Origin of the sequence: Erwinia sp. S38, assembly GCF_016624545.1 — a bacterium.
Lineage (GTDB): Bacteria > Pseudomonadota > Gammaproteobacteria > Enterobacterales > Enterobacteriaceae > Erwinia > Erwinia coffeiphila.
In genome coordinates this window covers 230687-288357 of sequence record NZ_JACVTS010000003.1, presented here as the reverse complement: position 1 = coordinate 288357, position 57671 = coordinate 230687, and the positions used below count along the sequence as shown (strand labels likewise).

The window sequence follows — 57671 nt, the reverse complement described above, 5'->3', positions numbered from 1 at the left end:
CTTCAATCTTGCCGTACAGTTTAAAGATCCGGCGGCGGCTACGGCACCAGCCCAGACCGTGGGCCAGCAGGTGGATAACGTGCTGAAGTCGTTCGACGGCAAGCTGCAGATTTCAATGGATATGGCGACGGAGATGATGACTCACGTGGCGATGACCGAGGGGTATGATAAGGATCAGGCCGCCAAGCTTGCCGATCAGCAGGTTAAGGGTCTGGCTGCGATGGGCCAGATGTTTAAGCTGACTACCCAGAAGGATAATAATATTCTCACCACGCTGCAGTACGCTACCGGCCAGGTAACAATGAACGGTGAGAAGATGCCGCTCGAGCAGTTCCTGTCGCGTTATATGCTGGGCGGCGGAGATGAGATTGCACCGCAGGCGCAGCCGGAAGAGCAGCAACAGGTTGCACCTGAAGCTCAGCCGCAGGTTGTTCCGCAGAACTGATTTAGTCGGTGATTCGGTAGTGATCCAGAACCGCTATCCTTGTGATGGCGGTTTTTTTTGGCTGGTGCTGTGAGGATGGTGTTTGGGGGACAGCCTCTGCTGCTGCTCCAGGGCGGTCCTCGCGCCGCTGTGCGGTGCCTTCGGTTACGGCATTGTGCCGTTCGGACCGGCCAGGATTGAACGTCCCTGTTCAAACCCGGCCTGACGCCAGCTTCCCTGCTGTCGTCTCCTGGCTCAATGCCTTCACCTCAGCGCTGTGGATGCCCTTACGCAGCAGCAGAGGCTGTCCCTTTCCGACAATTTCATCGCTTTTTGCTTTTTGGCTTTCAGGCAACACCAAACTCTGAAAGCAGGCTGGCTGTGCTCCCGAACGGGCAATCCGCAGCGCTGAACGCAGAAAGGAAGCCAGGATTCGGCCGCATGGACGCGGACGAAAGTCACGGTCGGGCCAGGACGGCCCGTCTGTGGCGGTCCGACGGGCTGACGCACGAAGTGAGGGAACCGCGAAGCGGCGCGAGGACCGCCCGAACGGGGGCACAGCCAGCCAGCGGCAATACCCGGATTTGCAACCAACGCAGCACCAATACCCAACCATCATCAGAAACCACTTCTTTCGTTACACTGTCACAATAAAAATACATAAAATTCAAAAGCTAAAACATACCGACAAAGCTTTAAATTTCAGACCACACCAAACTCTGAGAGCAGGCTGGCCGTGCCCCCGAGCGGACAATCCGCAGCGCCGAACGCAGAAAGGAAGCCAGGATTCGGCCGCATGGACGCGGCCGAAAGTCACGGTCGGGCCAGGACGGCCCGTCTGTGGCGGTCCGACAGGCTGACGTACGAAGTGAGGGAACCGCGAAGCGGCGCGAGGACCGCCCGAGCGGGGGCACGGCCAGCCAGCGCTAACTCCCGGCTTTGCAAACAACGCAGCGCCAATGCTCAACTATCGGCATTCCGCCCAATTAACCACCAACCAATCACCCATTTGCGCAAATAACTGGTACTGTTGCGCAATTAGTTTTTATAATGCTCTGCACTTTTACATCACCTCAAGAGTGCCGACCATGATCGACCGCCAGCTCCCCCTTACCGATATTCATCGCCACCTTGATGGCAACATTCGCGCGCAAACTATCCTCGACTTAGGCCGTGAATTTAACCTCACCCTGCCCGCCAGCACGCTGGAAACCCTGCGCCCGCACGTGCAGGTCATCGAAACCGAACCGGATCTGGTCAGCTTCCTGAATAAACTCGACTGGGGCGTGAAGGTTCTCGGTTCGCTGGATGCCTGCCGCCGCGTGGCGCAGGAAAACGTTGAAGATGCCGCGCGCGCCGGAATTCACTACGCCGAACTGCGCTTCTCTCCGGGCTATATGGCGATGACCCATAATCTGCCGGTAGCAGGCGTAGTGGAAGCCGTAATCGACGGTGTGAAAGCAGGCTGTGCCGCACGCAACATTGACGTCCGCCTGATCGGAATTATGAGCCGCACCTTCGGCGAGCAGGCCTGCCTGCGCGAACTGGATGCCCTGCTGGCACACCGCGACGGCATTACCGCGCTGGATCTGGCCGGTGATGAACTTGGCTTCCCGGGTAATCAATTCCTCAGCCACTTCAACCGCGCGCGTGATGCCGGTTTGCGCATCACCGTCCACGCGGGCGAAGCCGCCGGTGCTGAAAGCATCTGGCAGGCGATTCGCGAGCTGGGAGCGGAGCGTATCGGCCACGGCGTGAAGGCCATTGAAGATCGGGCACTGATGGATTATCTGGCGGCGAACGGCATCGGTATTGAATCCTGCCTCACCTCCAATATCCAGACCAGCACCGTCGCCTCGCTGGCGAGCCATCCGCTGAAAGCCTTCCTTGAGCACGGCATTCTGGCCACCATCAATACCGACGACCCGGCCGTTCAGGGGATCGAAATTGGTCATGAATATGAGATTGCCGCACCGGCAGCCGGTCTGAGCCAGCAGCAGATGCGCACCGCGCAGGATAACGGCCTGAAAATCGCCTTCCTGAGCGAGGCGGAAAAAGCCGCGGTGCGGGCTCGCGTCGCGGGTTAATGTTCAAGACAGTAGATTAAGAAAAAACTGCCGCCGCATGACGGATAGCGATCCAACAGGCGGCGGCAGTGGTTCGACACTTCTAATCCGTTGAATCCCCGGCTGTGCGAATTATCTCAGCGACAAAGTCTGGCGCTTCTCTGCGGATTGCAGACCCAGCTCGATCAGTTCCATCACCTGAATCGCCTCCTCGGCTTTCACCGGGTTCTCACCCACGCCGTTCAGCGCATCACGGATCGCCGCATAGTACGCGGGGTAGTTGCCTGGAATGGTCAGCAGAGTCTTCTCGGCCAGCACATCCCCGTTAACCAGCGTCACCACACCGTCACGCATATCGTATCCCCAGTCTTCCTGCGGCGGGCGGGCCCCCGCTTTCAGCGCATCTTCCTGCGGATCGAGGCCATACTTCACGTAGCTGCCCTGTGTACCGTGGATCTGATAGCGCGGGGACTCCGCCGCCACCAGCATGCTGCCATGCAGCACGACGCGGCGCTGCGGATAGATCAGCGTAGCGTGGAAGTAGTCGGTGGTTTGCGCGCCCGGGCGCAGCTCGGTGGTGTCGACGTTAATCGCCACCGGGGAACCGAACAGCTGCAGGGCCTGATCGATAAGATGCGGCCCCAGATCGTACCAGATGCCGCTGCCCGGGCCTTTCTGCTCGCGCCAGCGCTGTTTCACTTCCAGGCGGAAGCGGTCAAAATGCGACTCAAAATAGCGCACTTCACCCAGGGTGCCGTCGGCCAGCAGCGACTTGACGGTCAGGAAATCACTGTCCCAGCGACGGTTGTGGAACACCGACAGCAGCAGACCTTTTGCCTTGGCCAGCGCGTCCAACTCGCGCGCCTGCGACAGTGTCACGGTAAACGGTTTATCCACCACCACGTTTTTACCCGCATCCAGCGCGGCTTTCGCCAGCGGGAAGTGGGTATCGTTCGGCGTGGGGATCACAATCAGCTGGATGGTCGGATCGTCAAACAGCGCCTGAGGATCGGCAACTACCTGCACCGAGGGCCAGTCGGCGTGGACTTTTGTGGCGTCGCTGCTGGAAACCGCGGCCAGCTCCATTTCTGCCGTACCGGCAATTAACGGCGCATGAAACGTCTTACTGGCGAAACCATAGCCCACCAGCCCTACACGTATTTTATCAGTCATCACTTTCCCTCTTCTGGTTACCCATTGATTTAAGACGATCGGCCCAGAGAGAACAAGGTGAAATCATTCTGATTCTTATTCATTAGCACGCCGTGGTACGTACCATGTTTCCTGAGCGACCAGCGCATCGTGCGCATCCAGGCTGCGGCGGCGGAAATCGCTGGGGCTGACGCCGACCCGTTTGCGGAACACCCGCGAGAAATAGAGCTGATCGTCATAGCCCACTTCCCGGCCAATGCTGGCAATCGGCTCCTGGGTGGTTTGCAGCAGCAGTCTGGCGCGGATCACCCGCTGATCTTCCCGCCATCGCAGCAGGTTAACCCCCATCTGCTCGCGGAACAGGTGTGCCAGCCGCGAAGGCGACAGGCAGACGTGTTTAGCCACTTCCTCAATTTTTACCTCAGCCGCCAGGTTGCTGGTGACATACTGGCAGGCTTCAATCACCCGCGAGTCGCGAACCTGCTGATGGCTGCGCGGATCTTCTTCTACCGCCCGCAGCAGCAGGCGCTCCAGCAGGTTCATCGCCAGCTCTTCGGCGAAGCGCCTCCCGGAGTTGTGGGTGTTTTCAATGCTGGCAAACAGGCGGTCGAACTCCCCGCGCAGCGCCTCGGGTAGGTGCAGCCGTCCCACGCCCTGCACCTCGTCCTGAAACGACAGCCAGTCGCTCCAGTAGGCGCGGGGGCGGAAATAGACCCAGCGGTGATGCCAGGCGTCGCTGTCGGGCGAGCGGCCGTAATAGTGCGGGGTTTTCGGCTGGAACAGCAGCAGATCGCCCTCTTCACAGTCAAAGGCCGCATCGCCGTCGAAAATGCGTCCGCGCCCTTTCACCGTCAGGTTGAGGATGTAACCTTTCATGCCGTGCGGCCGGTCGACGAAGAAATCGAGCGGCCCGTCGGCGTTAATCGGCGTCAGCCCGGCCACCAGCCAGGCACCGAACTGATAACCAGGTAACAGCGGGTTAGATTGTGTGACCGGTGCCAGGCGATGATACATAACGCGTCCCCTTATCAGGCTGCTTTATTTTTCTGTTTGTAGCGGTCAAAAATCACTGCTGCTAACAATATCAAACCGCGAACGACGTACTGTGAGAAAGGCGATATATTCAATAAGTTCATGGCGTTTTCCACCGTACCCAGAATCAGAACCCCCGCCACCACATAGGAAATTTTACCGATGCCGCCCTTCAGCGATACACCGCCCAGCACGCAGGCGGAGATCACAATCAGCTCATAGCCGATTGAGGTCATCGGCTGGCCGCTGGTCATGCGCGACGCCAGGATAATCCCCGCCGCCGCCGACACCAGGCCGGAGAGGATAAAGATGATAATCCGCGTGCGCACCACCGGCACACCGGCTAAACGCGCGGCTTCTTCGTTACCGCCGATAGCCAGCGTGTTGCGGCCAAAGGTGGTTTTATTCAGCAGGAAGGCAAACAGCGCAAGAGTGATAATGGTTAACCACACCGGTGCCGGTACGCCCAGCCAGCTGGCGTAGCCCAGCGCGAAGAAGCGCTCATCTTCGATGCCTACCGCTTTACCATCGGAGAAGATATAGGCCAGACCGCGCACGATCTGCATGGTTGCGAGGGTGGTAATCAGCGCGTTGATTTTCAGCTTAGCGATGACGAAACCGTTCACGAAGCCGCAGGCCACGCCGAGCAGCAGACCGGCACCGACGCCGATCCACAGGCTTTCGCTGAGGTTGATGACTACCGCACAGGTCACTCCGGCGCAGGCAATGACCGATGCCACGGAGAGGTCGAAATCGCCGGAGGCCAGGCAGAACAGCATGCCGCACGCGACCATTCCGGACATCGAAATCGCCAGTCCCAGCCCTTTCATATTGATAATACTGGCGAAATTAGGCACAAAGACCATACAGGCGAGGAACAGCGCGGCAAACACCACCAGCATGCCGAAGTTATCCCAGATACGCCCGAAGCTCAGGCGCGACGGTGCCGCCGGGGCGGTCGTTGAAGTTGTCGAAGACATAGGTTTCTCCTGCATATCAGGCCACCGCGGTGGCAGGTTTAGCGGTTTTAGGCATCGCCAGACCGAGGGTCAGCGCTTCGGTGGCATCGTCGTGGGCCAGCTCGCCAGCAATCTCTCCTTCGCGCATCACCAGAATGCGATCGGCCAGGCCCATCACCTCCGGCAGATCGCTGGAGGCAAACAGCACGGCAATGCCGCGCTCGGCCAGCGCATAGATCAGCTGATAAATTTCGTTTTTAGCACCGACGTCGATGCCGCGTGTCGGCTCGTCGAGCATGATCACTTTCATCTCTTCCGACAGCCAGCGGCCCAGGATCGCCTTCTGCTGGTTGCCGCCGGACAGATTCATAATCAGCTGGTCCGCCGTCGGGGTTTTGATATTCAGCGAGCGGATATGCAGCCCGGCATTTTTCGACTCCCAGGCTTTATCAATCAGAAAACCTGCCGTCAGGTTATTGCGACGGGCGCTGATGTTGATGTTGTCGCGAACCGAGTGCACCGGAATGATGCCGTCGGCCTTGCGATCTTCCGGGCAGAGCATGATGCCGGCGCGGATCGCCTCAACCGGTTCGCGCAGGTTGAGTTTTTCACCATCCAGCCACAGCTCGCCGCCGGTCAGCCGGGTGGCACCAAACAGCCCCTTCATCAGTTCGCTGCGCCCTGCACCCACCAGGCCAAACAGTCCGACGATCTCACCGGCACGGACGCTGAATGAGACCGGGCTGCGCACGCCTTTCGCCTGCACGTTATCCAGACGCAGGCGCACCTCGCCGCACGGACGCGGGCTGTAGCCGTAGATATCGCCGATATCGCGCCCGACCATCGCCTGCACCAGCTGTTCGTTGTCGCAGGTGCTCATATCGCTGAAGGTACGCACGTAGCGGCCGTCCTTGAAAACGGTAATCGCATCGCTGAGGGCGAAGATCTCTTCCATGCGGTGTGAAACGTACAGCACCACGCGGCCATCGGCGCGCAGCTGGCGAATGACGCGGAACAGCTGATCGATTTCACGAGCGGAAAGCGAGCTGGTCGGTTCATCAAACGCAATCACCTGCGCGTTGCGGGTCAGCGCCTTGGCAATTTCGACCATCTGCCATTGCCCCAGCGAGAGGTATTTCAGCGGCATATCGGGGTCGATATCCATCCCCAGCACCGCCAACTGTTTTGCCGCCTCCGCACGCAGGCGACGATGATTGACCAACCCGCCGCGCTGCGGCAGCTGGCCCAGAAAAATATTCTCTGCCACGGTCATTTCCGGGATCAGATGCAGTTCCTGATAAATAATCGCCACTCCGGCATTCAGCGCATCGGTGGTGTGCTGAAAGTTGACCGGCTGGCCCTTAAGGCGAATTTCTCCACTGCTGGCGCGATAGCTGCCGCTGAGAATTTTCAACAGCGTTGATTTCCCGGCACCATTTTCCCCCATCAACGCATGGACCTCTCCGGCATGGCAGTCGAAGCTGATGTCCTGCAGTGCCTTCACGCCGGGAAAGGTTTTACCAATGCCGTGAAAGCTGAGATAAGCGGGTTCTCTGGTCATATCACTCCCCTGAAACGGTGTGGGACGGCAACGGCGTTATACGTCCCGTAATACAAATAATCAGACCGTGGGCCGACCGTTGCAGCGATCGACCCACATCAAGTGACGTTGTCACTAACAACGCATTACATCAGCCCTTTCTTAGCCAGCTCGGCCTTGAAGTTGTCGCGGGTGATCAGCACCACGTCGGTCACTTCGGTAAACTTCGCCGGCTCCGCGCCGTTGGTCACCCAGTCATGCAGCATTTTGATACTGCGGTAGCCGTGAACGTCCGGGCTTGGCAGCAGCGAGCCGTAGAAGCCGGTGGCCTGGCCTTTCGACAGTTCGCTGACTGCATCCACGCCGTTGATACCGATGCCGATAACATTAGGTGCCTTGAAGCCCTGGCCTTCTGTTGCGCGCACGCCGCCGAGCACGGTGTTGTCATTCATGCCGACGATCAGCCAGTTTTTCACTTCAGGATGCTGTACCAGCAGCGAGTTACCGGCATCGAACGCACCGGGGATATCGTTAGATTTGGTGGGGACCTGATAAATCTGTTTTTCCGGGAATCCGGCCGCTTTCAGCGCGTCCATTGAACCACCGGTGCGACGGCGTGCCGTATCAAGCTCGTTAGCGGTAATCGCCATTACTGCGGTGTCTTTCACATCCCAGCCGCGCTTCTGCATCTCCTTATACAGCTCCTGCCCCTGACGCTCGCCGATTTTGGTCGCGGCCATCATCACCAGCGGCACGGTATCCATCGGTTTGCCTTTGGCGGTCACGAACTGGTCATCAACCGCGATCACTTTCAGGTTGTAGCTGCGTGCCTTCGCCATAATCGCGGAACCCAGTTTCGGGTCCGGGGTGCAGATAACGAAGCCTTTGGCACCGCTGGCTGCCAGGCTGTCGATGGCGTTAAGGGTTTTCTCGCCGTCCGGCACGGCAATTTTGATCACCTCAAAGCCCAGCTCCTGGCCTGCTTTGTCAGCGAACTTCCATTCGGTCTGGAACCAGGGTTCTTCCGGCTGCTTCACCAGAAAACCGAGTTTCATTGTCTCTGCGATAGCGGATTGTGACATAACGGCAGCAAGGCTGATTGCGGCCAGTGCTTTAGTAAATTTGTGCATGAGGCTCTCCGGCTCAGTGCCCGCTTTTGACGGGGTTGTGTAAACGGTAACAATCGGAAGATGTAATAATTAAAATCGTATAAACAGCAACTTATATAAAACCGTCGTGTTTTTTGCGGCGGCGGTTAATTAGTTTTACCCGCATACAAACGGAAATTTGTAGAGCGCTATCACACACTGGAATTACAGGCGTTTTGTCCATACATTCAGCTGATTTAACCGGAAAGTAACATTTGAAGCGCATCACATAACCGCATCTGATGGCAGAAAAGTGCATATTTGCAGCCGCTCACACCTAACCGCTTCTGCGCCATGTTCCCAGGATAGAGAGACTTGACTATCGTCTCTGGAGAACAACTATGAACAAGGGTGCCATAACCCTCGGTCTGGATTTTGGCAGCGACTCGGTTCGGGCGCTGGCGGTGGAATGTGCCAGCGGACGTGAACTGGCGAAGCAGGTCGTTGCCTATCCGCGCTGGCAGGAGGGCCGCTATTGCCAGCCCAACCGAAATCAGTTCCGCCATCATCCTGCGGACTACATCGAAGCGCTGGAGCAGGCCATTCGTGACGTTGTCACTCAACTCGGTAGCGACAGCCAGAACGTGGTCGGAATTGGCGTCGACTCTACCGGCTCTACTCCCGCGCCCATCGATCGTGAAGGTCGGGTGCTGGCGCTGCGCCCGGAATTTGCCGATAACCCCAATGCGATGTTCGTGCTGTGGAAGGATCACACCGCCATCGAAGAGGCGGAAGCCATCACCCGCCTGTGCCACAGCGGCGAATTCGAAGATTATTCACGCTATATCGGCGGGATTTACTCCTCGGAATGGTTCTGGGCCAAGATCCTGCACGTCAGCCGTGAGGATGCCGCGGTACGTGACGCCGCTGCCTCGTGGGTCGAGCTGTGCGACTGGGTTCCGGCTTTGCTCAGCGGCACCACCGCTCCGGCCGATCTGCGCCGTGGGCGCTGCGCCGCCGGGCATAAATCCCTGTGGCATCCGCTGTGGCAGGGGCTGCCGGAAGCGGCATTCCTCGATGCGCTCGATCCGCTGCTGACCCGCGATCTGGATTCTCCCCTGTTTACCGATACCTGGACCGCCGATCTGCCAGTGGGCGAACTCACCGCCGAATGGGCTGAACGTCTTGGCCTGCCGAGCGGCGTGGTGATTTCCGGCGGCGCCTTTGACTGCCATATGGGGGCGGTCGGTGCCGGTGCGAAGCCCTACACGCTGGTGAAAGTCATCGGCACCTCCACCTGCGACATTCTGATTGCCGATCCCGAGCGCGTGGGCGATCGCGCGATTAAAGGCATCTGCGGCCAGGTCGACGGCAGCGTAGTGCCGGGGATGATCGGCTTTGAAGCCGGTCAGTCAGCGTTTGGCGATATGTATGCCTGGTTCAGCCGCCTGCTCAGCTGGCCGCTGGTCCAGGCGATGCAGCAGCAGCCGGAACTGAAAACCCAGCTGGAACCGATCCGCCGTGCCCTGCTGGAGGAGTTAACCAGAGCCTGGGCCAGCGATCCTCAGCTCGATCATCTGCCGGTGGTGCTGGACTGGTTTAACGGCCGCCGCACGCCGTTTGCCAATCAGCGCCTGAAGGGGGTGATTACCGACCTGAATCTGGGCACCGATGCCCCTACGCTGTTCGGCGGGTTTATCGCCGCCACCGCCTTCGGGGCCAGAACCATTATGGAATGTTTCGAAAATCAGGATATTCCGGTACAGCAGATCCTGACGCTCGGCGGCATCGCCCGTAAATCCCCGGCCATTATGCAGGTGTGCTGCGATGTGATGAACCGGCCGCTGGACATCGTGGCTTCCGACGAGTGCTGCGCGCTGGGTGCGGCCATTTTTGCCGCCGTTGCCGCAGGCGTCTACGCCGATATTCCGGCCGCGCAGCAGCAGATGGCCAGCCCGCTGGAGCAGACTCTGCAACCCGATCCTGCCCGCGTCGCCCGTTTTCAACAGCTTTATCAGCGTTATCTTCAATGGTGCGAAGTTGCCGAACCGCAGTTTGCGCCACAACAGTCATCCGTCAGTGAAGGAGTGGTTTTATGACCCTGTTAAACACCGCAACCGTATGGTTTGTGATTGGCACCCAGCATCTGTACGGCGCGGAAACTCTGCGTCAGGTTGAACAGCACGGCAAAGAGGTCGTCGACCAGCTTAACCGCGAAGGAAAACTGCCCTTCCAACTCCAGCTTAAACCGCTGGTCAAAAGTCCGGACGAGGCGCTGGCGCTGTGCCGCGATGCCAACCACGACCAGCAGTGTCTGGGGATTATCACCTGGCTGCACACCTTCTCACCGGCGAAAATGTGGATCGGCGGGCTGTCCGTGCTAAATAAACCCCTGCTGCAATTCCATACTCAGTTTAATGCGGAAATTCCGTGGGACAGCATGGATATGGACTTTATGAACCTGAACCAGACCGCGCACGGCGGCCGTGAGTTCGGTTTCATCGGTGCCCGTATGCGCCTGCCGCATCAGGTGGTCACCGGACACTGGCAGGACCCGCAGGCGATACAGCGCATCGCTCAGTGGATGCGTGGGGCGGCCGCAAAACTCGCCAGCCAGCAGCTGAAAGTCGCACGCTTCGGTGACAATATGCGTGAAGTGGCGGTCACGGAAGGCGATAAAGTCGCCGCGCAGATCCAGTTCGGCTACGCCGTTAATGGCTGGGGCGTCGGCGATCTGGTGGAGGTGATTAATCAGGTCAGCGACGGCGACGTCAGTGCGCTGGTTGATGAATACGAGAGCCGCTATGAGTTCTCGGCAGCGGCAGCGGTTAACGGAGAACGACGCCAGAACGTACTGGATGCCGCCCGCATCGAACTGGGTATGAAACGCTTCCTTGACGGCGAAGGCTGCCGCGCGTTTACCACTAACTTCCAGACTCTGCACGGTATGACCCAGCTGCCAGGGCTGGCGGTGCAGCGTCTGATGCAGCAGGGTTACGGGTTTGCCGGTGAAGGTGACTGGAAAACCGCCGCGCTGCTGCATATTTTCAAAGTGATGGCCGGTAATCAGGCGGGCGGTACCTCGTTTATGGAGGATTACACCTATCACTTCTCGCCGGGCAACAATCTGGTATTAGGTTCGCATATGCTGGAAGTCTGCCCGTCTATTGCCCGTGAAGCGCGCCCGCTTCTGGATGTGCAGGCGCTGGGCATTGGCGGTAAGGCCGATCCGGCGCGGCTGATCTTCTCTTCTCCGGCCGGTGCGGCGGTCAACGCCAGCGTGATCGATATGGGCGATCGCTTCCGCCTGCTGGTTAACGTGGTGGATGCCATCGAGCAGCCGCATGCCCTGCCTGCACTGCCGGTTGCCCGCGCGCTGTGGCGTGCCCAGCCTTCGCTGGCGACGGCTTCAGAAGCCTGGATACTCGGCGGCGGTGCACACCATACGGTGTTCAGCCAGGCGCTGACGGTTGACGATATGCGTCTGTACGGCGAATTGCATAACATCGAAGTGCTGGTGATTGATAACGACACCACCATCCACGGTTTCCGCGATGCGCTGCGCTGGAATGAAGCGTATTATCGTCTGGCACGTTAACAATATGACCGACAGCGCCTGGCAGCGCTGTCGGTTGTTATTTTATCGTTACGCACCGTAAGTAAAATTAGATTTTTAGCACCCGCCTGAATATAGCCCCTTCAAACTTTCAACACCGCCGGAAATACCCTCTCAAACTTAAATTCGCATAGTTTTTCCTTATAACCTCACACTTTCAGTGATTCTTCTCTGGTCATCAGTTTTGTGCTGTGTTAATTATTGTCACCGGTCACTTTATTTAACACCCTGGGCATTTATTCTAAAACTTCGCGTTAGCAACACCACCAACTAGTTGATAATTATAATCATCAGGTAAAAATCAGATTATCTGACCAACAGGGCTGTTATTCTAAAAATAATCAAATGGATGTGTTTTATGTCGCAAATGTTCGCACTTTTACTGGTCATGGTCATTTTATACCTGGGCGATTTGGTTTCTGTCAGAACGAAAGCCTGGATACCCTCCGTATTTGTCTGCGCCGTGCTGTTTTTATTTGGCTACTGGACCTTCTTCCCGCAGGATATCGTCAGCCGCGCCGGTATCACCCCGGTAGTTGCGGTGATGCTGATGTATTTACTGATCACCAATATGGGCACCCTGCTGTCGGTTCCTGAACTGATCCGCCAGTGGAAAACCATCATCATCTCTCTGGCCGGTATCGCCGGTATTATGGTGACGGTATTTGTGGTCTGTATGCTGATGTTCGACCGCAACACCGCTATTGTGACCATTCCCCCGCTGGTCGGCGGCATCGTCTCGGCGATCATCATGTCCAAGGGCGCGGCGTCCGCCGGGCTGGTTGATTTATCCGTTTTTGCCATTATGATCTACGTGATGCAGGGCTTTGCCGGCTATCCGCTGACCGCTATTATGCTGCAGCGTGAGGGAAAGCGCGTGCTGCAAAAGTACCGCAGCGGCGAGTGGCAGGAGACGGTCGCGGGCACCCCGCTGCCGGATAAAACCTCTGGCGCTGCGGATAACGCCATGCCGCGCCTGTTTGGTCGCATGCCCGCCCACTACAACACCAGCTATTTTAAATTTATGCGCCTCGCCTTCGTGGGCTGGCTGGCGTATCTGGTTTCCGGCTGGCTGGCGCCCGTGGTGGCGGTCAGCCCGTTCGTGCTGTGCCTGCTGTTCGGGGTGATCGCCGCCTCGCTGGGTTTCCTGGAGCGGCAGCCGCTGCAAAAAGCCAACGGCTTCGGCTTTGCGGTGATGGGCCTGATGCTGTTTATTTTTGATACGCTGAACCGCGCCACCCCGGAAATGCTGCTGCGCCTGCTGCTGCCGATGCTGGTACTGATTGCCGCCGCCGTAGTCGGGATGTTTATCGTCTCCTGGATCGTGGGAAAAATGCTGGGCGTCAGCATGGAGATGGCGTTCGCTATCGCGCTGACCTCGATGTACGGCTTCCCGGCGGACTACATTATTACTAACGAAGCCATCACCGCACTGACCAAAGATGAGAAAGAGCGCGAGGTGCTGACCCAGCACATGCTGGCACCGATGCTGGTCGGGGGGTTTATTTCCGTCACTATGGTGTCGGTGGTGCTTGCCGGGATCATGGTGGGCTACATTATTCCTGCTGTTTAAATCATTATTCAGTGCAATGGTACGAAAAATAAGGGAAGCAACCGTTATGACAAGCCAGTCAATTACGCAGGCCGTCCACGCCTGGAAAGAGGCGATGATCGCCTTCCGTCGCGATCTGCACGCGCACCCCGAGCTGCCGTGGGAAGAAATCCGCACCACCCAGAAAGTGGCGCAGGCGCTGGATGAGATCGGCATCAGCTACCGCCTGACTCAGCCAACCGGCATTATCGCCGAGATCAAAGGCGGCCAGCCGGGTAAAACCGTGGCGCTGCGTGCCGATATGGATGCGCTGCCGGTGCAGGAACTGAGCACGACACTCAGCTACAAATCTCTGACCGACGGTAAAATGCACGCCTGCGGCCACGATGCGCATACTTCCATGCTGCTGAACGCGGCCAGAGCGCTACAGGAGAACCGCGCCGGGCTGCGCGGCAACGTGCGGCTGATTTTCCAGCCGGCGGAAGAGATCGCCGAAGGTGCGCGTGAGATGGTTCGCCAGGGTGCGGTTGAGGGCGTAGATAACGTCTTTGGCATGCATATCTGGACGACCACCGCCTCCGGCAAGATTTCCTGTAACGTTGGCTCCAGCTTTGCCTCTGCCGATCTGCTGAAAGTGAGATTCAAAGGGCGCGGCGGCCACGGCTCGATGCCGGAAGCCTGTATTGATACCGCCGTGGTGGCCTCTTCCTTTGTAATGAATCTGCAGGCGATTGTCGCGCGCGAAACCTCGCCGCTGGAATCCGCAGTGGTGACCATTGGTCGGATGGAAGTCGGCACGCGCTTTAACGTGATTGCCGAGAATGCGGTACTGGACGGCACGGTGCGCTGCTTTGACGTTGCTACCCGCGAGCGCCTGAAGGCGGCGATCGAGCGCTATGCTCATCACACGGCGGAGATCTACGGTGCCACGGCGGAAGTTGAGTACACCTACGGCACGCTGCCGGTGATCAACGAAGAGCGCAGCGCCCTGCTGGCGCAGTCGGTGATCCGTGATGCCTTCGGTGAAGAGGTGCTGTACGCCGAACGGCCGACCACCGGCGGTGAGGATTTCAGTTACTTTATCGAGAATGTTCCGGGCTGCTTTGCCCTGCTGGGCTGCGGTAATAAGGCGAAAGGAACCGACTGGGCGCATCATCACGGCTGTTTCAATATCGATGAGGATGTGATGGTGCACGGCGCTGAGCTGTATGCGCAGTATGCGTGGCGGTACTTGCTGCAGGATGATTTCTGATGTGCTGAGGCTGACACCGCCTGCTCCATACGGGCAGGCGAATGTCAGCCACGTTGTCAGTCAGGGCGGGATCGTCGCCCCCGGTGCAGATCCCGCCCTGCTGTTTATCCTGCCCGCCCCAGCCCAAGCATCCCTTTCGCCTGAATGAAGCACAGCAGTAATGTGCCCCACAGCGCCATGGTCAGATACGGGCTGATGCCCAGAATATTAAAACCGCTCTCAATAATCTGTAACAGGAACAGTGCCAGAACCATACCGATAATTCGGCCGCTGCCGCCGTCCGGATTCACCCCGCCCAGCACCGCAGCAAGAATCGATATCAGCAGGTAAGATTCGCCGTACGACGCTTTTGCCGAATTCAGCTTCGATATCATCAGGAAGGCGGCAATCGCACACAGCAGCGCGGAGATAACATAGACCCAAATCAACACCCGACGGGTATTGATGCCGGAGTAGTGTGTCGCCCGCTCGTTGGAGCCAATCAGATAAATTGAGCGCCCCAGCGCGGTTTTCTCCAGCATCACCCACAAACCGAGGGCTACAGCGGCAAACAGCCACAGCGGCAGCGGGATGCCGAACCACTGCGCATGATTTAACCACAGCACCCACTGCGGATAGTTGGCAATCGCACTTCCCCCCGTCAGCAGGATATTCACGCCTTTGAGCAGCGTCATCATCCCAAGCGTGGCGAGGATCGGCGAGACACGTATTCCCGCAATCAGTACACCGTTGCACAGGCCGATGATTAACGCGGCTCCACCTCCCGCCAGCAGTGCGGCCAGGGCCGTCCCCACTCCGGGCGGATACTGGGTGGCAATCCAGGCCATCACCAGCGAGCAGGAATTAGCGGTGGCAATAATCGACAGATTAATTCCGCCGCACAGCATGGTCATCGCCATCGCCAGCGCCAGGATGCCCAGCACCGGCATCTGGGAGGCGATGGACTGAAAATTACTCACCGACCAGAAGATCTCCGGCATGGCAATGCTGAAGGCCACCACCGTCAACCCCAGCAGACCAATCAGGTAAAACTCAACGTTATTACGCCAGGACTTTTTCATAACAAACTCCGGTTCTGATACTGGCTCCATGCCGTCGCGCTGATGCTGGCGACAATAATCGCCCCGGTAATCAGGGTCTGCCAGTATGAAGACACCCCCAACAGGTTGAGGCCGTTCTGCATCACCGCCAGCAGGATCACCCCGAGTAGTGTCCCCGTCAGGGTGCCGCGTCCGCCAATCAGGCTGGTTCCCCCCAGCACCACGGCGGCCAGCACCGTCAGCTCATACCCCAGCAGCGCGTCCGGGGCCACCGTCATCACGGTCCAAGCCTGAATCACCCCCGCCGCGCCGGACAGCAGCCCCATGTAACCATAAACAAACAGCTGCAGGCCGAACACGCTGAAGCCGATACGGCTGGCGGATTCACGGCTGCCGCCCATCGCGTAGATTTTGCGGCCCGTCGCGGTGAAGTTCATGATAAAAGCGGTCAGCAACACCACGACTATCATTGCCAGCAGCGGCAGACCCAGCCCGTAGTCGTAGCCCTCCGCGTCGGTGAATTTAAACAGCATCACACCCTGCTCAAACCACGGTGGGAAGTCGTATAGCCAGACCCCTTTGCTAAGCCAAAGCAGTAAACCGTAGAAAATATTCAGTGTCGAAATGGTGATAATGATTGAGGGGACGTTCAGACGATTGACCAGCAGCGCATTGATCAACCCCAGCAGCACGCCGATACCGCCAGCCAGCATGAACGCGACCGCAAAGTTGCCGCCAAACTTTTGCAACAACACCACCATGCCATACTGCGCAATAATCGTTATCGCCGGGAAGGAGATATCGATCCCGCCCGAAATCAGCACCACAAAAAGGCCGCAGGCGAGGATGGTTAACATGGCGTAATTGTTCAGCAGATCGTAAAGGTTGCTGAGCGTCAGAAACTCGTCGCTGCGCCAGCCCAGCAGAAGGCATATCGTGATGATTAACACCGCCAGCCAGAATTCATGCCGTTTGAACAGGTTAGCCATTCACCACCTCCGCAATCTGCTCCTGGGTGCTGCGGTCCGGCAGGAAACAATCGGTAAGCCGCCCCTGCTTCATGACCAGAATGCGGTGGCTCTGGTACCAGGCTTCCTCAATTTCATCGCAAATCATCAGCACGGCGATGCCGTGGGCGGCCAGATCGCTGATAATTTGGTATATACCCGCTTTATTGGCAATATCAACGCCGACCGTCGGGCTGTCGAGGATAAGTAATCTCGGGGCGATAGCCAGCCATTTGGCAATTGAAACGCGCTGGGCGTTACCGCCCGACAGCGTATTGACCGGCAGGCCGGTATCGGGGGCTTTAATGGTCAGCGCTTTCACCATCCGCTCAACCAGCTGCTGGCTTTTACTGTCACTCAGCAGGCCAAACGCGCCCCTGACTTTTCTGAACACGGTGCTGATAATGTTGTTTTCAATGGACTGGGTCATTACCAGCCCGCGCGACATGCGGTCCTCTGAAACATAGCCAATCCCCTGGCGGATGGCGTCATGGTTACTGTGCAGATGAACGGCATGGCCGTTAATCAATATTTCGCCGCTGTCCGGCTGCGTCATACCGAACAGGCTCAGGCACAGTTCCGTCCGGCCTGCCCCTAACAGCCCAACGATCGACACCACTTCCCCGGCCTCAACCTTCAGAGAAATATTGTGGTATTCGCCTTTACGGCTGAGGTCACGGACCTCCAGCGTCGGCTGGCTGCCTTTACCCTGCCAGAGTTCGCGGATCTTGTAGTCGAACTCCTGGCCAGTCATCAGGTAACCCAGCCTGCGGGTGGTGATCTCCGATGCAGGCCAGGTTCCCACCAGGCTGCCGTCTTTGATCACGCTGATCCTGTCTGAAACCGCCATCACCTCTTCCAGACGATGACTGACGAACACCACGCAGATCCCCCGTTCACGCAGCTGTCGCACCACATGTAACAGTCCTTCCACTTCCTGGTGGGTCAGCGAAGCGGTGGGTTCATCCATAATGATTAACCGGGCATCCTGCGCCAGCGCGCGGCAAATAGCGACCAGCTGGCAGCGGGCAATCGACAGCGACTCCACTGGCGCATCCAGTGGCAGCGAGACGTTGATGCTGGCCATCGCCCGCTCGGCGCGGCTGCGCAGCTCGCGGCGCTTCACTAATACGGCGTGGTGATAGTGATTAATTGCGATGTTTTCCCAAACGCTCAAATTGGGAAACAGCGACAGATCCTGATAAATTACCTGAATGCCCTGCGCAACTGACGTCACCGGAGTCAGTTTCGACCAGACCTTACCACCCAGTTCAATTTCTGCCCCCTCGTCAGGGCGATAGACGCCGGAGATGATTTTAATCATCGTCGATTTACCGCAGCCGTTTTGTCCGGCAAGGCAATGGACTTCCCCCGGCATAAAATCAAGATTGATATTATTCAGCGCCCTGTTTGCATGAAAGGTTTTACTGACATGACGGAGAGAAAGGAATGGTGCCATAGCGTATCCTGGTCAATTAAAACGGGGCGGCGAGCGCCCCGTAAAGCGGATTAATATAAGGAATCGATATTCTCTTTATTCACTAACAGCACTTTATGAAAACGAATGATGTGCTTATCCGTATCCACATCCGCCTTGCCCAGACCTTTAATTTCAAAACCCGGTTTGATCTCCTGACCGTTGAACAGCGTGCTGGCCACCGCCGTCAGGGCATAGCCTGCCGTGGCCGGATCGTAGGTAATACCCTCGGTAATATCTCCGCTTTTAATTAATGACGCCGCCTGTGACGGGATCATCATGCCGTAGACCGCCACTTTGCTTTTCGCCCGCTTTTCTTTTACCGCGCGGCCCGCGCCAATTGGGCCGTTGGAGCCAAAGGACACCACGGCCTGTAGATCCGGATAGGTCTTCATCAGATCCAGTGTTGTACGGCGAGAGTCATCAACGCTTTCCGCCACCGGCATACGCGTGGTGACTTCATGCATCTCCGGGTAATGTTCTTTCTGATACTTAATCAGCAAATCCGCCCACAGGTTGTGCTGTGGCACCGTCAGGTTGCCCACATAGATGACGTAGCCGCCTTTGCCGCCCATCCGCTTAGCCATATGTTCAACATATTCAGCCGCGAACTTCTCGTTATCGATGATTTCCACATCCCAGTTGGCGCTCGGCTGCCCCGGCGATTCATTAGTAAGAACGACGATGCCCGCATCGCGCGCTTTCTTAAACACCGGCTCCAGCACGTTAGCATCGTTAGGAACAATGGTGATGGCATTCACTTTACGCGCGATCAGATCCTCAATGATTTTAACCTGCTGCGGGGCATCGGTGCTGGATGGCCCGACCTGCGTCGCGTTAAGATTGAAGTCTTTCCCCGCCTGAATCACCCCTTCGCCCATACGATTAAACCAGGGCATGCCGTCGATTTTGGAAATATTGACGACGGTCTTCTCTGCCGCATACAGCGGCGCAGAAATAAATGCGGTCCCGAGTAACAATGGCAAAACAAGTTTAGCAACCAAACGATTTTGCATATATATAGCCTCACGAGCCTGTAGTTATAGAGATAGGATGGCGCAACGTGCATAAAAAAACTGGATTGATCGAAAAACACGAAATTAATATTCATTCGGCATTAAAACAGGGAAGAAAACACTTTTACCGCTAAAAAACCACTCCCGCCTGTCAGCTTAAAACAAAGAATAAACAGGGTGTTTTGCGTGTGACAGGTAAGAAAACGCTATATATATGGATAAAAAAACTCTGCTTGAGCCGTCGTGACTCTATTCACAAAAAGCACAGGCCATAATTCATTTAAACATTAATCTTCTGCAGGTTATTTTAAAAATTACCGTTTTTATTTTACGTTGCTCTCATCACCTCCCTAAAAATAAACATCCCCGGCGGGAAGCCCGCAGGGGAATGATTCAGCTTCACAACTCCGCGTAACAAATAAAGTTCATAAAAAGCAGAATAAAATACGAATGTTAATTTCCAGTACCGTTTGTTTGCCGCTTACTCTTAAACGCGGTCGGTGCGCAAACGATCGGCGGGCACTCTTATTCATTTTTTGCAGTATGCACCGCCAGGCCGGTCAGCCCCGGCGCAATATGCTCGGCCAGAATATGGCGATCCGGGTAGCTGCCATCGTTTTGACAGCGGAAGGGGATCGGCGCGTCGTCAAACAGCCCCTCCAGCCGGTTTCGCCATGCGGCTTCAACCTGTGGCATAACATCGGCATCCAGCCGCCCGCTGCCATATACCGCAAAGGTCGGTAAAACCTCCATGCCGGTGTAAAACAGCGTGCCGTGGGTAATGGGAAACAGCAACTGTTCCAGGCAACCATTAATCCCTCTGGGGGCGTAATCTTTTTCCGGGCCGCCGACCGAAACGGCGAGCAGCGCGCGTTTGCCCAGGAAGCTGCCTTCGCCATAGCGATGCGCATTGCCTTTATCCTGATAGCCGTAGGCCAGACCGTAGGCCCAGACGCGCTCTATCCAGCCTTTCATGATGGCGGGCATGCTGAACCACCAGAGAGGAAATACAAAGATCACCGCATCCGCCGCCAGCACCTTGTTCTGCTCCTGCACGACGTCTGACGTCTGGCTGCCGCTGGCAAAAGCATGCGCTGACTCCGCGATAAAGGACAGGCGTTCGGGATCGCTTCGGTCAGGGAAGTCCTCGCCGTCGAAAACCGCTTTCCACCCCATCGCATAAAGATCGGATTCCACCACTGAATGACCGTTTGCTTCCAGGAAATTCCGGGCGACGTTGACAAGATGACGGGTTAACGACGTGCTTTCTGGCTGTGCGTGTACAAGAAGAATATTCATAATCTGCGCCTCGTGAGTTGACGGGGACAGCGTATTTTTATCTGCGGTATAATAGAAATTAATTGTACGGATAACAGGTATAGCCATGAGTAATATCCTTCAGCGTCTCGACCTGAATTTGCTCGTTACCCTCGATGCACTTTTAACTGAAAACAACGTCACCCGGGCCGCCGCGCGCCTGCATCTCTCGCAGCCGGCGGTAAGCGTGCAGCTTGCCAGACTGCGCGAGCTGCTGGGCGATCCGCTTCTGCTGCCCGGCCCCCGGGGAATGCGCCCAACCGCACGGGCTGATGAGCTGCGTGAACCGCTGCGCCAGGCTCTGGCAGCGCTGGAACTGGCGATCGCGCCGTCGGATGCGTTCGATCCCGCCGAGGCAACTCAACGCTGGCGCATTGCTGCATTTGATTACGCGGCGTTAACCCTGCTAGTCCCTGCTCTTGATGCGATCCGTACCGCAGCGCCAGCGATACATCTGGCGATTGTGCAGAGCGTGCCGTCGCAGGTGGCAAGAGCAGCGGAACGCGGAGATATCGACCTCGCCTTTATGACCGGCACCGAAGCCCCGGCGGATTTGCATTACCACAGGCTGTTTACGGAACGCTATGTGCTGGCCGGTCGTACGGGGCATCCTCAACTGAAATCAGCACCTTCGCTGGCGGAATTCTGCCAGCTTGAACATGCCATTGTTTCGCCCGACGGCGGTGGATTCCTGGGCGCGACGGATACGGTACTGGCTGAACGCGGCCTGGCGCGCAAAGTCTCGCTTTCCGTACCGAGCTTTCTGTTGCTTAGCGCGGTGCTGTCTGACACCGATCTGGTGGCGATGGCACCGTCCCGGCTTGTTTGCGGCAACGATGCGCTCTGCGTTGTGGAGCCGCCCGTCGACGTGCCGGGCTTCGACATGCTGATGCTGTGGCCCGAACGCGTCCATCGCGATCCTGCCCACCGCTGGCTGCGGGAGCAGATCGCTGCTGCGCGATAAGTATTGATGCCAACTGATATCTCCTGCTGACGAGTTCCGGCAACGCGCTTCACACTCCGCCGCTAAACCGATATCACGATAAACGCGAAGCATTTATGATTACATCACCTCGACTCCGGCAAGGACCCTGATGAACAGTACCGTCTACGATGCCTTTCGCTGCCTGAATTTACTGGCTACCGCAAACCGGCCAAAAGGCATCCGCGAAATGGGGCGTGAGCTGGAGCTGGACTCTGCCAAGGTCACGCGGTTAATGCAGACCCTGCTGGCACTGGACATGGTGCAGCGCGATGCCCGACGCAAATACAGCCTGGGTATCGGCATCCATCGTTTATCGGCCCAGGCGATCCACAATTCGGCGTTTTATAATGCGGTGATGGATTTGCTGGAAGAGAGTGGCAATCACGCCATTTCGATTGTGATCGGCGCACTGAGCGGTAAAAACGTGGTGTATCTGATCCATACGCGCGGCGGGGAAAGCATTGCCCGCGCCATTGGTAATTACCAGTCGTTTCCGGTTCATGATTCCGTAATCGGCATTAAACTGCTGTCGGCAATGAGTGATGAAGAAATCATCGCCCAAATCGGCATCAATGATTATCAGTTGCTCAGGCAGGATATTGACGAGGCGCGCCGACATCAGGTGTTTGCCAAAGATTTCGGTCCGGGTGATTATCGCCTGGCCTGCAATATCCCCGGCATGCAGGCCGCCATTGCGCTGTCGAATATCAACAGTGAAAGAATGGACACGGCCAGCCTGCGTTTATACCTGACGGCAGCGGCCAGGAAAATCAGCGGCGAATCACTGCCGGTGCTGTCTTAGCCGTTCACAGCGGGCTGCCGTGTCTGCCACCCGCTGGCCCGGTTTATACAGCGCCGACCCTAATCCCACACTGTCGTAGTAGTGCAGAAACTCAGCGGCATTGTCTATCTCTACGCCCCCGACCGCCGAAAAACTGACGGGTTGGGAAAGCGGGCCTTTGATCAACTGTGGATAGTTGCGCGGCAGTGCGCAGGCCGGGAATATTTTCACCACATCCGCGCCTGAATCAACAGCAGTAAATATTTCACCAGGCGTAAATACGCCCGCACAGACAAACAGCCCCTGCTCTTTGGACTGAGTAATCAACTGCGGATTAAGATTCGGGGTAAGAATGAAATCGGCACCGGCGGCCACGCTGCGCCGCAGGTGATCGCCGCTGGTGACCGTTCCCACCCCGAGCTGGATGTCAGCACCAAAGCGCTGCCGCACCCGATGCAGGCTGGCTTCCCAATCGGGAGAGTTGGTGGTAATTTCCACACGATTGATTCCGTGCTCAAGCAAACAGGCAATATGCGGCACCGCCTCGTCTGGGGTTATTCCACGCAGAATCGCAATAATTTGCGGATTATCCTTCATGACGAAACACCTCATTGAATCCGGCGAGCGTGGCGCTTTCCGCAGAAACTAACTGATAACGGCACTGTAAAATTTCGCAGGCGCGCTGGTAGTGCGGCAGCAGCGCCTCGCTGCCGATAAAGCATACCGTTTCATCGCCGCCGGGATGACCGCGTAATATTTCGTAGCCCATCAACAGACCGGATAGCCATGAAGCGGCTTCTTCTTTTGCCAGTGCATCAAGGATGTAGCGTCCCCGACAGCGAAACAGTTCTGTCACCAGTTCCCCGTGTTCCCGCACCACTGTCACCGCCGTTTCAACACCCGACTGGAATGCAGACGCGGAGTTAACCTGATCCGGCAGGCCTTTCCCCACGACGGCATGATTCAGCAGCAGATGGTACAGCTCGCCGGTCATAATGGTCTGCAAGCCCGTGACCCTTTGCCGGGTGCGATCCACGCGGAGCCATTTGCTGTGGGTACCCACGGCGGCAAACAGTGAAACATCGGACTGCGTCAGTGCCCCCGCCAGCTGCATCTCTTCCCCCCGGCAGATTTCATTGACCCGTCGGTCACAAATACCGGGGCGCAGGGTGAGCGGATTGGGCAGGATGCCCGGCAGCGCCCGGCCTTTCCCCAGCAGTTGCGAAAAGCTCAGCGGCATATCAAGGTAACCGGCATCGGCAATGCCGATATTGCTGCCGATCATCCCGCAAAGCATCACGGGCAACTGTTCATCCCAATCCTCACCCAGCCGCTGCATCTGCTGTTGCAGTATTCCGGGCAGCTCGGCCCGCTGACAGCGGCCGACGCCGCAGCTGTCCTGTATCGTTTTCACCACCACGCCGTTACGCACGCTGAATGCACGGAAATTGCTGGTTCCCCAGTCCACCGCAATGTAGTTCATCGTGCTCCTCCCAGCGCGGCCAGCGGCAGAAACGCGGTCAGTTCACGGAGCTCCTGCCGCGTGGTGTCATCCAGGCTTTTCGCCGGTTCGCGCACGTAATCGCTGGCAAAAATCCCGGCCTGATGCAGCACGGTTTTATGAATGGCCACACCAATACCTGGCTGCACGCCGTAACGCAGGAAAGGCAGATAGCGATAAAACAGCGCCTGTGCTTCCCGGCGATCCCGTTGCCAGGCCGCCAGGATGGCATTGATCACCTCAGGGAATTCGCAGGCGGGCATGGTTCCCGTTACGCCACGGCACAGCTCTTCATACAGAAAGCCCGCGTTCAGGCCGCCAAACAGACCGACGCTATCGCCAAGCGCCTGCTTTAAGGCGGTGATTTTCAGCGTGGTCGGTGGCTGTTCCACTTTGATGTATTTGATGCCAGGGAAGTCCTGGCACAGACGTACCAGCGTCGGCACGGGAATATTCACCCCGGTCATCAGCGGCGCATCCTGGATCATGATGTCGATATCGCAGGCCTGGCAGATATCGCGCCAGAAGCGATAAATCTCCTCCGGTCCGGGCTTCACCACCGAGGGCGGATTGACCATCGCCACCTGCGCGCCCCAGCGTTGTACTCGCATAATTTCTTCAATGGCGACGGCGGATGACGCTCCGCCCGCCGCAGCCACCAGCGGCAGATCGCCCACCCGTTTTTTCACACAATGAAACAGTGCCTCCTTTTCATCCTGGGTCAGGGCATAGCCTTCGGAGGCATTGCCAAACAGCGCCAGGCCATCAATACCCTGCTGCAACAGGAACGTCACCAGACGTTCTACGGAAGCCAGGTCCAGCTGGCCCTGCTCATCAAATGCCGTGGCGAGAATCGGGACATTACCTTTTAACATGCTGCCTCCATAACAACGTCGCGAACGCGATCTTCATCGATTTCAATCCCTAAACCTGCGCCCTGCGGCAGTTGATACTCACCGCGTTCGCAGATCAGCGGCTGTTTCAGCAGCTGATTGGCAAGGGTAAAAACGGGGGGCTGATATTCGAGCATAAACAGATTAGGGATAGCCGCAGCGGCATGGATCGATGCGGCGATGCACGGCCCCAGCCCGACGCTTAAATGCGGCGCAACGCGCAGATTCCACGTTTCGGCCAGCGAGGCGATGTGCATCAGTTCGCTGATGCCGGTTCTGCCGACGTCGGGTTGCAGGATATCCGCCGCCCGCTGCTCGATCGCGGCTTTGAACTGGTAGCGCGTGCGTTCGGTTTCACCTAACGCAATGGCTACCGCGCTTTTGACGCGTAACTCCCGATGACCGGCAATATCCTCCGGCAACAGCGGTGCTTCAAGGAAACCCACCCCCAGCGCGTGTAGCTGTCCGGCGAGATCGCTGGCCTCGGCCACGCTGTAATTCCAGTGCGCATCAATGAAAATCTGCGCCTCGTCGCCGAGCGTTTCACGGATCGCACGGATGTTTTTAACGTCTTCCCCTACGCCGTAGCCCAGCGCTAACTTAACGGCATGGAATCCCTTTTCCTGCCACTGTTTCGCCAGGCGGCAGCGGCTGTCAATATCGGGTTCGGGCAGACCGGAGACATAGCACGGAACCGACTTGCGGAACGCACCACCGAGCAGCTGATGGACCGGCAGCCCCAGGATTTTGCCCTTTAGATCCCACAGGGCGATATCCACACCGGCGATAGCATCAATGTGATAGCCGCTGATATGCCCACGATCGCGCATGGAGTCGTACATTCTGGCGTTGAGCACGCCGCTGGAAAACGGAGATTCCCCGATCAGCAGCGGCGCAAACAGCTGTTTAATCAGTTCGGCTGGCACCTGCGGTACCACCGGTGCCAGCGCCTCCCCCCAGCCGACATGGCCGTCGCTGCTGGTAATTTTCACCAGGCAGGTTTCCATCTTGCGTGAATAGACGCAGCGGTATTCCGGCCGATAGTAGTAATCCGGGCCGTTCCCGTCCGCCATACCGCCGAGATAAGCCTGGTCCGGGGTGATTTTTAGCGGAAAACACTCCACGTTCGTAATATGCATAAAAGCTCCAGTTTTCATTAATCCAGCACTTTTCCGGCCGTTTCTTTGGCAAACCACACGGCAATAAAGGAGATCAGCGCAGTGATCATCACGTACCACGCAGGAGACAGCGGGTCGCTGGTGAAGGCGATCAGGCTTGCGGAAGCCAGCGGCGTAACGCCGCCGAACAGCGCCACGGTGAGGTTGTAGGACATGGCAATACCGCCATAGCGAATGGCTGTGGGAAACAGCTCCACCATTGCAGCACCGCAGCCGCCGTTGAACAGCGCCACAAATACGCCCAGCATGCTCATTGCGGCAATCGAACTGCCCACCGAACCCTGCGTCATCAGCAGCATGGCGGGATACGTCAGCAGGATGAAACCGGCGCATCCCAGCAGCATCAGCGGCCGCCTTCCCCATTTGTCCGACAGATAGCCGGTGATCGGCATGCAAATCGCCACGCTTAACAGGCCCAGTGTGGTGATCAGATAAGAGTCAGCGCGGCTGTAGTGCAGATGCGTTGACAGATAACCGGGCATAAACGATTGCAGCACCCAGCTGCTGACCGCTTTAATCACCACGAAGCCTGTACAGAACAGCAATGCCGACAGCGAGGTCTTAACCGCAGTGCGCAGCGGCGACTTCTCCAGTTTTCCGCTCGCTTTCAGCTTGTGGAATTCCGCCGAGTCCTCCATATTGCGGCGCATATATAGCCCACCCAGCCCGAGCGGTGCGGCCAGCAGGAACGGAATGCGCCAGCCCCAGTCGTTCATCGCCGCTTCGCCGAGCCAGTAAGTCAACAGCAGCACCAGGCCGGAACCGCAGACAAACGCCATAAAGCTGAAGTTCTCGCTCCAGCAGGTGAGCGTTGCGCGGCGATGCGGCTTCGCGCTTTCCGCCAGATAGGTAATCACGCCGGAGCTTTCACCGCCTGCGGCAAAGCCCTGCACCAGGCGGGTGATCACCAGCAGTACCGGTGCGACAATCCCCGCCTGATGCCAGGTCGGCAGAATGCCCATCACAAAGGTAGAGATCGAGGTGATGACGATCACCGTGACCAGTACTTTGCGTCGCCCCAGCCGATCGCCCATGGAACCGAAAAACAGACCACCCAGCGGGCGCATCAGGAACCCTGAGCCAAAGACCGCGAAGGACTTCAGCAGCGCGGTGGCCGGATCGTCACTGATAAAAAAGTTGCTGGCGATAATCGCCGCTAAGGTGCCGTACAGACCAAAATCGAACCACTCGATAAAGTGTCCAATCCCGGCAGCCATCATGATTCTGGCCGTGCTTCTCGGCGGGCTGTTTGTTTTTTCCGCCACATATTCACCGCCATAGCGGCGGTCCGAACTTTCCATACGACCTCCAGAAGGTAAACGTCGCGCCGAAAAGACGCGTTATGTTCTGGAATTCAGCGTAGGGTTTTTGGTGAGGGGCTGCGTCGGCAAGGGGGGATTGCGTGAAGCGACTCAAAGAACAAATCATCAAATTGCTTCATATAGTGAAGCATCAGTGAGAGGCGATAAAAATGGGGCCACTGGCGGCCCCTGTCAGTGATGCTTTTACATTCGTGTGGATTCAGTCAGTTAGCATGACCCGGCATTCAACACGTAGCCTCTGCGCGCGCTTTGCCAGGCAAGGGCAGCCAGCCCCAGAGCAATAAACGACAGGATGGCACCCGCCCAGCCCGGTGACACCAGGCCAAAACCGGCAGCGATGGTCGCTCCGCCGACCCAGGCACCCAGCGCGTTGCCCAGATTGAACATGCCAATGTTGACGGAGGCAGCCATCGTTGGCGCACCGGCCTGGCTGGCACGATCCATCACCAGCTTCTGGATCGGTGCGACGGTGGCGAAACCAAAGGCGGCCATCAGGAATACCGACGCGGCGGCAATCACCGGGTTGTGAACGCCGAACCAGAAAATCAGCAGCACGATCCCCTGGGCGATAAGCGTGACGAAAAGCGTACCAAACAGCGAACGGTCGGCAAAACGGCCACCCACCCAGTTACCAACGGCCAGCCCGAGGCCAAAGAGGACCATCAGCCAGGTCACGCCTGCGGCGGAAAAACCGCCCTCTTCAATCATGATCGGCGCGATATAGGTGATGGCGGTAAAATAGCCCGCCGGACCGAAAACGGTAATGCCCATCACCAGCAGAACCTGAGGATCGAAAAACGCACGCAGTTCGGTTCGCAGGGCAATCGGTTTGCCTTTTTCAATATGCGGGACCAGCAGCGCGATACTGGCGATAGTCAGCAGACCGATAGCCGCGATCCCCCAAAAAACCAGCCGCCAGCTAAAGGTTTGGGCAAGCCAGGTGCCGATCGGCACACCAAACAGATTTGCCAGCGTCAAACCCGAAAACATAAAGGCGATGGCGCTCGCCTGCCGTCCAGGTGCCACCAGCGACGCGGCGATAATCGACCCGATGCCGAAAAAGGCACCGTGATTGAATGAGGTGATCACTCTTCCGATCAGCGCCACCTCGAGCGTCGGGGCCATGGCGGTGATCGCGTTGCCCAGGGTAAAGATCACCGCCAGGCCGGTCAGCATCGCTTTACGCGGGATGCTGGCCCCCAGAACGGTCATGATTGGCGCGCCGATAAAAACACCCAGCGCGTAAATGGTCGCCATGTATCCGGCGGAGGGAATACTGACGTTAAACGCCACGGCGATTTGCGGCAGGATACCGGCAATGACGAATTCCGTCAGGCCTATCCCGAATGCGCCGACGGCGAGGGCAAGTAGTGCGATGGGCATGTAAACTCCGGTATAAATTTTAGCTTAATACTATTAGGTGAATTAAAGTATATTCATAACTTCATTCAGCAGGTAAACGCTTATGAGCGCGATTGATAAAGAAAAAGATGGCATTAGGCAGATAAGGCATAAACCGGTCGAACTCGATGCTATTGACCGAAAAATATTAGGCGCGTTGGCCGAAGATGCAGGACGCAGCTACAGCGAACTGAGCGAGATCGTCCATCTGTCTGCCCCAGCGGTACACGATCGGGTGAAGCGGTTGAAGCGCGACGGCGTGATTAAAGGCACCGTGGCGGTACTCGATGGCTGCAAGCTGGGCCGAACGCTGTTAACGTTTCTGGTGATCGATACCAGCAGCTATGAAGCAACGCGCGCACTCCTGCAGTTCACCAGCCGACGCGAGGTTGAGGAACTGCATACCGTCGCCGGTGACGGCTGCGTGTTAATTAAAGTCCGCGCGGATGATACGGAGTCCCTGGAGAATTTTCTGATGGAAATTCAGAGCCTTGACGGCGTCCGTTCCGTTCGCAGCTATATTGCCCTGTCCACCTTTCTGGAGCGAGGCCCTTCCCCGGACTAATTCCGCCAGCTGAAAAAAGATCGTCAGATTTCAATAAAATGCTGGCCCCGACAACGATATGTTCACAGACGAAATTTATACTCTTTGTCTCAGCATTCAACAGCAGCAAAGGGACCGGCATGAATTTCGTTGAACAGTTTGATTTCTCGGGTATCGCCAACACGTTTTTGAGCTATTTTTTTGCCTTTATTTTTGGTGCGCTCATCGGCGCGGAACGCCAGTTTCGCCAGCGCACGGCGGGGCTGCGCACCAACGTGCTGGTCGCTATCGGCGCGGCGGGGTTTGTGGATCTGGCCGATTCTATTGCCGGCAGCACGGAAGCAGTGAGAGTCATCTCTTACGTTGTTTCCGGCATCGGGTTCCTCGGCGCTGGGGTGATTATGAAAGAAGGCGCCAACGTCAGCGGGTTAAACACGGCGGCAACGCTCTGGTGCTCGGCGGCCGTCGGGGCCTGTACCGGCGTGGATCGCATCCCCGAAGCGGCGCTTTTAACGGTCTTTATCCTGGCCGGCAATACGTTACTGCGCCCGCTGGTGAATTTTATTAACCGCGCCGACACCGACAGCGTTGAGGCGGAATACGTGATTCTCGCCACGGTTCCGCGACAGTATTCCGGCAAGGTGCGCGATACCCTGCAGGAGTTTCTTGAGCTGCATCGCTACCCTGCGGCAGATATTGAAACGGTCGTGACCGACAGCGACCATGTCGATATCGAAATCACCCTGATCAGTACGGAAGTTGACGCCGCCGAGCTGGATAAACTGGTGGAGCAGCTCAAGCGGCTGGAACATATCAGCTATGCTACATGGCGGGCGAATACGCAGTAATGTAAGGTTAAGTTTTCCCTAAATCCCCCGGGTGGCAAGTTAAGTGAGCATATCAGCGGTATATGAATGGCGGCAGAATAACTACCTGGTCAGCACGGACCGGGAAAAGCTGGATGTGCAGGCTGTTCATCGGTATTTGACGCGATCCACGTGGGCAAAGGGTATTTCTCTGGAGATCGTCACCACTTCCATACAGAACAGCCTGAATTTTGGTGTTTACCACCAGGGTTGCCAGATTGGTTTCGCGCGCCTGATAACGGATTACGCTACCTTCGCGTACCTTTGTGATGTGTACATACTTGAGGAGCATCAGGGGAAAGGACTGGGTCGATGGGTCATGGAATGTCTTCATCATCACCCGGTTTTTGAGCAGCTTCGCAGGATTATGCTGTTTACCACCACCGCCCCCTGGCTGTATGAAAAGTTAGGCTATGAACCCGTCAACCGGGAAAACTATGCCTGGACCATTACCCGGCCGGATATCTATCTTAATGCGGAAAAATCGGAGCGACGGAGATAAATATGAAATTGTCTGGTGGATGTTTATGTGGGTTTATCAGCTTCACCGCAGTGAACCCTTCTTCCTCTCATTCCTGCTCCTGCGGTATTTGCCAGAAACATTCTGGCTGCCAGACCGCAGTATGGCTTGAGTTCCACTCGGATGATGTTGAATGGACGGGTGAAGGCGGTGTTCCTTCCCTGTTCCGCTCATCCGCGAGTTCCTCCCGGGCATTTTGCGGCCGGTGTGGCACCTCTGTCGGTGCCATCGATGACAGTCCGGTGATTGCTCTGCTGAGCGGAATTTTTGACCACAATGAGCAAGCCTTGTTTTCGCCACAATCTCACTCATTTGAAGATATGAAGCCTGAATGGTGGCGAAAAATCATGCCGGATGCCGCTGTCTGAAAAAATCCATTTATTTTCGACAGTTATGATTTTTAACGCTTGAGATTACCAATTCAATGATTCCGGGCTGGCTACTGCGACCAGGCCTGCCCTGGAAAGCCATTTACCTATATCATTCAGCGTCCTTCCAGGCCAGCCGCGTACAGCAGCTGACCTCCATTTAAAACTCCGCTATCTGGTCAGAATCAATGCTTTGTGCCGGCTCAACCCGCACCCTGAGTGTGATAACCACAGCGGCGATAAACATCAGGCAACCTGACGTTATGAAAACCCCGTTTACGCCACTGAAGCCGAAGAGTAAGCCTCCCAGCGCCGCGCCAGCAGCAATTGATGACTGGACCGCTGCGACAACCATACCGCCAGCAGTTTCAGCCTGATCGGGTACCGCCCGGGCAACCCAGTTTGACCACGCCACGGGTACACCACCAAATGCCATCCCCCACAGCGCGACAAGTAGCATCAGTACCGTTTCGTGTACAGGAAGTAAAATCATGCTTAATGCTGCAAAACCTACCAGCGCGGGCATCACAATCAGGGTGAGACGCAGGCTTTTTTCCATCAGCCATCCAGCCAGCAGTGTGCCGAAAAAATTAGCCACACCGAATCCAAGCAGCATCACGGACAGGCGGTCCACATTAACGTGGGCAAGATTCTCAATGGCCGGACGAATGTAGGTAAAGAGTGCATACTGGCCCGTATGGGCAATCACACATCCCGTCATTCCGATAGCAATCCCGGGGCGGCGGAGTAAACCCATCACCGATGCGGTGCTCATCATTTTTCGCGGTGCCATGCCGGGAAGGGTAAATAGCTGGAAAATCATTGTTATCCCCCCGACAGCCGCCGCCGCGAAGAAGGCGCTGCGCCAGCCATAAAGCCCGCCTAAGTAGCTCCCCAGCGGGATCGACACCACGGTCCCCACGGCAATACCGCTAAAAATTATTGATAGCGCGCGCGGAACACGTTCACCCGGAACCAGCCGCATGGCGACCGCGGCCGCCATGCTCCAGAATCCCCCCAACGCAATACCCAGCAGAATGCGCATCACCAACAGCACGGCCAGACTGGATGAAAGTGCCACAAGCAGATTGGAGGCAATCATCAGTACCGTAAAGCCCAGCAGAACCTTTCGGCGATCGAAATCGCGCGTCAGGCGGGGCACCAGCAGGCCAGCAAACAGAGCCACAACGGCGGTTACCGTCACGGCCTGACCCGCGAGCGCTTCGGTTACGCCGAGATCGGCTGCCATGGGTGTCAACAGACTGGCTGGGAGATATTCTGCAGTCAGTAATCCGAACACCCCCATGGCCAGTGAAAAGACGGCCATCCAGGCGGGTTCCTCAGGTTCCGCATTATTTGCACTCATTACTTCATCTCTCATCTCACAGCCTTCCTGTAAAAAATTGAGCCTCAAGTCTAGAGTCGTAACACTGGACGATCTATGATGCCAAACCCTGATTTTTTACCCGAAACGCCGACTATGAAGATGAATGCCCCTTTTGCTCTGTCCTCTGACCTGATCAGTGAGTTGTTGATGGAAATGAGTCTGCGCGGCGTTCAGTACCGCCGTGTACAAACCGGGCCTGAATTCGGCGTCAGTTTTCATCATCGGCCACGGCACGCCTATTTTCATTACCTCGCCGTTGGTACTGCCCTGTTGCGCACCAAAGACGGTACGCTTTACGAACTCAACGCAGGGAGCGTGGTGTTCATGCCACAGGGTGAAGACCATCAGCTTGTGTCAGATGTCAGGCATTCATGCCAACACATTGACACATTAGGCGCGGCCCCGCTGGGCGAGGCCGTCAGCGGGATTAACACCTGCCCCAGCACGCATTCAACGCCCAGCACGGTACTGTTTTATGGTTGTATGGAGTTCGACCTCGGTGGAATGCAGGGACTGGCTAAACTGATGCCGGAGGCAATGGTGGCGACGGCTGATGAACAGCGCTATCCGGGGCTGATGCCCATCCTCAGCGCGATGAAAGCTGAAATCTGCTCCGGCCGCATTGGCTTTGCGGGCATTCTGGCCCGACTCGCCGAGGTTGCGAGCGCCATGATAGTGCGTGGATGGATTGAAAGCGGCTGTGGTAGCGCCGATGGCCTTGTTGCGGCATTACGCGACCCGCGGTTGGCGCGTGCCATTCTGGCGATTCATCGCGATCCGGGTCGTGAATGGTCCGTTGCAGAGCTGGCTTCCCTGTCACACGTGTCACGTTCTGTGTTTGCTGAACGCTTTAAGGCGATTATCGGCGCGCCGCCGCTGCGTTATGCCACAGAGGTGAGAATGCAGATCGCCGGGCAGTGGATCGCCCGGGATAAGGTCTCCATTGATACGGTCGCCCACCGCCTGGGCTACGCCTCGCAGGCCGCGTTCAGCCGGGCTTTTAAGCGTGTCAATGGATATCCGCCCGGAGCGCTACGGCGCCAGACGTGCATATCAAAGCCACCACTCTAGAAATCCCGCCAGTCAACACGCCATCCTATGGCGTTCTAAATAAACAACAACAGACAACAATAAACACAAAATTGCACAACTGAGCACGCAATGTTACTTTGACTTGGTGAATTGGGAGTGGGCAAAGCCATTCCTTTGATAACCGAGAAGCCGGAGTGATACATGATAAAGCTGATAATTACCGATCTTGATGGTACTTTTTTAAACAGCCAGGGTGACTATGATCGGGCGTTGTTTGCCCGGACGTGGCAGAAGATGTCGTCTCTCGGTGTGCATTTTGCTGCATGTACCGGCAAACAATGTGAGCGGGTGGAAGAGCTTTTTGGGGAATTCAGTAAAGATATCTGGATCGTTGGCGACAGCGCCACGCGCATCAAGCATAACGGCAGCTTTGCCTTTCAGTCCCTGATTAATAATGCGACAGGAAGGGCAATCATTAAAACGCTTGAAGAAGTGAGTTCCACGCATGTGATTATCGCCTGCACCCCTGAAGGGGCGATCGTGCGCTCCGATGTTCCGCAACCCCTCAAAGATAAAATCAGACGCTCCTATGCCCGCATCATCGAGATTGAGGACTTCAGCCTGGTCGAAAGTGATTTTGTTAAAATCACCGTGTTTGATGAGCAGGGAAACTGTCCACAAACTCGCCCACATTTGAGTCCATTTGAGGATGATGTGTATATTGTGGTTTCTGAAGCCTCATGGATAGATATCGCCGGATATGGCGTACACAAGGGAAGCACAGTTCAAAAACTTCAAGAAATTCTGAATGTCAGCCCGGAAGAAACAATGGCTTTTGGTGATGGTTACAATGATCTGGAGCTGCTGGCTCAGGCAGAGTATAGCTTCGCTATGAGAAACGCCTTTAATGAGGTTAAGGATGCGGCGCGTTTTGTCACTGGAACCAATGATGACAGTGCGGTAATGGAAACTATCAATCGCCTGCTTGCGTTACAAGCCTGAAGGTGATTAACGGGAAGGCACACAGCCCTTCCCTGATAGAAGTTCATATCAGGCGATTTCCAGCCGTATGTTGCTGTGTGCCAGCGAGCCTGCGTCTGTAAGGCTGCTGGCGACGACAACGTCGATATCCTCACAGGAAGCGACTTTGTAGCGCGCCACCTGCGGCACTTTATCCGCAATGACAGCAGCGATGATTTCATTGCTCTGGCGGATCACTTCTTTTTTGAAGCAGGCATCCTCATAGTAGACAGCCGTCAGCCCGGCCTGAATGTCCAATCCGCAAACGCCGATAAACATCTGATCGAACAGCATCTCTTTGACTTGATTAAGCGGCTCAGACCCGAGAATGCTTCCTGTCTGCGAATTCAGTTTGCCGCCGAGCATGATCACTTCACCCTGCTGGCGTCCACTCAGGGCGGCAGCGATTTGCGGGGAATTTGTCACGATGGTGAGGTCGAATTCGGAGGGAATGAAATCGACCATAGCCAGATACGTAGAGCCGCCGTCTATAAAGATACTGGTTCCGGATTTGATCAGTTCCGCACAGCGTTTTGCCACACTCGTCTTTTCCTCAACGCTATGCATAACCCGCGTGTCAAAACTTGCTGATTGTTTAAACTGACTGACCGCGCCCCCGTAGACTTTTTTGCACATTCCTTTACGGACCATCGCCTGCAAATCCCTGCGTATCGTGTGTTCAGACACGCCTAACTGGCGGGCGATATCAGCGCCAATGACACGACCGTTCTGCTGTAGCATCTGGTAAATCACTTCCTGTCTCTGTTCAGGCAGGGCGTCATAATCAATCATTCTTTACTCTCAAAATAAACATGACATGGCAAAGTGTACACAACAAAGCATAGCGGTGATGAACATATTACACCTGTGACGCAATCCCGCAGGCGTCAAAGTGCCACCCGAATTGCGTCTTCCATTTTCTCCGGGGTGGCAATTGGCGCAAAACGCTTAAGCGGTTTGCCGTCGCGTCCGATAAGGAACTTAGTGAAGTTCCACTTGATCCGCCCACCCAGTACGCCGGGCAATTCCTCTTTCAGGTAACGAAACAGCGGATGCGCAGCGGCACCGTTGACCTCGACTTTTTCGAACATCGGGAAGGTAACGCCGTAGTTGATGTGACAGGTCTGCGTGATGTCGTCGGCGCTGCCGGGCTCCTGCTTGCCAAACTGGTTACAGGGGAAGCCCAGCACCACCAGCCCCTGGTCAGCATACTTTTTGTATAGCGCTTCCAGGCCCGCATATTGCGGCGTGAAGCCGCACCGGCTGGCGGTATTCACTACCAGCACCAGTTTTCCCGCGTAGTCGGCCATCGGGATAAGCTGGCCTTGCAGGCTGGTAGCTGAAAACTGATGAAAAAGGGTCATATCGTCATCCTCAAAACAGACAGGGTTCAGCGTCTATACTGCCGTGCAGCGCCTGTCTGCCACGGCACACGGCGAAAATTTTGGGTTGATACAGCTCGTGAGCCTTCAAAGCACGCGATAGATTTCAGAAATCACCTGCATCGCCGCGTCTTCAAGGGTTCCTTCATTACGGCATAACAACCAGCCGTTTCCGGTAATTTCTCGCTCGAACGCCCGAGTACAGGCAGCATGCTCTTCCAGCTTATGCATTACCGTACTGCTCAGCCCACGCGTTCGGGCTGCCGCCCTCGCCCATGAAATTTCAGGTCCAGTGACCACCCCGACATGCAGGTCCGGCGTTCGCACGTTGCGTTCAATATTAAGCTGTAAAATCTCTGCAAAGGGCACCATTCGCCGAAACGCGGCATCCGACGGATACCAGCGGTCCATCAGGATAATGCTGTCCGACGGCTGTTTAGTCAGCACCTCCCGTGTTATCCACGCGCGGCTGTCAGCCAGGCGCTGACAAACCTGCCGTTCTAAATCCAGGCTGGGATGTCTGGCAAACTGGTTTACGAGGAGCATAGTTTCTGCACGCCAGGGATCGCTTTTTTTCTCACAAAGACGGACCACCTTGTGGTTATCCGCGCGTAATACTTTCGCCATGGCTTCTAACAGCGTGGTTTTGCCCGCGCCCTTGGGTCCATCCAGCGTAACAAACAGTTGACGACTCATTCTGCGAACGGTGATTGATGAACGGTTTTTATCAGGCCCGAATCTGGCAAACGCATTTAACTTCCTTTCGATGAATAGCTGAGCAATCTCTTCCCCGTATTGGGTTGTCAGGGAAGTTTGCTTAATTCCTGCTGGATAAAATCAATCAGCGCTCTGGTTTTCGTAGGCAGGTAACGCCGGTTTGAATAAAGCGCGAACAGTTGCAGCGGCGCTACCGATTGTTCAAATTCAACCTCGATTAACCGCCCATCGCTAATGTAGGGCTCACAGCCCTGTTTTGACAAAATGGCAAAACCGACGCCTGCCAGCGCAGCGCGCCCTGCCATCTCCCCGCTGTTTACCCGATAATGCCCGTTAACCTTAACCGTCTCGAATCCCCCCTTTGCATTAACAAACTGCCAGGGCGCTCCTTTCAGCGCACTCACGGTGGTAATACAGGGTAATGCTTCAAGCTGCCGGATATTGGCAGGGGTGCCATAGCGTTGAATAACAGAGGGCGCGGCAACAATGGTGCAAGGGATAGTCAGCAGATGACGGGCTATATAGTCACTGTCATCCATCTGACCCCGGCTTACAATGATCGCTAAATCCAGATCGTCCCGCAGTGATTCCAAACCCGAGAGATTTGTGACACAGCTAATCTCCAGAGCCGGGTACTGACAGGCGAATTCGGCAATAACGGACCCCAGCAGTGCGGGGCCTATTTCATTGGGAATACAGAGACGTAATGGCCCTTTGAGCTGCATCTGGCGCTGCGTGAGTTCTGTCTCAGTTTGCTCAAGCGCCTCCAGTAATGGCTTCGCCCGGCTATAGAGCAGATGCCCGGCCTGAGTGAGTTTCATATGTCGGGTGCTGCGCTCGATAAGCTGAAGATTCAGTTTTTCTTCTAACTGAGAAATACAGCGGCTGACATTTGAGGTTGGCATTTCAAGGACTTTCGATGCCCCAACAAAACTCTCTTTTTCAACCACAGCAATGAATACTTTCAGGGTATTAAAATCAAGCGCCGGCCGCATTCGCCATCCCATTTATGATAATAATAAGTGCTGTTTTTACCATATAATTAGCTATATCGATAGCGTTCAGATTTTGCGTATGGCGTATCGGGGGGCTGGGGAGTTGCTTCAGATCCTGCGTCTGGCGTATCGGGGCTGGCCGGATTGCCCGCATATTTTGGTGTTGCTGCTGGAACAACTGATTGTATCTGGCAGCAACGCAAGGATTCAAAAGGGAGACCGTAACGGGACAGGTTAGCCGGGTGTCTGCCGCACGGATGCGGCAGCCAAGCCTCCAGGGAGGATTCACGGCGACCCGGCGTTCTGCCCGTAACGGTCGCCCCGTTCGCCAATCTCGCCGCGAAAATCCTCCACCATCAGATTACCGCTCTTCCGAAACACCCCAACTATCAGGTACTCAACCGCTTAACCGGCGCATTCTGCTGGCGATCCCACATCACCGTCAGCAACCGCTGGAGCGCGATAAAGGCAAACAGCAGCACGCCGATGGCAATCTTCGTCCACCAGGAACTCAGTGTACCGTCGAAGTTAATCCAGGTCTGAATCAGCCCCTGAATCAGCACGCCAAACAGCGTTCCCAGCACCGTGCCCACGCCGCCGGATAGCAGGGTGCCGCCGATCACCACCGACGCAATGGCATCCAGCTCCACGCCCATACCCGCCAGCGCATAGCCCGCCGAGGTATAGATGGAGAAAACAATTCCTGCCAGCGTCGCCAGCCCGGAGGACAGCATGTAAATACGTATCGTGGTACTGCGGGTGGAGATGCCCATCAGCTGCGCCGAAGTGGCGTTACCGCCGATGGCATACACCTGGCTACCGAAGCGGCTGCGGTGGGCGACGATAATTCCCAGCGCGACCACCATCAGCATAATCAGCGCCAGCAGGCTGAGACGCCCTCCTCCCGGAATTTTCCAGGCCATCGACGACAGCGTGGAATACAGTGGGTGATCGATCGGCAGCGAACTTTCCGCCACAAGATAGCTACAGCCGCGCAGGAAGAACATCCCGGCCAGGGTGATGATGAATGCCGGAATTTTTAAAGCATCGATCAGCCATCCCATAAAGGCACCAAATGCCGATCCCATCACCATCACCAGACCGAACGCCACAAACGGATGCAGGTGGAAATCGCCGATGGCGCGGGCGAGGAACACCCCGGTGAAGGCAATCACCGCGCCAACCGACAGATCGATACCGCCGGAGAGGATCACAAAGGTCATGCCGACGGCGATAATGCCAAGAAAAGCGTTATCGGTCAGAATATTGGCAATCACACGGGTTGATGCAAAGCCGGGGAACTGGCTCAGGCAGAACAGATAACCGACCACGAATACCAGCAGGGTTATCATTAACGGAAGATGACGTTTAACCACCGCGCGGCCCTCTTTTAAACAGTTGAATAAAGCGTGGTGACTGCAACAGCAGCACAATCATCACCACCACCGCCTTCACGACCTGATTCAGTTCGGGCGGGAAGCCGGAAAGCAGGATCCCGGTGTTCATCGCCTGGATAATCAGCGCGCCGATCAGCGACAGCAGCAGATTAAAGCGGCCACCCATCAGTGAAGCCCCGCCGATAACCACCGCAAGGATCGCATCCAGCTCCAGCCACAATCCGGCGTTGTTGGCGTCGGCTCCGCGAATATCCGCCGCCACGATCAGTCCGGCTACCGCCGCACACAGCCCGCTCAGCACGTAGGTGCTCATCACCACCAGCCAGCCGTTAACCCCGGCGTTACGCGCGGCGCGCAGGTTGATACCGACGGCCTCGATAAACATGCCAAGCGCGGTTTTACGGGTCAGAAGCCAGACCACCAAAGCCAGTGCGATAGTGATCCAGAGCGGAACCGGCAGGTAGAACAGCGTACCGCTGCCGAGCCGTGCCAGCGCATCGCTGTTAAACGTAACGATCTGCCCCTGAGTGATCAGCTGTGCGATACCGCGCCCGGCAACCATCAGGATCAGCGTGGCAACAAAGGGCTGGATTTTAAGCAGCGACACCAGTATGCCGTTCCACAGTCCACACAGCAGGCCGCTGCCCAGCGTCACCAGAATCACCACCACCAGACTGTGCCCGGCTACGGTCATCGTGGCCGCGGTTGCCCCGGCGATGGCCATCACTGCGCCCACCGACAGGTCGATCCCGCCGGTGGCAATGACCAGCGTCATCCCAATAGCCAGAATCGCCACAGGCGCGGCACGGTTGAGAATATCGATCGGGCTGCCGAACAGCCGCCCGTCCTGCAGATGAATGGCAAAGAAGTTGTTCGCCACCATGCTGTCGATCAGCAGCACCAGGATCAACGCACCGATCTGCGGCAGTCCCGGCGGTAATTTACGTTTCAACATCGGCGTTTTCCCCGGTAGAAAATGGCTCTCAAGCATGCTGTTCTCCCCCTGCCGCAATAGCGTTAACGATGGCGGCAACCGACAGCTGTTCCAGCGGGATTTCGGCTACCTGCTGCCTGTCGCGCAGGATCACCACCCGATCGGCGTAGCCGACCAGCTCTTCCAGTTCTGATGAGATCACCAGTAACGCCAGGCCGTCTGCGCAGAGCGTTTCAATCAGGCGAATAATTTCAGCGTGCGCACCCACATCGATGCCGCGCGTCGGCTCATCAAGGATTAAAAACTGCGGACGGGTCACCAGCCAGCGGGAAAGCAGCACCTTCTGCTGATTGCCGCCGGAAAGCAGCTCCACCGGCTGCTCGGCATCCGGCGTGCGGATACCCAGGCTTTTAATAAAGCGTTCGGCAATTTCCTGCTGCTCGCGGCGCTTAATGGGCCGCAGCCAGCCGCGCTGCGCCTGCAGGGCCAGAATGATATTTTCACGCACCGAAGCAGCCCCGATAATACCGTCGGTTTTGCGATCCTCCGGGCAGAAGCCCATCCCTAAACGGGAGGCCTGAGCCGGGGTGCGGATAGTCTGCGCTTTGCCTTTGATAACGGCCGTGCCGGAGTCGGCGCGCTTAATGCCAAACAGCAGTTCGGCGGTTTCAGTACGCCCGGAACCGAGCAGGCCAGCCAGACCCACGGCTTCACCCGGCCGTACACTCAGACTGAACGGTTCAATGGTGCCTTTTTTACCGTAGTCCTTAAATTCCACCACCGGGGTGTCGCTTCGCAGCGTACTGCCGGCACGCTGTAGCGCCGTTTCCAGCAGCTCGCGGCCGAGCATCAGCTTAATCAGCTCAATCTGCGGCAGTGAGCGGGTATCGCGGGTGGCGATAAACTGTCCGTTACGCAGTACGGTGATGCGGTCGGTAATGCGATATACCTGGTCGAGGAAGTGGGTGACGAAGATCAGGCTCATACCTTTCGCCCGCAGCTGACTCATCAGGGTGAACAGCATCTCCACTTCGCTGGCATCCAGGCTGGCGGTCGGTTCGTCGAGGATCAGCACCTTCGCCGACAGGTTCACCGCGCGGCAGATGGCGATAATCTGCTGCATGGCGACCGAGTAGTGGCCCAGCGGCCGGGTCACGTCCAGCTCGAAGCCATAATCGTTAAGCAGTTTTACCGCGCGCTGGTTCAGCGTTTTGCGATCGATCAGTCCAAAACGCTTTGGCTCGCGGCCAATAAACAGATTGTCCGCCACCGACATATTCGGCAGCAGGTTCACTTCCTGATACACCGTGCCGATGCCCAGCTCCTGAGCTTCGGCGGTGTTGCGCGGGTTAATTGCTTGCCCGGAGAGTGAAATCGAACCGGTATCGCGCTGATACACGCCGGTCAGCACTTTAATCAGCGTGGACTTCCCCGCGCCGTTTTCACCCAGCAGCGCCATAATTTCGCCCGGGCGGATATCAAAGGAAACATTATCCAGCGCGCGCACGCCGGGAAAGGATTTACTGACGCCGCTGATTTCCAGAAGCGTTGCAGAGGAGGTGTCGATGGTCATACGCTGCGCCTCAAACCATGAAAAAAGCCGCTCCGGGTGGAGCGGCACGTGGCTCAGTAACCCATACCTTTTTTACGATCCAGCTGTGCCTGTGCGTCCGCAGGCAGGAACAGTTTGGTTTCGGTTTTAATGATTTTTGGCGGGACGGTGCCGTCTTTTTTCAGTTTTTCCAGCGCATCGAAGGCCGGACCAGCCATGTTCGGCGTCAGCTCAACGTTGGCGTTAGCTTCCCCGGCCAGCATCGCTTTATAGATATCCGGCACGCCGTCAATCGATCCGGTCAGAATGTCTTTACCCGGCTTGAGTCCGGCTTCTTTAATCGCCTGAATGGCACCGATAGCCATATCGTCGTTGTGCGCGTATACCATGCAGATGTTTTTGCCGTTGTTCTCGGCCTTGATAAAGCTCTCCATCACTTCTTTACCCTTGCTGCGGGTAAAGTCCCCGCTCTGCGAGCGGATCACTTTGATGTTCGGGGTATTGGCAATCGCTTCGGCAAAGCCTTTTTTACGATCGATGGCTACGCTGGCGCCGACGGTGCCCTGTAGTTCTACAACGTTACAGGGTTTGCCAGCCTGCTCTTTCACCAGCCAGTCGCCGATCAGCTTGCCTTCATAGACGTTATCCGCCGTGACCACCGCCTGATACAGCGATTTATCCTTCACCACGATAGCTCGGTCCAGCAGGAATACCGGGATCTTGGCATCCTTCGCTTCTTCCAGCACGGGTTCCCAGCCGGTTTGCACCACTGGCGCAATAAAGATGGCATCTACGCCCTGAGCGATAAATGAGCGTACCGCTTTGATCTGGTTCTCTTGTTTTTGCTGACCATCAGCAATTTTCAGTGTAATTCCGCGCTTCTGCGCCTCGGTTTTTGCCACGCTGGTTTCAGCTGCACGCCAGCCCGATTCGGAGCCAACCTGAGAGAAGCCAACGGTCATTGATTCAGCCAGCACGGGAGCAGACAGGCTTGCGCTGATAAGGACAGGTAAGAGTAAACGCTTCCACATGATCATTTTTCCTCTGATGGGATTTTGCCGTATAGGGTAACTGCACCTAAATCTTGGACTATTAGTGGAAAAACATATTCGACAACGCTCACAAAACGCTACAAATCAAAGAGATTAGGTAAATTGCGCCGCAAAAATCAGCGTCTGGAATATGGATAATTCGCCTGCAATAAATGAAAATCAGGTTAAATAAGTGTAATAAACAGAAGCGGTTGCGGACTGAGCATTTGGAAGCGATTACAGCACCGCGTGAAGTTCTGTCATTCTTCGCGGTGTGAATTGCGGATTAGGAATTATCCTGAACTGTGATGTTTCTCACGATTCATCAGCGTTTCCCACTGATTCTTCACAAAATTAATCAGTTATCCGAAACTGATGTTTTTTAACATTAGAGAGATGGATTCCGTAAGTAGCCGTTATATACTGATTTTCTTCTACTGCTGCACGATATGGGCCTCATGAGCATTCACGACTACCTTTTAAAGTTTCGCAAAGTTAACAACCTTGAAAGTTTGGAAAAACTTTTCGATCACCTCAATTATACGCTCACTGAGGATAGTGAAATCATCTTAATGTATCGTGCAGCCGATCATCGCCGCGCCGAGCTGGCCTCCGGCGGTCGTCTATTTGACCCGGGCTGCGTACCGAAAACGCTCTGGCACTATGTTGTATAAAACCGCTAAAGCTGTCTTAGCCTGGTGATTCGGCAGGTATTTTTCCGTATAGTTGGCTTCTGCTAATGCGAAGTTATCGCATTTATTCTGGCTATATTGAGGACTTCGCGTGGCTGTAGATTCCAAAAATCGCATCGGAGGCTGGCTACTGGTGCCACTGGCCTGGCTGATCATGACCTTACTGACCAGCGCCCTGGTGATGGCACTGTACCTCAGTGCCCTGTTCGATCCTGCCATGCGCCATCAGCTGTTCACGCAGGACAGTGCGGTACTACTGAACTGGGGGCTGTCGCTGCTCACCTCGACGCTGGTATGGTTTTACACTGGCTGGGTAACATGGATTTTCTGCAAACGCTCCCGCCGCCTTCCCCGACACTATATTATCTGGCTGTTAATTACCGTGGTGCTGGCGTTAAAAACCTTCGCGTTTGCCCCGGTGGCGGATGGCCGCGCAGTGCAGACCCTGCTTATCGCACTGCTGGCAGCGGGTATTCTCGTTCCCTACTTCAAACGTTCAAAACGGGTGAAAGATACCTTCACTGCCGATTGCTGATGCAAAAACCGTCAAGAATTTAATCGTGAGTGCGCTATAACACCGTTGAATAGCGCACAACGGTTGTGGTCCGGCGGGCAATATCCGATAATAAATCCCTGCAATTTTAAGCTGCAGCGCTGACAACCCGCGTGAGTATTGCCGCCGGTTAACAGTACTGACCTTCGGGTCGCTAAAATCTGCTCTTTCTTCTTTTTTCAGGCATAAGAATGACCGACTACCTGCTCCTTTTTATTGGCACAGTGCTGGTGAATAACTTCGTTCTGGTGAAGTTTCTCGGCCTTTGTCCCTTTATGGGCGTTTCCAAAAAACTGGAAACGGCAATTGGCATGGGACTCGCCACCACTTTTGTTATTACTCTGGCCTCAATCTGCGCGTGGCTGGTGAATCACCTGATCCTGCTGCCGCTCGATCTGGTCTATCTACGTACCATGGCCTATATCCTGGTGATTGCCGTGGTAGTTCAGTTCACTGAAATGGTGGTGCGTAAAACCAGCCCCGATTTATATCGCCTGCTGGGGATTTTCCTGCCGCTGATTACCACCAACTGTGCCGTGCTGGGCGTGCCGCTGCTGAGCGTTAACCTCAATCACACCTTCCTGCAGGCCGCACTGTATGGCTTTAGCGCCTCGCTCGGTTTTTCGCTGGTGATGGTGCTGTTTGCCGGTATCCGCGAACGTCTGGTGCTGGCCGATGTGCCCGCGCCGTTCAAGGGTTCTTCCATTGCACTGGTTACCGCCGGGTTGATGGCGCTGGCCTTTATGGGCTTTACCGGTCTGGTTAAATTCTGATGACGCCGATTTGGATTGCAATTGCAGTATTAAGCGCCCTCAGTCTGGTGTTCGGGGGGCTGCTGGGCTATGCCTCACGCCGTTTCAAAGTTGAAGAAGACCCTATCGTTGAGCAGATCGATGCCCTGCTGCCGCAGAGCCAGTGCGGCCAGTGTACCTATCCTGGCTGCCGCCCCTATGCCGAAGCTGTGGCGAACGGCGGCGAAATGATTAACAAATGCGCCCCCGGCGGAGAGCAGACCATGCTCAAGCTGGCGGCGCTGCTTAACGTCGATCCGCAGCCGCTGGGCGAGGATGCTGAACTGGAGCCGGAGCGCAAAGTTGCCTGGATTGACGAAGCCAACTGCATCGGCTGTACCAAATGCATCCAGGCCTGCCCGGTTGATGCCATTGTTGGTGCCACCCGCGCGATGCATACCGTGCTGACCGATGTCTGTACAGGCTGCGATCTTTGCGTTGCCCCCTGCCCGACCGACTGCATTGAAATGCGTCCGGTTGCAACGACCACTGCCAACTGGAAATGGGATCTGCAAACCATCCCGGTTCGGGTTATTCCTGTAGAAAGTCATGTTTAATCTGTTCAAGAGATTCAAAAAAGACACAATCTGGGACTTTGACGGTGGTATTCATCCGCCGGAAATGAAGACCCAGTCTAACGGCACGCCGCTGCGTCAGCTGCCGCTGCCTGACCGCTTTATTCTGCCCCTGAAGCAGCATATCGGTAGCGAAGGTGAAATCAGGGTGCAGCCAGGCGATAAAGTCCTGCGCGGAGATCCGCTGACCTTCGGTAACGGCCGGATGTTGCCGATCCACGCACCGACGTCCGGTACGGTCACTAAAATCGCCCCGCACATGACCGCACATCCTTCTGCGCTGGCCGAAATGTGCATCTTTATCGAGCCGGACGGCGAAGACCGCTGGTGCGAGAAACAAACGGTCAGCGACTATCGCCAGCTTGAGCGCAGCGAGGTGGTGGCACGGGTGCACAAAGCCGGCGTAGCCGGTCTGGGCGGTGCAGGATTCCCGACGGCAACCAAGCTGAGAGGCGGTCTGCGCGGGGTGAATACCCTGATTATCAACGCCGCCGAGTGCGAACCCTATATCACCGCTGACGATCGACTGATGCAGGACTGTGCTGCAGAAGTGCTGGAAGGCAGCCGAATACTGGCGTGGATACTCAACGCCGAGCGCGTACTTATCGGCATTGAAGATAACAAACCGGAAGCGATTGCCGCACTGAAAGTGGCGCTCGGCAACGAACGCGATCTGCAAATTCGGGTGATCCCGACCAAATATCCCTCCGGCGGTGCCAAACAGCTGACCCGTATTCTGACCGGTAAGGAAGTGCCGCACGGCGGGCGTTCCACCGATATCGGCGTGCTGATGCAGAACGTCGGCACCGCGTTTGCGGTTAAGCGCGCGGTGGTTGACGGTGAGCCACTGACCGAACGCGTGGTGACTCTGACCGGTGAAGCCGTAAAGCGCCCAGGCAACGTCTGGGGCCGCATCGGTACGCCGATCAGCCACCTGTTACAGCAGGCGGATTTCGAGCCTGGCAACGAACAGATGGTGGTGATGGGCGGCCCGCTGATGGGCTTTACACTGCCGTCGCTGGACGTCCCGGTGGTGAAAATCACCAACTGCATCCTGGCCCCTTCCGCCAGTGAGATGGGCGCCAGCGAGCCGGAAAAAGGCTGCATCCGCTGTAGCGCCTGCGCCGACGCCTGCCCGGCCGGTCTGCTGCCTCAGCAGCTTTACTGGTACAGCCGCGGCGGCGATCACGATAAAGCCCGTGCGCATAATATTGCCGACTGCATCGAGTGCGGTGCCTGTGCCTACGTTTGCCCGAGCAATATTCCGCTGGTGCAGTATTACCGCCAGGAGAAAGCCGAAATCCAGGCTATCGATCTGGAATCGGAACGCAATGCGCTGGCCAAAGCCCGCTTTGAAGCCCGACAGCAGCGCCTTGAACGTGAGAAGCTGGCGCGTGAAGCGAAGCATCAGCAGGCGAAACGCACCGTTGCGACGACGGATGCCGATGCGCTCAATGCAGCACGCGAACGCGTGAAGGCGAAACAGCAGCAGGACCAGGCAGCGGATGTCGCTGCTATAGAAACGAATACGCGCCCGGCTGACGATGCCGCACGCACTGCGCTACGTGAAGCCCGGCGTGCCGAAGCGAAAGCACGCCAGGCCGAGAAGCAGGCTGAAACCGAACCGGCGACCCGCCAGGTGGAAGATCCGCGTAAGGCTGCCGTTGCGGCGGCGATTGCCCGTGCTAAAGCTAAGCAGGCTGCACAGGCGGGTGAATCTGTTGCAGAAGCTCCGGCGGCTAAATCTGAAGCTGCCGCTGAACCGGCTGCCACTGAAGATCCACGCAAAGCGGCGGTTGCGGCAGCGATTGCTCGCGCGAAGGCGAAGAAGGCAGCACAGGCGAGTGAGGACGCTACAGACGCGTCAGCAGTGAAGCCTGAAGCTGCAACTGAACCGGCTGCCGATGTCGATCCGCGTAAAGCGGCGGTTGCGGCCGCTATTGCTCGCGCGAAGGCGAAGAAAGCAGCACAAGCGGGTGATGTGGTTGCAGAGGTATATACCCCGGCGGTGAAGACTGAAGCTGCGGCCGAACCAGCTACTGATGCTGATCCGCGTAAAGCTGCTATCGCCGCTGCTATTGCCCGCGCTAAAGCGAAGAAAGCGGCGCAGGCAGGTGATGCAGCTGAAGAAGCTCCAGCCGTGGAGCCTGAAGCAGCAGTGGAAACCGTTACCGAAGTCGTTGCTGAACCGGCTGCCGCTGAAGATCCGCGCAAAGCCGCTATCGCAGCTGCGATTGCCCGCGCTAAGGCGAAGAAAGCCGCGCAGGCGGGTGATGCAGGTGAAGAGGCCCCTGCTGCGAAGCCTGAAGCAGCAGCGGAACCCGCTACAGAAGTCGTTGCTGAACCGGCAGCCGCTGAAGATCCGCGCAAGGCCGCAATCGCCGCTGCCATCGCCCGCGCTAAAGCGAAGAAAGCGGCGCAGGCGAGTGGCATTGATGCACAGCCGCCTGCGGTAGAAATTGAACAGGAAGCGGTCGCTTCTGATAATGCACGTAAAGCAGCGGTGGCTGCGGCGATTGCGCGGGTCAAAGCGCGCAAAGCTCAGCAGCCTTCGACGCAAGAGGATTAAATGGCATTTCGTATTGCAAGTTCGCCCTATACCCATAACCGCCGCAGCACCAGTACCATTATGCTGCTGGTGCTGCTTGCCGCTATTCCCGGCATGGCCGCGCAGTGGTACTTCTTCGGCTGGGGAAATATTATCCAGGTGTTAATCGCCGCCGCCGCCGGTGTGGGCGCGGAAGCCGCGATCCTGCGCCTGCGCAAGCTACCGCTGGCACCGACGCTCAAAGACAATTCTGCCCTGCTGACCGCCCTGCTGCTGGGGATCAGTATCCCGCCGCTGGCACCGTGGTGGATTGTGGTGATCGGGACTCTTTTTGCGGTGGTGATCTCCAAGCAGCTGTACGGCGGCCTGGGGCAGAACCCGTTCAACCCGGCGATGGTCGGCTATGTTGTATTGCTGATCTCCTTCCCGGTACAGATGACCAGCTGGCTGCCGCCGGATTCGTTACAGGGCATCACCCCGACCTTCAGCGACACGCTGAGCATGATTTTCCATTTCCACACTGTGGATGGTCATAACATGCAGCAGCTGCAGCTCGGCATTGACGGCATCAGCCAGGCAACGCCGCTGGATACCTTTAAGACCGGTCTGCGCGCCGGGCATTCCGCCGATCAGCTGCTGGCGCAGCCGATTTACAGTGGCGTGTTAGCCGGGCTTGGCTGGCAGTGGATTAACATTGGCTACCTGGCCGGCGGTATTTTCCTGCTGTGGACCAACAGCATTCGCTGGCATATTCCTGTCAGCTTTATCGGCTCGCTGGCGCTGTTTGCCACTATCGGCTGGCTGGCCTCGCCGGAAACCCTGGCGTCACCGATGATCCACGTGTTCTCCGGTGCCACCATGCTCGGTGCCTTCTTTATTGCTACCGATCCGGTTACCGCCTCCACCACCAATAAAGGACGGCTGGTTTACGGCGTGATGATTGGCCTGCTGGTCTGGCTGATCCGCAGTTTCGGCGGCTATCCGGACGGTGTTGCTTTCGCGGTACTGCTGGCGAATATCTGCGTTCCGCTGATTGACTACTACACGCAGCCGCGCGTTTACGGCCACGGTAAGGATAAATGATGCTGGATGCCATTCGTAAAAACGGCGTGACACTGGCGGTGTTTGCCGCCATCACCACCGGTATGACCGCAGTGATTAATACGGTGACCAAACCCACCATTGCGCATCAAACGGCGCTACAGCAGAAGGTCCTGCTGGACCAGGTGGTGCCCCCGGAGCTGTACAATAACTCGATACAGAAAGAGTGCTATATCGTCAGCAATCCGGCACTGGGCAACGGCGCACCGCACCATCTCTATCTGGCCCGTAAGGATGATAAACCGGTGGCCGTGGCAATTGAGACTACCGCGCCGGACGGCTATTCGGGCGCAATTCAGATGGTAGTCGGTGCCGATTTCAGCGGAACGGTTTACGGCACCCGTGTTGTTGAGCATCATGAAACGCCGGGGCTGGGTGATAAGATCGAGCTGCGTATTTCCGACTGGATTAACAGCTTTAACGGCAAAAAGGTCACCGGTGCCGATGATACGCATTTTGCGGTGAAAAAAGACGGCGGTGACTTCGACCAGTTTACCGGTGCGACCATCACCCCGCGTGCGGTGGTGAATGCAGTGAAGCGCACGACGTTGTATATTGAAACTTTATCCGGGCAGATTTCCTCGCTGCCAACCTGTGGAGATGCCAATGAGTGAAGCTAAAACCCTGCTGATCGGCGGGCTGTGGAAGAACAACTCGGCGCTGGTTCAGCTGCTGGGGCTTTGCCCGCTGCTGGCCGTGACCTCAACCGCCACCAACGCCCTCGGGCTGGGTCTGGCGACCACGCTGGTACTGACTCTGACCAACAGCGGCATATCGATGTCTCGCCGCTGGGTGCCGTCGGAAATTCGTATTCCGATTTACGTGATGATTATCGCTGCCGTGGTGAGCTGCGTGCAGATGCTGATTAACGCCTATGCCTATGGCCTGTATCAGTCGTTAGGGATTTTTATCCCGCTGATCGTCACCAACTGTATCGTCGTCGGCCGTGCGGAAGCCGTAGCATCGAAAAGCAGCATTCCGCTTTCCGCACTGGACGGCGCGGCGATCGGGCTGGGGGCCACCAGCGTGATGGTGGTGCTGGGTTCGATTCGCGAAATCATCGGCAACGGCACCATCTTCAACGGTGCCGATCAGCTGCTGGGTCCGTGGGCTAAAGTGATGCGTATCGAGGTGATTCATTTTGATTCGCCGATGCTGTTGGCGATGCTGCCACCGGGTGCGTTTATCGGCCTTGGTATGCTGCTTGCCGCGAAATATCTGATCGATAATAAAATGAAACAGCGCGCCGCCCTGAAAGCTGAAAAAGAAGCGCAGGCGGTGCTGCCGGATGGAAAAATGGCTCAGTGAACAAAGATAAACGTCAGCAGATTCTGACCCGCCTGCGGGATAATAACCCACATCCTACCACCGAGCTGATGTTCAACTCCCCTTTTGAACTGCTGATCGCCGTGCTGCTCTCGGCGCAGGCGACCGATGTCAGCGTGAATAAGGCGACCGCGAAGCTCTATCCGGTAGCCAACACGCCGGCAGCGATACTGGCGCTGGGTGTGGAGGGTGTGAAGGCGTTCATCAAGACCATCGGTCTGTTTAACAGCAAGGCAGAGAACGTGATTAAAACCTGCCGAATTTTGCTGGAGCAGCACGGTGGTGAAGTGCCGGAAAGCCGCGAAGCGCTGGAGGCACTGCCCGGCGTGGGTCGTAAAACCGCGAATGTAGTTTTAAACACGGCCTTTGGCTGGCCGACTATTGCGGTAGATACCCATATCTTCCGCGTCTGCAACCGGACCCGCTTTGCTCCCGGTAAAAATGTTGAACAGGTCGAAGAAAAGCTGCTGAAGGTGGTGCCGAAGGAGTTCAAGGTTGACTGCCATCACTGGCTGATACTGCACGGCCGCTATACCTGCGTGGCGCGCAAACCGCGCTGCGGCTCCTGCCTGATTGAAGATCTCTGCGAGTTTCCGGAAAAGGTAGAAATTTAACCTTCTTTCCGCGCCCTTTACTGCACCGTGCGACTCAGTATGAACGCACGGTGCAGAATATCCCCCTTGCCGTTTCAGCTCCAAATGCCTTCTTCCCCACGCAAAAACTACTCTCATTCCTTCATTCTGTATCGTTTGCGATACAAGAGCGCATATTCACCATTCCAATTCACTATCTGCGGCATATCCCCTGCAAATCACGGGGATACCGCAGGAAAGTTTTTTTATTTCGACAATTATCGGCATTTTTTTGACTTTAATCACAAAAAAGCACTGTAACAGCCAAGCACACCCACACCACGACCTAAATAACTGTTTCAAAACCATTTAATCCCACACAAGCAACACTATATGTCAATTTCACAGCCGTTTGCGACAGATGATATCACTAAGCCTCTCTTCAGCAGAGCACTCTCCTCATTGGCTAAAGCCTGCACCACACTAAAAATTAAAAACGCTTTAGTGTAAGATATCCAGCACTTAATGCTGTTTTATAGCCGAATTTGCCAGGTCACCGCCAAATAAATAGCGAAATTTAGCATTCAAAAAATGCTTGCCCTCAGAGGAACGATCGGCGAAATTGTTGGCCGCTTTTCCTGTTCTATAACTATAAGGCGAACGTACGTCCCGCGTTTCGTCAGCTTAATTCCTGCCACAAAACAGGTCTTATTTAGAGGTACACGTGTCTACTGCAAACAAACATCCCGAGGCGGCAAGCCTCAACGCTTTTAAACAGCCAAAAGCGTTTTATCTGATTTTCTCCGTTGAGCTGTGGGAGCGTTTTGGTTTTTACGGCCTGCAGGCCATTATGGCCGGTTATCTGGTCAATACGCTGGGCATGTCCGAAGCGCAGTCCGTAACGCTTTTCGCTTCCTTCAGCGCGCTGGTTTACGGCATGGTGGCCATCGGCGGCTGGCTGGGCGATAAGGTGCTGGGCACCAAACGCGTTATCGTGCTGGGTACTATTGTTCTCGCAGCCGGTTACGGACTAATCGCCTGGTCCGGCCATAATGTGTCGATGGTCTACCTCGGTATGGCGACCATCGCCGTGGGTAACGGCTTGTTTAAAGCCAACCCTTCCTCACTGTTGTCGACCTGCTATGCGAAAGACGATCCGCGTCTTGATGGCGCATTCACCATGTACTACATGTCGATCAACATTGGATCGTTCTTTTCGATGCTCGCTACCCCGGTTCTGGCGGCGAAATTTGGCTGGAGCGTGGCTTTCGCTCTCTCCTTTGTCGGGATGCTGATCACCCTGGTGAACTTCCTGCTGTTCCGTAAGACGGTCAAAGACTACGGTTCAAAGCCTGACTTCGCTCCAATGCATATGGGCAAGCTGCTGATCACGCTGGTCGGGGTTGCGGTGCTGATTACTCTGGCGTACTGGCTGTTACACAACCAGGGCATTGCCCGCATGGTTCTGGCCGTCATCGCTATCGGTATCGTGCTGGTGTTTGCTAAAGAAGCGCTGGCGCTGAAGGGCGTAGCCCGGCGTAAAATGATCCTCGCCTTCGTGCTGATGCTGGAAGCGATTGTGTTCTTTGTGCTGTATATGCAGATGCCAACCTCGCTGAACTTCTTCGCTATCCGTAACGTGGAACACAGCATTCTGGGGATTGCCTTTGAGCCTCAGCAGTATCAGGCGCTGAATCCACTGTGGATTATGGTGTTCAGCCCGCTGCTGGCCGCGATCTACAACAAAATGGGCGACCGCCTGCCGATGCCGCACAAGTTCGCGCTGGGTATGGTGCTGTGTTCTGCCGCCTTCCTCGTGCTGCCGCTGGGCGTCTCCTTCGCGAACGCGCAGGGCATTGTGCCGGTCAGCTGGTTGATTCTCAGCTATGCGCTGCAAAGCGTGGGCGAGCTGATGATCTCCGGCCTCGGTCTGGCGATGGTGGCGCAGCTGGTGCCACAGCGCCTGATGGGCTTCATTATGGGTTCATGGTTCCTGACCACCGCCGGTGCGGCAATGATTGCCGGTAACGTTGCCAGCATGATGGCCATCCCATCTGACATTACCAATCCTCTGGAATCACTGCATATCTACGGTGACGTCTTTATGAAGATTGGTGTTGTCACCGGCATTATCGCCGTGCTGATGCTGCTGACGGCATCGCGCCTGAACCGCATGACCCAGGATGATAAGCCAGAAGCGGTGAAAGTGACCGCCTGATAGCCTGACGGCCCGGAGCCCCCGCTCCGGGCCGGGGCCCCCGGCCCCGCCCCCCCCCCCCCCCCCCCCCCCCCCCCCCCCCCCCCCCCGCCGCCCCGGCCCCCCCGGGGGGGCCCGATTCCCCCTCCCACGCCCTCCTTCTGCATAAAACCGCATAATCAATTGATCTGTCGCGCTGACATTTCGCCACTCGCGCAGTAAGATAATCTTCGAACGCCCCCCAAAAATCTCAGGAGAACGCAATGAAGCTGTTCTGTAAACCCGGCGCCTGCTCGCTATCCCCCCATATTGTGCTGCGCGAAACCGGCATCGATTTCACTCTTGTAACGGTCGACCTCCAGACTAAAAAGACCGAACAGGGTGAAGATTATCTGCAGATCAACCCCAAAGGACAGGTTCCTGCTCTGCTGTTAAACGATGGTTCGCTGCTGACAGAAGGTGTGGCTATTGTGCAGTACCTGGCCGACCTGAAGAGCGATCGCCAGCTGCTGGCTCCGTGCGGCAGCCTGAATCGTTACCACACGCTGGAGTGGCTGAACTATGTCGCTACCGAGCTGCATAAGGGATTCAGTCCGCTGTTCCGCCCCAATACCCCGGATGAATTCAAAGCGAGCACGCGCGAGCTGCTGGAGAAGAAATTCAGCTATGTGAACGGCGAGCTGAAAGATAAGCAGTGGCTGATGGGTCTGCGCTTTACCGTGGCGGATGCCTACCTGTTTACCGTCACCCGCTGGGCTCATGCGCTCAAATTAGACCTGAGCGGACTGGATGCGCTTAACAGCTGGTTTGACCGCGTAGCCGAACGCCCGGCGGTTGCAGCAGCGCTGAAGGCAGAAGGCCTGGTTTGATAAACGTTCAGGTTCTTAAGATCTGAACAGTAGAAAAACGGGCAGGCGCTGAAGGCCTGCCCGACGAGTATTGTTGCTGCGCTGAGCGGGGATCTACCTGCGATATTACAGTTTTACCGCGTCAAAATGCTGTACGGGTTCCGCGATGGCATTCTGCGCCGCAACCAGTTGCAGTTCGTATTCGCCCATCTGATGCGTTTTCAACATCACTTCATATACTGCCGCAGTGACGTGCTCCAGAGACTGCTGCAGTGAGTGTCCGTGTAACAGATCCACCAGCAGCAGGCCACTGCTCAGATCGCCCACACCCACCGGCTGACGCACACCGAAGTCGATGAGCGGGCGGCTGATATGCCAGGCTTCATCAGCGGTGATTAACAGCATTTCGAAGCGGTCGCTACGATAGCCCGCACGTGCCAGATGCTTCACCAGCACCACCTTCGGCCCTTTTGCAATCAGCTCGCGCGAAACCTGAACCGCTTCGTCCACGCTGGCCACACTGCGGCCACTGAGGATCTCCAGCTCAAGCAGGTTTGGCGCAATAATATCACTGGCCGGCAGCGCATAAAGTCGATGAAACTCCGCTACGCCGGGAGCAACAATGCAGCCCTTTTCCGGGTGACCCATTACCGGATCGCAGAAATACCAGGCCTTAGGGTTCGCCGCCTTGACCATCCGAACGATTTCCAGAATCTGTTCGCCCTGCTCGGCGGAGCCCAGATAGCCACTCAGTACCGCATCACAGGTTTTCAGGCGATCGATATCGTTAATGCCACGGGCAATATCGGTAAGATGCGTTGCGGGCATCACCGTGCCGGTCCAGTGACCGTATTGAGTGTGGTTGGAAAACTGGACGGTATTTAATGGCCAAACGTTTGCGCCCATACGACGCATCGGGAACTCTGCCGCGCTGTTACCGGCGTGACCAAAAACCGTGTGGGACTGGATGGAGAGAATATTTTTCATCGTGCTGACCTGTACTTTCCTGCCAATAAAAAAGCCGGTTTACCCGGCTTTAGCAGCGAGGCTGACCCCGCGAGAGTTTTTATTTCCAGCAGATTAAGCTGTAATTCTTTTTGCCGCGGCGCAGTAGCGTGTAGCGGCCGAACAGACGATCGTCCTCGCCCGGAACATATTCCGCATTAGTTTGCAGCGCACCGTTAATGCTGATGGATTTTGCGTCGATCAGCTTACGGGCCTGTCCGCGTGACGGGGCCAGTTCGGCGTTAACCAGCGCCTGCTGCAGATCCTGACCGGCCTCCAGTTCAGCCGTTGGCATGCCGTCCTGCGCCAGCTGCGCCAGATCCTGTTCGTTCAGATCGCTCAGCGCGCCGGAGAACAGACTGTCGGTGATGCGTTTTGCCGCAGCCAGGCCATCAGCACCGTGAACCAACCCGGTAACCTGTTCCGCCAGCACATACTGCGCGCGCGGGGCTTTGCCGCTGTTTTTGTCTTCTTCTTCCAGCGCATTGATTTCTTCAATGCTCATAAAGGTGAAGAAATTCAGGAAGCGGTAAACGTCCGCATCGGCGGTGTTGATCCAGAACTGGTAGAACTTGTACGGGCTGGTTTTCTTCGGATCGAGCCACACCGCGCCGCCTTCGGTTTTGCCGAATTTGGTGCCGTCAGACTTGGTGATCAGCGGAACGGTCAGGCCAAAGACCTGGTTCTGGTGCAGACGACGGGTCAGATCGATGCCGGAGGTGATGTTACCCCACTGATCGGAGCCGCCAATCTGCAGTACCACGTCGTGACGCTCGTTCAGCGCGGCAAAGTCATAGCCCTGCAGCAGGTTGTAGGAGAACTCGGTAAACGAGATACCCTGGTCGTCGCGGTTCAGGCGCTGCTTAACGGCTTCACGGTTAATCATCTGGTTAACGGAGAAGTGTTTTCCGATATCACGCAGGAAGGTCAGCACGTTCATGCCGCCGAACCAGTCGTAGTTATTGGCCGCTATCGCGCTGTTGTCGCCGCAGTCGAAGTCGAGGAACGGCGCGACCTGGTGACGGATTTTCTCTACCCACTCGTTAACGGTATCGGTGGTGTTCAGCTGACGCTCAGTTGCTTTAAAGCTCGGGTCGCCGATCAGACCGGTTGCTCCACCCACCAGCGCCACCGGTCGGTGACCGGCATCCTGAAAGCGCTTCAGGCAGAGTAACGGTACCAGATGCCCCAAGTGCAAGCTGTCTGCGGTGGGATCGAAGCCGCAATAAAGGGAGATTTGGCCCTGCGCCAGTTTTTCTCCTAACGCGTCCTCATCCGTTACCTGGGCTACCAGGCCCCGCTCTTGCAATTGTTTGATCAGGTTACTGCTGGCCATCTAAGACTCCATGTAAAAAAAGTCTGCACCTAAGCTGGTACACAGCTTTCCGCTCACACGCGGAGAAAAATAAGGGATATAGAATAATGGCCCACTCCGCTCGAATCCAGCGGTTAAGCCATTATTTCACGTTTCATTTCGCGCTTCAGGGAGCCAGGCGGTCGATCGTCCAGGAATTGTCGTCTTCGCGCTGATAGAAGAAGCGATCGTGCAGACGGTGTGCGCCCCCCTGCCAGAACTCCATTGAGTCGATTTTGATGCGGAAACCGCCCCAGAAGCTGGGCAGTGGGATCTCACCCTGCTGGAATTTTTGCTTAAGCTCGAGGAATTTGCCTTCCAGCACGCCGCGCGCTGAGATGCGGCTGGACTGTTTTGAAACCCAGGCCCCCAGCTGGCTGTCGCGCGGGCGGCTGTGGAAATACTTAATCACTTCCAGCGTGGAGAGGCGCTCAACGCTGCCCAGCACCATCACCTGGCGCTCCAGCATATGCCAGGGAAACAGCAGGCTGATCTTCGGGTTTTTCTCCAGCTGCTGCGCCTTGCGGCTGCCAAGGTTGGTGTAAAACACCATACCCTGCTGGTCGAAATGCTTTAACAACACAATTCGCTGGTAAGGCTGCCCGTGCTCATCAACCGTCGCGACGCTCATCGCCGAGGGGTCCGGCAGCTGAGCCGCTACCGCCTGCTCGAACCACTGTTCAAACAGTTTCAACGGGTCATCGGGAAGATCCTTGCGGCGCAGGCCGCCACGGGTGTATTCGCGCCGCAGGTGGGCAATTTGTTGCAGGTGATCGCTGTCGCTCATCGCTCTGACTTCTGGTTGAGAAGGGATAAGGCATTGTGCGCCCCACCCTTCATAATTTCAATGGGTTAACCAGCGTTCTGCAGCTGGCAGTCGTTAATGATAATTTTGTCATTACGCTCAATAAAGGCAGAATCACCTTTCGACCAGAACACATAGTTGCCGTCGCTGTAACGGGTGCCCGATGCCGCCACCTGCTGTTTCAACGTCAGTTGATTGCCGTCCAGAATCATGCTGACTTCACTTTTCGCGTTGTCGAGCTGAACGGTTAGTGGCAGCGTTCCGCAGGTGTAATGCAGCGTTTTCGGCTGTTCCTCAGCGGAATGTTGAAAGTAGCTGCAGCCAGAAAGCAGCAGCGCTGCCACAAAAATCCCCTGTTTCATCGCTATCTCCTGTGTTTTTACGTCAGTTCAGCCCAGCGTAAAACGCTATTTCCGCAGATGCAATCAGCGTAATGGACGATTTGCCGGGAATATTGCCCCTATCACGCTGGCCTCGCGCGCACCGGTCACCGATGGCAAATTGCCCGGCAGCCCGCTCAGCGTCCGCCACGCCAGCCAGGCAAACGCCAGCGCTTCCATGTCGTCGCCGCTGATCCCCGCTTTATCGGTGCTGTTGACTTCCGTACCCGGAATCAGCGCCACCAGTCGGGCGATCAGTTGCAGGTTGCGAGCGCCACCGCCGCACACCAGCAAGCGGTCACAACCGCCGCTAAGCAATACCTGCTCGGCGATGGTGGTCGCGGTCAGCTCGATTAATGTGGCCTGAACATCCTGAGCGGCAAGGCCCGGGAACATCGCCAGATGGCGTTCCAGCCAGCCGAGATTAAAGTATTCCCTGCCGGTGCTTTTCGGTGCGCTCAGTGCGAAATAGGGATCGCTGAGCATTTGCTGCAACAGCGGATAGATAATGCGACCGCCCGCTCCCCAGGCACCGTCGAGATCGTAGGGTTTACCCTGCTGCCGCCAGATCCAGGCATCA

At 56.4% G+C, this 57671-nt stretch carries 55 protein-coding genes (2 of these 55 running past the window's edge); 25 read left to right on the top strand and 30 right to left on the bottom strand.

The genetic code is table 11. The features are described from left to right. A protein-coding gene (locus tag IBT46_RS05710) for a YdgA family protein (RefSeq protein ID WP_200544749.1) crosses the window boundary here: on the top strand, positions 1–445 show its 3' portion. It extends 1115 nt beyond the left edge of the window; the window shows 445 of its 1560 coding nt (coding positions 1116–1560); its start codon lies beyond the left edge, outside the window; it ends in the stop codon at positions 443–445. Positions 446–1512: 1067 nt separating this feature from the next. Continuing rightward, a complete protein-coding gene (gene add, locus IBT46_RS05705; RefSeq protein ID WP_200544748.1) occupies positions 1513–2511 on the top strand; it encodes an adenosine deaminase in 999 nt (332 codons plus the stop codon). Between the two features lie 111 nt (positions 2512–2622). On the opposite strand, the gene IBT46_RS05700 is transcribed toward add, so the two are convergent. The 5 genes from IBT46_RS05700 to IBT46_RS05680 form a co-directional block, all read right to left on the bottom strand. Next, positions 2623–3663: an oxidoreductase gene (locus IBT46_RS05700; RefSeq protein ID WP_105595510.1), complete on the bottom strand. Its 1041-nt coding sequence runs from the start codon at positions 3661–3663 to the stop codon at positions 2623–2625. A gap of 75 nt (positions 3664–3738) precedes the next feature. Continuing rightward, a complete protein-coding gene (gene araC / locus IBT46_RS05695) occupies positions 3739–4656 on the bottom strand; it encodes an arabinose operon transcriptional regulator AraC (RefSeq protein WP_105595511.1) in 918 nt (305 codons plus the stop codon). Positions 4657–4670: 14 nt separating this feature from the next. Continuing rightward, positions 4671–5654, bottom strand: a complete 984-nt coding sequence (araH, locus tag IBT46_RS05690; RefSeq protein WP_200544747.1) for an L-arabinose ABC transporter permease AraH — start codon at positions 5652–5654, stop codon at positions 4671–4673. Between the two features lie 16 nt (positions 5655–5670). Beyond that, entirely contained in the window at positions 5671–7194 is a 1524-nt protein-coding gene (gene araG, locus IBT46_RS05685; RefSeq protein ID WP_200544746.1) for an L-arabinose ABC transporter ATP-binding protein AraG, read from the bottom strand. A gap of 125 nt (positions 7195–7319) precedes the next feature. Further along, complete coding sequence (locus tag IBT46_RS05680; RefSeq protein ID WP_105595514.1) at positions 7320–8303, bottom strand: arabinose ABC transporter substrate-binding protein; 984 nt, start codon at positions 8301–8303, stop codon at positions 7320–7322. 359 nt (positions 8304–8662) lie between these two features. On the opposite strand from IBT46_RS05680, the gene IBT46_RS05675 reads away from it, so the two are divergent. From IBT46_RS05675 to IBT46_RS05660, 4 genes are all read left to right on the top strand, one after another. Further along, positions 8663–10360 carry a ribulokinase gene (locus IBT46_RS05675; protein ID WP_200544745.1) on the top strand — a complete coding sequence of 566 codons (1698 nt, stop codon included), beginning with the start codon at positions 8663–8665 and terminating at the stop codon, positions 10358–10360. Continuing rightward, entirely contained in the window at positions 10357–11859 is a 1503-nt protein-coding gene (gene araA / locus IBT46_RS05670; RefSeq protein ID WP_200544744.1) for an L-arabinose isomerase, read from the top strand. The genes IBT46_RS05675 and araA overlap by 4 nt, the downstream gene beginning before the upstream one ends. Positions 11860–12235: 376 nt before the next feature. Further along, a complete protein-coding gene (locus tag IBT46_RS05665) occupies positions 12236–13450 on the top strand; it encodes a hypothetical protein (protein ID WP_200544743.1) in 1215 nt (404 codons plus the stop codon). A 46-nt stretch (positions 13451–13496) separates the two neighbouring features. Then, positions 13497–14681 carry an amidohydrolase gene (locus IBT46_RS05660; RefSeq protein ID WP_200544742.1) on the top strand — a complete coding sequence of 395 codons (1185 nt, stop codon included), beginning with the start codon at positions 13497–13499 and terminating at the stop codon, positions 14679–14681. Positions 14682–14785: 104 nt separating this feature from the next. Here IBT46_RS05660 and IBT46_RS05655 read toward each other — a convergent pair whose 3' ends face one another. The 5 genes from IBT46_RS05655 to IBT46_RS05635 all read right to left on the bottom strand — a co-directional run bounded on the left by IBT46_RS05655 (position 14786) and on the right by IBT46_RS05635 (position 20520). Then, entirely contained in the window at positions 14786–15742 is a 957-nt protein-coding gene (locus tag IBT46_RS05655; protein WP_200544741.1) for an ABC transporter permease, read from the bottom strand. Beyond that, positions 15739–16710: an ABC transporter permease gene (locus IBT46_RS05650; RefSeq protein WP_200544740.1), complete on the bottom strand. Its 972-nt coding sequence runs from the start codon at positions 16708–16710 to the stop codon at positions 15739–15741. Before IBT46_RS05650 ends, IBT46_RS05655 begins: the two co-directional genes overlap by 4 nt. Further along, positions 16703–18187 (bottom strand): sugar ABC transporter ATP-binding protein, encoded by a 1485-nt coding sequence (locus IBT46_RS05645; protein WP_200544739.1) that lies wholly within the window; start codon positions 18185–18187, stop codon positions 16703–16705. Before IBT46_RS05645 ends, IBT46_RS05650 begins: the two co-directional genes overlap by 8 nt. A 50-nt stretch (positions 18188–18237) precedes the next feature. After that, positions 18238–19221, bottom strand: coding sequence for an autoinducer 2 ABC transporter substrate-binding protein (locus IBT46_RS05640; RefSeq protein WP_200544737.1), 984 nt, complete (start codon positions 19219–19221; stop codon positions 18238–18240). 525 nt (positions 19222–19746) lie between these two features. After that, positions 19747–20520, bottom strand: a complete 774-nt coding sequence (locus IBT46_RS05635; protein ID WP_200544830.1) for an NAD(P)H-dependent oxidoreductase — start codon at positions 20518–20520, stop codon at positions 19747–19749. A gap of 85 nt (positions 20521–20605) precedes the next feature. Here IBT46_RS05635 and IBT46_RS05630 point away from each other — a divergent pair, with 85 nt between their 5' ends. Together IBT46_RS05630 and IBT46_RS05625 are read left to right on the top strand one after the other, a co-directional pair. Then, positions 20606–21502: a LysR substrate-binding domain-containing protein gene (locus IBT46_RS05630; protein ID WP_200544735.1), complete on the top strand. Its 897-nt coding sequence runs from the start codon at positions 20606–20608 to the stop codon at positions 21500–21502. A gap of 130 nt (positions 21503–21632) precedes the next feature. Beyond that, on the top strand, positions 21633–22325 hold the full coding sequence (locus IBT46_RS05625) for a helix-turn-helix domain-containing protein (protein ID WP_200544733.1): 693 nt from the start codon (positions 21633–21635) through the stop codon (positions 22323–22325). Here the strand turns inward: IBT46_RS05625 and IBT46_RS05620 are convergent. The 6 genes from IBT46_RS05620 to IBT46_RS05595 all read right to left on the bottom strand — a co-directional run bounded on the left by IBT46_RS05620 (position 22305) and on the right by IBT46_RS05595 (position 28581). After that, positions 22305–22901, bottom strand: a complete 597-nt coding sequence (locus IBT46_RS05620) for a 2-dehydro-3-deoxyphosphogluconate aldolase (RefSeq protein WP_200544731.1) — start codon at positions 22899–22901, stop codon at positions 22305–22307. The genes IBT46_RS05625 and IBT46_RS05620 overlap by 21 nt on opposite strands. Next, positions 22891–23787, bottom strand: coding sequence for a 2-dehydro-3-deoxygalactonokinase (locus tag IBT46_RS05615; RefSeq protein WP_200544729.1), 897 nt, complete (start codon positions 23785–23787; stop codon positions 22891–22893). The genes IBT46_RS05620 and IBT46_RS05615 overlap by 11 nt, the downstream gene beginning before the upstream one ends. After that, positions 23784–24680, bottom strand: coding sequence for a dihydrodipicolinate synthase family protein (locus tag IBT46_RS05610; RefSeq protein ID WP_200544727.1), 897 nt, complete (start codon positions 24678–24680; stop codon positions 23784–23786). Before IBT46_RS05610 ends, IBT46_RS05615 begins: the two co-directional genes overlap by 4 nt. Continuing rightward, on the bottom strand, positions 24674–25837 hold the full coding sequence (locus IBT46_RS05605; protein WP_200544725.1) for a mandelate racemase/muconate lactonizing enzyme family protein: 1164 nt from the start codon (positions 25835–25837) through the stop codon (positions 24674–24676). The genes IBT46_RS05610 and IBT46_RS05605 overlap by 7 nt, the downstream gene beginning before the upstream one ends. Before the next feature lie 17 nt (positions 25838–25854). Then, positions 25855–27096 (bottom strand): MFS transporter, encoded by a 1242-nt coding sequence (locus IBT46_RS05600; protein WP_200544829.1) that lies wholly within the window; start codon positions 27094–27096, stop codon positions 25855–25857. A 309-nt stretch (positions 27097–27405) separates the two neighbouring features. Beyond that, the gene (locus tag IBT46_RS05595; protein ID WP_200544723.1) at positions 27406–28581 is read right to left on the bottom strand and encodes an MFS transporter; all 1176 of its coding nucleotides are present in this window, start codon (positions 28579–28581) and stop codon (positions 27406–27408) included. An 82-nt stretch (positions 28582–28663) separates the two neighbouring features. Between IBT46_RS05595 and IBT46_RS05590 the strand changes: the two genes are divergently transcribed. The 4 genes from IBT46_RS05590 (at position 28664) to IBT46_RS05575 (ending at position 30897) form a co-directional block, all read left to right on the top strand. After that, complete coding sequence (locus IBT46_RS05590) at positions 28664–29164, top strand: Lrp/AsnC family transcriptional regulator (protein ID WP_200544721.1); 501 nt, start codon at positions 28664–28666, stop codon at positions 29162–29164. A 119-nt stretch (positions 29165–29283) separates the two neighbouring features. Further along, a complete protein-coding gene (locus IBT46_RS05585; protein ID WP_200544719.1) occupies positions 29284–29991 on the top strand; it encodes an MgtC/SapB family protein in 708 nt (235 codons plus the stop codon). Positions 29992–30034: 43 nt separating this feature from the next. Next, a complete protein-coding gene (locus IBT46_RS05580; RefSeq protein ID WP_200544717.1) occupies positions 30035–30511 on the top strand; it encodes a GNAT family N-acetyltransferase in 477 nt (158 codons plus the stop codon). Between the two features lie 2 nt (positions 30512–30513). Further along, entirely contained in the window at positions 30514–30897 is a 384-nt protein-coding gene (locus tag IBT46_RS05575; protein ID WP_200544715.1) for a GFA family protein, read from the top strand. A gap of 160 nt (positions 30898–31057) precedes the next feature. On the opposite strand, the gene IBT46_RS05570 is transcribed toward IBT46_RS05575, so the two are convergent. Then, entirely contained in the window at positions 31058–32278 is a 1221-nt protein-coding gene (locus IBT46_RS05570; protein WP_200544713.1) for an MFS transporter, read from the bottom strand. A 60-nt stretch (positions 32279–32338) separates the two neighbouring features. Between IBT46_RS05570 and IBT46_RS05565 the strand changes: the two genes are divergently transcribed. Continuing rightward, on the top strand, positions 32339–33355 hold the full coding sequence (locus IBT46_RS05565) for an AraC family transcriptional regulator (protein ID WP_200544711.1): 1017 nt from the start codon (positions 32339–32341) through the stop codon (positions 33353–33355). 162 nt (positions 33356–33517) lie between these two features. Further along, a complete protein-coding gene (locus IBT46_RS05560; protein ID WP_200544709.1) occupies positions 33518–34318 on the top strand; it encodes an HAD-IIB family hydrolase in 801 nt (266 codons plus the stop codon). A gap of 48 nt (positions 34319–34366) precedes the next feature. Here IBT46_RS05560 and IBT46_RS05555 read toward each other — a convergent pair whose 3' ends face one another. The 8 genes from IBT46_RS05555 to ytfQ form a co-directional block, all read right to left on the bottom strand. Then, the gene (locus IBT46_RS05555) at positions 34367–35128 is read right to left on the bottom strand and encodes a DeoR/GlpR family DNA-binding transcription regulator (protein ID WP_200544707.1); all 762 of its coding nucleotides are present in this window, start codon (positions 35126–35128) and stop codon (positions 34367–34369) included. A 95-nt stretch (positions 35129–35223) separates the two neighbouring features. Then, entirely contained in the window at positions 35224–35700 is a 477-nt protein-coding gene (locus IBT46_RS05550) for a glutathione peroxidase (RefSeq protein ID WP_200544705.1), read from the bottom strand. 105 nt (positions 35701–35805) lie between these two features. Next, complete coding sequence (locus tag IBT46_RS05545) at positions 35806–36414, bottom strand: dTMP kinase (RefSeq protein WP_200544703.1); 609 nt, start codon at positions 36412–36414, stop codon at positions 35806–35808. Positions 36415–36521: 107 nt separating this feature from the next. Next, positions 36522–37430, bottom strand: a complete 909-nt coding sequence (locus IBT46_RS05540; RefSeq protein ID WP_200544701.1) for a LysR family transcriptional regulator — start codon at positions 37428–37430, stop codon at positions 36522–36524. A gap of 389 nt (positions 37431–37819) precedes the next feature. Then, positions 37820–38806 carry a galactofuranose ABC transporter, permease protein YjfF gene (gene yjfF, locus IBT46_RS05535; RefSeq protein ID WP_105594923.1) on the bottom strand — a complete coding sequence of 329 codons (987 nt, stop codon included), beginning with the start codon at positions 38804–38806 and terminating at the stop codon, positions 37820–37822. Continuing rightward, positions 38799–39818, bottom strand: coding sequence for a galactofuranose ABC transporter, ATP-binding protein YtfT (gene ytfT, locus IBT46_RS05530; RefSeq protein WP_200544699.1), 1020 nt, complete (start codon positions 39816–39818; stop codon positions 38799–38801). Before ytfT ends, yjfF begins: the two co-directional genes overlap by 8 nt. Then, positions 39811–41334: a galactofuranose ABC transporter, ATP-binding protein YtfR gene (ytfR, locus tag IBT46_RS05525; RefSeq protein WP_200544697.1), complete on the bottom strand. Its 1524-nt coding sequence runs from the start codon at positions 41332–41334 to the stop codon at positions 39811–39813. Before ytfR ends, ytfT begins: the two co-directional genes overlap by 8 nt. A gap of 53 nt (positions 41335–41387) precedes the next feature. Then, positions 41388–42344, bottom strand: a complete 957-nt coding sequence (ytfQ, locus tag IBT46_RS05520) for a galactofuranose ABC transporter, galactofuranose-binding protein YtfQ (RefSeq protein WP_105594926.1) — start codon at positions 42342–42344, stop codon at positions 41388–41390. A 458-nt stretch (positions 42345–42802) separates the two neighbouring features. Here ytfQ and ydgT point away from each other — a divergent pair, with 458 nt between their 5' ends. The 11 genes from ydgT (at position 42803) to gstA (ending at position 53568) form a co-directional block, all read left to right on the top strand. Further along, positions 42803–43018 (top strand): transcription modulator YdgT, encoded by a 216-nt coding sequence (gene ydgT, locus IBT46_RS05515; protein WP_105595011.1) that lies wholly within the window; start codon positions 42803–42805, stop codon positions 43016–43018. A 109-nt stretch (positions 43019–43127) separates the two neighbouring features. Then, positions 43128–43571 (top strand): DUF2569 domain-containing protein, encoded by a 444-nt coding sequence (locus IBT46_RS05510; protein ID WP_200544695.1) that lies wholly within the window; start codon positions 43128–43130, stop codon positions 43569–43571. 209 nt (positions 43572–43780) lie between these two features. Beyond that, positions 43781–44362, top strand: a complete 582-nt coding sequence (gene rsxA / locus IBT46_RS05505) for an electron transport complex subunit RsxA (protein ID WP_105594928.1) — start codon at positions 43781–43783, stop codon at positions 44360–44362. Beyond that, positions 44362–44937, top strand: coding sequence for an electron transport complex subunit RsxB (gene rsxB, locus IBT46_RS05500; protein ID WP_200544693.1), 576 nt, complete (start codon positions 44362–44364; stop codon positions 44935–44937). The genes rsxA and rsxB overlap by 1 nt, the downstream gene beginning before the upstream one ends. Continuing rightward, a complete protein-coding gene (gene rsxC / locus IBT46_RS05495; protein ID WP_200544691.1) occupies positions 44930–47524 on the top strand; it encodes an electron transport complex subunit RsxC in 2595 nt (864 codons plus the stop codon). Before rsxB ends, rsxC begins: the two co-directional genes overlap by 8 nt. Beyond that, positions 47525–48586 (top strand): electron transport complex subunit RsxD, encoded by a 1062-nt coding sequence (gene rsxD / locus IBT46_RS05490; protein WP_200544689.1) that lies wholly within the window; start codon positions 47525–47527, stop codon positions 48584–48586. Beyond that, positions 48586–49218, top strand: a complete 633-nt coding sequence (rsxG, locus tag IBT46_RS05485) for an electron transport complex subunit RsxG (RefSeq protein WP_200544828.1) — start codon at positions 48586–48588, stop codon at positions 49216–49218. The genes rsxD and rsxG overlap by 1 nt, the downstream gene beginning before the upstream one ends. After that, the gene (locus tag IBT46_RS05480) at positions 49211–49912 is read left to right on the top strand and encodes an electron transport complex subunit E (protein WP_105594933.1); all 702 of its coding nucleotides are present in this window, start codon (positions 49211–49213) and stop codon (positions 49910–49912) included. Before rsxG ends, IBT46_RS05480 begins: the two co-directional genes overlap by 8 nt. Further along, positions 49909–50544 (top strand): endonuclease III, encoded by a 636-nt coding sequence (gene nth / locus IBT46_RS05475; protein ID WP_200544687.1) that lies wholly within the window; start codon positions 49909–49911, stop codon positions 50542–50544. The genes IBT46_RS05480 and nth overlap by 4 nt, the downstream gene beginning before the upstream one ends. A gap of 682 nt (positions 50545–51226) precedes the next feature. After that, positions 51227–52720, top strand: a complete 1494-nt coding sequence (gene dtpA / locus IBT46_RS05470) for a dipeptide/tripeptide permease DtpA (protein ID WP_200544685.1) — start codon at positions 51227–51229, stop codon at positions 52718–52720. Positions 52721–52962: 242 nt separating this feature from the next. After that, on the top strand, positions 52963–53568 hold the full coding sequence (gene gstA / locus IBT46_RS05465; protein ID WP_105594936.1) for a glutathione transferase GstA: 606 nt from the start codon (positions 52963–52965) through the stop codon (positions 53566–53568). Between the two features lie 105 nt (positions 53569–53673). Here gstA and pdxY read toward each other — a convergent pair whose 3' ends face one another. The 5 genes from pdxY to anmK all read right to left on the bottom strand — a co-directional run. Further along, the gene (pdxY, locus tag IBT46_RS05460; protein ID WP_200544683.1) at positions 53674–54534 is read right to left on the bottom strand and encodes a pyridoxal kinase PdxY; all 861 of its coding nucleotides are present in this window, start codon (positions 54532–54534) and stop codon (positions 53674–53676) included. Between the two features lie 79 nt (positions 54535–54613). Then, a complete protein-coding gene (gene tyrS / locus IBT46_RS05455; protein ID WP_200544681.1) occupies positions 54614–55888 on the bottom strand; it encodes a tyrosine--tRNA ligase in 1275 nt (424 codons plus the stop codon). A gap of 145 nt (positions 55889–56033) precedes the next feature. Further along, the gene (gene pdxH, locus IBT46_RS05450) at positions 56034–56693 is read right to left on the bottom strand and encodes a pyridoxamine 5'-phosphate oxidase (RefSeq protein ID WP_200544679.1); all 660 of its coding nucleotides are present in this window, start codon (positions 56691–56693) and stop codon (positions 56034–56036) included. 65 nt (positions 56694–56758) lie between these two features. Further along, positions 56759–57073: an MliC family protein gene (locus IBT46_RS05445; protein ID WP_123330359.1), complete on the bottom strand. Its 315-nt coding sequence runs from the start codon at positions 57071–57073 to the stop codon at positions 56759–56761. A 63-nt stretch (positions 57074–57136) separates the two neighbouring features. Continuing rightward, positions 57137–57671, bottom strand: the final stretch of a protein-coding gene (gene anmK, locus IBT46_RS05440) for an anhydro-N-acetylmuramic acid kinase (protein WP_200544677.1). Its footprint extends 584 nt past the window's final position; 535 of the gene's 1119 nt are visible here — the last part of the coding sequence; the start codon falls outside the window, past its right edge; its stop codon occupies positions 57137–57139.

Coding starts and splice junctions, on each gene's coding strand:
- add (WP_200544748.1), top strand. CDS start 1,513: ATGATCGACCGCCAGCTCCCCCTTACCGATATTCATCGCCACCTTGAT.
- ytfT (WP_200544699.1), bottom strand. CDS start 39,818: ATGCTTGAGAGCCATTTTCTACCGGGGAAAACGCCGATGTTGAAACGT.
- pdxH (WP_200544679.1), bottom strand. CDS start 56,693: ATGAGCGACAGCGATCACCTGCAACAAATTGCCCACCTGCGGCGCGAA.
- ytfR (WP_200544697.1), bottom strand. CDS start 41,334: ATGACCATCGACACCTCCTCTGCAACGCTTCTGGAAATCAGCGGCGTC.
- IBT46_RS05605 (WP_200544725.1), bottom strand. CDS start 25,837: ATGCATATTACGAACGTGGAGTGTTTTCCGCTAAAAATCACCCCGGAC.
- IBT46_RS05570 (WP_200544713.1), bottom strand. CDS start 32,278: ATGAGAGATGAAGTAATGAGTGCAAATAATGCGGAACCTGAGGAACCC.
- IBT46_RS05565 (WP_200544711.1), top strand. CDS start 32,339: ATGATGCCAAACCCTGATTTTTTACCCGAAACGCCGACTATGAAGATG.
- IBT46_RS05700 (WP_105595510.1), bottom strand. CDS start 3,663: ATGACTGATAAAATACGTGTAGGGCTGGTGGGCTATGGTTTCGCCAGT.
- IBT46_RS05665 (WP_200544743.1), top strand. CDS start 12,236: ATGTCGCAAATGTTCGCACTTTTACTGGTCATGGTCATTTTATACCTG.
- araH (WP_200544747.1), bottom strand. CDS start 5,654: ATGTCTTCGACAACTTCAACGACCGCCCCGGCGGCACCGTCGCGCCTG.
- IBT46_RS05600 (WP_200544829.1), bottom strand. CDS start 27,096: ATGATGGCTGCCGGGATTGGACACTTTATCGAGTGGTTCGATTTTGGT.
- IBT46_RS05625 (WP_200544733.1), top strand. CDS start 21,633: ATGAACAGTACCGTCTACGATGCCTTTCGCTGCCTGAATTTACTGGCT.
- IBT46_RS05660 (WP_200544742.1), top strand. CDS start 13,497: ATGACAAGCCAGTCAATTACGCAGGCCGTCCACGCCTGGAAAGAGGCG.
- IBT46_RS05550 (WP_200544705.1), bottom strand. CDS start 35,700: ATGACCCTTTTTCATCAGTTTTCAGCTACCAGCCTGCAAGGCCAGCTT.
- gstA (WP_105594936.1), top strand. CDS start 52,963: ATGAAGCTGTTCTGTAAACCCGGCGCCTGCTCGCTATCCCCCCATATT.
- IBT46_RS05480 (WP_105594933.1), top strand. CDS start 49,211: ATGAGTGAAGCTAAAACCCTGCTGATCGGCGGGCTGTGGAAGAACAAC.
- IBT46_RS05615 (WP_200544729.1), bottom strand. CDS start 23,787: ATGAACTACATTGCGGTGGACTGGGGAACCAGCAATTTCCGTGCATTC.
- IBT46_RS05445 (WP_123330359.1), bottom strand. CDS start 57,073: ATGAAACAGGGGATTTTTGTGGCAGCGCTGCTGCTTTCTGGCTGCAGC.
- IBT46_RS05545 (WP_200544703.1), bottom strand. CDS start 36,414: ATGAGTCGTCAACTGTTTGTTACGCTGGATGGACCCAAGGGCGCGGGC.
- IBT46_RS05560 (WP_200544709.1), top strand. CDS start 33,518: ATGATAAAGCTGATAATTACCGATCTTGATGGTACTTTTTTAAACAGC.
- ydgT (WP_105595011.1), top strand. CDS start 42,803: ATGAGCATTCACGACTACCTTTTAAAGTTTCGCAAAGTTAACAACCTT.
- IBT46_RS05655 (WP_200544741.1), bottom strand. CDS start 15,742: ATGAAAAAGTCCTGGCGTAATAACGTTGAGTTTTACCTGATTGGTCTG.
- IBT46_RS05585 (WP_200544719.1), top strand. CDS start 29,284: ATGAATTTCGTTGAACAGTTTGATTTCTCGGGTATCGCCAACACGTTT.
- IBT46_RS05575 (WP_200544715.1), top strand. CDS start 30,514: ATGAAATTGTCTGGTGGATGTTTATGTGGGTTTATCAGCTTCACCGCA.
- IBT46_RS05675 (WP_200544745.1), top strand. CDS start 8,663: ATGAACAAGGGTGCCATAACCCTCGGTCTGGATTTTGGCAGCGACTCG.
- IBT46_RS05610 (WP_200544727.1), bottom strand. CDS start 24,680: ATGTTAAAAGGTAATGTCCCGATTCTCGCCACGGCATTTGATGAGCAG.
- araC (WP_105595511.1), bottom strand. CDS start 4,656: ATGTATCATCGCCTGGCACCGGTCACACAATCTAACCCGCTGTTACCT.
- ytfQ (WP_105594926.1), bottom strand. CDS start 42,344: ATGTGGAAGCGTTTACTCTTACCTGTCCTTATCAGCGCAAGCCTGTCT.
- IBT46_RS05650 (WP_200544740.1), bottom strand. CDS start 16,710: ATGGCTAACCTGTTCAAACGGCATGAATTCTGGCTGGCGGTGTTAATC.
- IBT46_RS05645 (WP_200544739.1), bottom strand. CDS start 18,187: ATGGCACCATTCCTTTCTCTCCGTCATGTCAGTAAAACCTTTCATGCA.
- IBT46_RS05630 (WP_200544735.1), top strand. CDS start 20,606: ATGAGTAATATCCTTCAGCGTCTCGACCTGAATTTGCTCGTTACCCTC.
- IBT46_RS05595 (WP_200544723.1), bottom strand. CDS start 28,581: ATGCCCATCGCACTACTTGCCCTCGCCGTCGGCGCATTCGGGATAGGC.
- pdxY (WP_200544683.1), bottom strand. CDS start 54,534: ATGAAAAATATTCTCTCCATCCAGTCCCACACGGTTTTTGGTCACGCC.
- IBT46_RS05555 (WP_200544707.1), bottom strand. CDS start 35,128: ATGATTGATTATGACGCCCTGCCTGAACAGAGACAGGAAGTGATTTAC.
- araG (WP_200544746.1), bottom strand. CDS start 7,194: ATGACCAGAGAACCCGCTTATCTCAGCTTTCACGGCATTGGTAAAACC.
- rsxA (WP_105594928.1), top strand. CDS start 43,781: ATGACCGACTACCTGCTCCTTTTTATTGGCACAGTGCTGGTGAATAAC.
- rsxB (WP_200544693.1), top strand. CDS start 44,362: ATGACGCCGATTTGGATTGCAATTGCAGTATTAAGCGCCCTCAGTCTG.
- rsxD (WP_200544689.1), top strand. CDS start 47,525: ATGGCATTTCGTATTGCAAGTTCGCCCTATACCCATAACCGCCGCAGC.
- IBT46_RS05590 (WP_200544721.1), top strand. CDS start 28,664: ATGAGCGCGATTGATAAAGAAAAAGATGGCATTAGGCAGATAAGGCAT.
- IBT46_RS05635 (WP_200544830.1), bottom strand. CDS start 20,520: ATGAATATTCTTCTTGTACACGCACAGCCAGAAAGCACGTCGTTAACC.
- rsxG (WP_200544828.1), top strand. CDS start 48,586: ATGCTGGATGCCATTCGTAAAAACGGCGTGACACTGGCGGTGTTTGCC.
- IBT46_RS05540 (WP_200544701.1), bottom strand. CDS start 37,430: ATGCGGCCGGCGCTTGATTTTAATACCCTGAAAGTATTCATTGCTGTG.
- araA (WP_200544744.1), top strand. CDS start 10,357: ATGACCCTGTTAAACACCGCAACCGTATGGTTTGTGATTGGCACCCAG.
- IBT46_RS05680 (WP_105595514.1), bottom strand. CDS start 8,303: ATGCACAAATTTACTAAAGCACTGGCCGCAATCAGCCTTGCTGCCGTT.
- IBT46_RS05620 (WP_200544731.1), bottom strand. CDS start 22,901: ATGAAGGATAATCCGCAAATTATTGCGATTCTGCGTGGAATAACCCCA.
- rsxC (WP_200544691.1), top strand. CDS start 44,930: ATGTTTAATCTGTTCAAGAGATTCAAAAAAGACACAATCTGGGACTTT.
- IBT46_RS05640 (WP_200544737.1), bottom strand. CDS start 19,221: ATGCAAAATCGTTTGGTTGCTAAACTTGTTTTGCCATTGTTACTCGGG.
- tyrS (WP_200544681.1), bottom strand. CDS start 55,888: ATGGCCAGCAGTAACCTGATCAAACAATTGCAAGAGCGGGGCCTGGTA.